Origin of the sequence: Mesorhizobium kowhaii, from assembly GCF_042431665.1 — a bacterium.
In the GTDB taxonomy this organism is placed as follows: Bacteria; Pseudomonadota; Alphaproteobacteria; order Rhizobiales; family Rhizobiaceae; genus Mesorhizobium; species Mesorhizobium kowhaii.
Map to the genome: position 1 here is coordinate 337,074 of NZ_JBHLYT010000176.1, position 54,335 is coordinate 391,408.

Consider the following 54,335-nt stretch of genomic DNA (forward strand, 5'->3'; position numbering starts at 1 on the left):
GATGCGTGTGCGCGCCAACCGCGCCTCGGCGGAAGCGACCGCCGACAGCGTGCGCCAGGCGTTGCAGGGCGGCGGTTCGCTCGATGCCGTGCCTGAGGTCTTGTCTTCCGATCTGATCCAGCGCCTGCGCGAGCGGCAGGTCGAGCTCAGGGCCAACATCGCCGATCTTTCCACCACCTTGCTTGACAATCATCCGCGCATCCGGGCGTTGAAGTCTCAGCTTGTCGACCTCGACGGCCAGATCCGCAACGAGGCGCAAAAGCTCATGAAGGGTCTGATGACCCAGGCGCAGACCGCGCAGGCTCGTGAGAACCAGCTCGTCGCCGACGTCAACACGCTGAAGGCCGCATCGGCCCGCGCCGGCGAACAGCAGGTCGAACTTGATGCCTTGCAGCGTGATGCGGCCGCCAAGCGCCAGCAGCTCGAATCGTACCAGGCCAACTACCTCAGCGCGGCGTCGCGCAAGGACCGCAACTATCTGCCCGTCGATGCCCGGGTGGTTTCTCTGGCGCAGGTGCCGTCCGAGCCCTATTTCCCGAAGGTCCTGCCGATCGTCGGTGCCGCCTTCGTCGCGTCGCTGCTGATCATGGCGATCGCGACGCTTCTGCGGGAGCTGTTTTCTGGCCGTGCCATGCGGCCGGCGACCGGTTCCCGCTTCGAGCGGATCGATGAGGTCGCTATGCCCCATGTAGCTCAGGCGCCCGATAGGGCCGCGATGCCGGCTTTCCGCCAGGAGCACGCCGTCCTCCAGGACCCGATCCTTCGCCCGGAGATGGGAGAACGTCCGGCTGACGCGAGGGCTGAGCCCTACACATCCGCGATGCCCTATGCCACTGCAATGCCCGAGACCGTTGCGCCTTATACGTATACGGCCGAAGCGCCTGACAGGGTCGCGATGCCCGATGCGGCGACAGCAGAGCAGACGGCTGTCGATGCCGAACCTGCGCGTTCCACCCTGGGTGAGATCGACGTTGAGAAGGCCGCCGAAAAGCTGATCGCCAGTGGTGCGGCGCGCGCCATATTCGTCTCGCCGGAGGGCGACGAGGCAGCCGCATCGGCGGTCCTGGTGGCACGCGAGGTCGCCGACGCCGGCCTGCGCGTCCTGTTGCTGGACCTTACCGCTTCGGGAGCCGCCTCGCGGCCGATGCTGGACAGCGGCCTTTTCCCCGGCATCACCAACCTGCTCGCTTCGGAAGCGCAGTTCAGCGACGTCATCCATGCCGATCTCTATTCGGACTGCCATGTCATTCCCGTTGGCACCGCCGATCCGGTCCGCGCCATGCGCGCCGCCGACCGGCTGCCGATCATCATGCAGTCGCTGACCACAGCCTATGATCTGGTCGTGGTCGAATGCGGACCGGCCGACGCGCAAGGCATCAGCCGTCTGGCCGGCGATGCCACCGAGGTGTTCCTGTCCATGCTGGAGCCGGATGATGAAGTGACGCAGGCCGCGGTCAAGCTCATCGAAAGCGGCTATCCCGACCTGACGCTGGTGACGCCGCTCGGCCACGAACCGCCCGGCAATCCGGTGCCGGGACGGCGCTCGGCGGCCTGAAAGAGCCGCAAACTATCCCAATTCCAGGGTCGTCACGCCGAACAACCGCTGCAGGCCGAGCTCCGGGGCCGGGCCCTTGTACATGCGGGTGGTCTTGAAGGTCGGCGCAAAGCCGGCCGCCTCGAGCGCTTCAATGAAACCGGCGTTCTCGGCGTGAACGTCGATGTGCAGGTCGCCGCCCTCGCAGGCACCCGCCAGTCCGTGCAGCAGCTGCAGCGCGGTGTGGATGCTGTCGGCAAACAGCGGGCCGATCTTGAAGCCTGATCGGCACGGCCGAGCCACACCATAGCCGGTGGTGCCGCGCGAACTAATCGCCGCCAGCCCGTGATGCGGCGCCTGCAGCCATCGCTGCAGGAAGGCTCGCCGGGGTGCCGGAAAACAAGATGCGTCATAAGCGATGATGTCGGGGACGAGCTGGGTCGTCACAGTGCGCAACCCGTCGGCCCTGACCGCCGGGCCTGCCGCACGGCCGCTATAGCGGATGGTTTCGTAGGCGGGTTCGAAGCCCTTGCGCCTGTAATTGGCCTGCTGCTCGGCGACGCCGTCGAGGCCGATGGTTCTCCCTGAAAGCCTGTCCATGCCGGCGTTCCACACCGCCTTGCCATAGCCTTTGCCCCGCTTGTCCGGCCGGCAGATGTAAAGGCCGACGAAACCGAATTCGCGTCCATAGGCTACTGCCGAGATTGCCGCGACCATTTCGTTGCCGACAAAGGCGCCGATAAAGCCCGAGGGATCCGCAGCCTGGAACATTGCCGCGTCTTCAAGACCAGGGTTCCAGCCTTCCGCCGCCGCCCAGTCGATGAGAACCTCCAATTCATGCAGCGACAGCGTGCGGATGGTCGGCTTCATTGTGCTCACTCCGCGGCGACAGCTCCGGGGGAGAAGGATTTCAGCATGCCACGGTAGGGCTTGGCCAGTGGGCTGGCATAGGCGCCGTGCTTCGATGTCGAAAGGCCGAGCGCTATCAGCGCCTCGGCCTGCTTCAGCGCCGCGCCGACACCGTCGATGACAGGCAGGCCGAATTCGGCCTGCAGCCGGTGGGCAAGATCCGCCATGCCGGCGCAGCCAAGCACGATGGCTTCGGCCCTGTCCTCCTCGACGGCCCGGGCGATTTCGTCGCGCAGCTTCCCGATCGCGCCCGATGCCGGATCTTCAAGTGCAAGCACTGGAATGTCTGCCGCCCGTACACGCGCCCGTCCCGCCATGCCGTAGCGCTGCACCAGCCCCTCCACCGGCACGCGGGAGCGTTCGGTGGTGGTCACGACGGTGAAGCGCTGGGCGATGAAGGACGCCATGCTGAGGGCCGCCTCGCAAATGCCGATGATGGGGATGTTGGCCATGGCGCGCGCGGCATCCAGGCCTGTATCGTCGAAACAGGCGATGATCGCCGCCTGCGCGCCGGCACGCTCACCGGCGGCGATCTCCATCAGCAGGCCGGGCACGGCGAGCGCCTCGTCATAATAGCCTTCGATCGAGGCCGGTCCCATGGACGAGGTGACGGCAACGACTTTCGTCCAGGCGCCGGCAACTGCGCGCGCCGCCGCACCGATGGTCTCGGTCATGCTCGCCGTTGTGTTGGGATTCACCACAAGGATCTGCATGTTCAGGCTCGCGCCCGGCGGCGGCCGACATAGAGGATGGCGCCCAGAGTCGCCAGGATCACCAGGAAGGAGAACGCCGTGGTCACCGTGCCCAGCGCGTAGAGAACGGGCGTCGTGACGTTGGTGGTCATGCCGTAGATCTCGAGCGGCAGCGTGTTGAAGGTGCCTGAGGTCATCAGCGTGCGGGCGAACTCATCGTAGGACAAGGTGAAGCCGAACAGGCCGACGCCGATCAGGCTCGGCGCGATCATCGGCAGCACGACATGGGCGAAGGTCTGCCAGGACGAGGCGCCAAGATCGCGCGCGGCTTCCTCATAGGCGGGCGAGAAACGGTTGAAGACGGCGAACATGATGAGCACGCCGAAGGGCAGCGTCCAGGTCAGATGCGCGCCGAAAGCCGAGGTGTACCAGGCCGGGCGAAAGCCGATCTGCTGGAAGACGACGCCGATGCCCAGTGAAATGATGATCGAGGGCACGACCAGGCTGGCGACCGCCAGGTAGAACAGCGCGGTGGCACCGCGAAACTTCTGGCGGAAGGCAAGACCGGCGAGCAGCGACACCGCGACGGTGACGACCATCACCATGAGGCCAAGCACCAGCGAGCGCTTGAAGCTGCCGCCGAAATCGCCGACCGCCTGGCGTTCGAACAGGTTGGCGAACCAGTGAAGCGAGACGCCGTTGAGCGGGAAGGTTAGACCACCGGTTTCGCCCTGGAAGGACAGGATCAGGATCGCCGACAGCGGGCCGTAGAGGAACAGCACGAACAGCGCGAAGAACGCCGCCAACACGTAGAATTCGAGGGTGCGTTTTTCGTGGCTCACGTCAAAGCTCCTTGCGGATATCGACGATGCGCAGGATGCCCGCGACCATCAAAAGCACCAGCACCAGAAGCACCACGGCGTTGGCGGCGGCGGCCGGATATTGCAGCAGCGACATCTGGTTCTTCATCATCAGCGCCACCGACGCGCTCTGTCCCCCCGACATCACCTGGACTGTGGAGAAGTCGGCCATCACCAAGGTGACGACGAAGATGGTGCCGATCGCCATGCCGGGCTTGGCCAGCGGAATGATGACGTTCCACAGCACTTGCCAGCCCGACGCGCCGGCATCGCGCGCGGCCTCGACCAGCGATTTGTCGATGCGCATCAGCGTGTTGAAGATCGGCGTCACCATGAACAGCGTGTAGAGATGGACCATGGCCAGAACGACGGCGAATTCGGAATAGAGCAGCCATTCGATGGGCTTCGGCACCAGGCCCAACTGCACCAGCGTCGAGTTGATGAGGCCGTTGCGGCCGAGCACCGGGATCCACGAGATCATGCGGATGATGTTGGAGGTTAGGAACGGCACGGTGCAGACCAGGAACAGCACCATCTGCATGGCGGTGGTGCGGATGTGGAAGGCAAGGAAATAGGCGACCCAGAAGCCGATGAACAAGGTCAGCGCCCAGACGATGGCGGCGAACTTGATGGTGTTGAGATAGGTCTTCCAGGTCACCCAGGAGCCCAGCACGTCGGAATAGTTGGTGGTCAGGAAATCCGGATACATGGCCGCGAAGTCGTAGTCCCAGAAGGAGACGACGACGATCATGATGATGGGCAGAAGCAGGAACGCGCCGAGGATGATGGCCAGCGGCGCCGATTGGAGGTAGGGCGTGATGGCGCCGAGCGAGAGCCGGCGGCGCCTGGCCGGCTTGGCGGCGGCGATTGCGGGGCGTTCGAGAGCCACAGTCATCTGGAATACCTTCGGAGTGATGTGGCGAGAGAGCGGCTGAGATCCTTCGCGCGCCCCTCTGTCCTGCCGGACATCTCCCCCCCAAGGGGGGAGATCGGCAGTTTCAGCCCCATTGCCTCTTTCCACAAAGTTGGAGATTGGCGAAAACCAAAGCGACATCCAATCTCCCCCCTTGAGGGGGAGATGTCCGGCAGGACAGAGGGGGCGCGAAGGAATGAGGCATGTCCAGTTGACGAGCTGCCTTTACCCCTACGCCGCGATGAACTCGTTCCAGCGCTTCACCATGTAGCGGTCCTCGTCCATGACCGAGTTCCAGCAGGCGACCTTGCCCATGCGCTCCTCGAAGGAGCCGCCATCGCGCACGGCGCCAGCCTTTTCCATGACGGTGCCGTCGGGTGCCTTGATCTCGCCCTTGGCCGGCTTGCCCTCGATCCAGTAGCCCCACTCGTCCTCGGACATGAACTTCTTGGCCGAGACCATGTTGGCCGAGTAGTAGCCCTGGCGGTTGAGATAGCCGCCGACCCAGCCTGACGTGTACCAGTTGATGTATTCATAGGCCGCGTCCAGTTCGGCGCCCTTGAGGTGTGCGGCAAGGCCGAGGCCGCCGCCCCATGAGCGGTAGCCTTCCTTGAGCGGCTGGAAGCGGCAGGCAATGCCCTTGGAGCGCACGGCGGCCACGGCCGGCGACCACATCGACTGGATGACGACTTCGCCCGACGCCATCAGGTTGACGCTCTCGTCGAAGGACTTCCAGAAGGCGCGGAACTGGCCGCCTTGCTTGGCCTTGATCAGGAAGTCGATGGTCTTGTCGATCTCCTCCTTGGTCATGTTGCCCTTGTCGGCATATTTGATGTTGCCCATCGCTTCCATGATCATCGCCGCATCCATGATGCCGATGGACGGGATGTTGAGGATCGCGGTCTTGCCCTTGAAGGCCGGGTCCATGATGTCGGCCCAGGTGGTGATGTCGCGGCCGACGAGGTCGGGGCGGATGCCCAGCGTGTCGGCGTTGTAGATGGTCGGCACCATGGTGAACCAGTTGGTCGGCGCCTTGGCGAAGGTCTTTGAGTCCTGCGCCTCGACATAGCCGACCGTGTGCGGCGCGGTGCCCTGGGCAATGACGCTGTCGGGCGTGAGCTTGCCGGTTTTGAACAGCGGCACCAGCTCGTCGTAATATTTCAGCTTACTGACATCCATCGGCTGCAGCACGCCGCTCGGGAACACCTTCTTGCAGATCCAGTATTCGATGTCGGCGATGTCGTAGCTGTCTGGCTGGGTCACGGCGCGCTGGGCGGCGGCGTCGGAATCGGTCGCTGTCATCTCCAGCGTGATGCCGAGGTCGGCCTTGCACTTGTCGGCGATGGCATTGAGGTTCGACACGCCGGTGCCGAACTGGCGCAGCGTGATGTTGGACTGCGCCCAGATGGTCGGGAAACCGGTGATGACGCCCGAGCCGGCGGCAAGGCCGACGGCGGCCGCACCCGTCTTGAGCAGCGAGCGGCGCGAAATGCCAGTCTTGGTTTGCTTGGTGTTTGTCATGCTTATTCCCCTGTCTTGTTTTGCTTCGTTGACGTCATGAATGAAGGCGGCCGAGGACGATGGCGTCCTCGGAATCCCACGCGAGCGGTACGGCGTCGCCGATGGCGACGGGTTTGGCGAAGAAGTCGGAATCGTCGACGATGACGGTGAAATCGTCGATGCCGGCGCCGGTAACGGAGAGCTTCACCGTGGCGCCGCGATATTCGATGTTGGAGACGAGGCCGGTGAAGCCGAGGCCGGGCGAGGGTGCGGCGCCGATGCGCACATGGTCGGTGCGGATGGCGATGTCGATCGGTGCTCCTGCCTCCTGCAACTGGCCGCTGGCAGCGAGCGAGCCGCCGCCGGTGATGTCGAATACAACCATGCCGTCTCTGCTGCCGGTAACGCGGCCCGAGATGACGTTGTGGTCGCCCATGAAGCGCGCCACGAAGGCGGTGGCCGGTCGCTCGAACACGTCGCGCGGAGGCGCCGCCTGCTCGATGCGGCCGTCATTCATCACCACGATCAGGTCGGCGAGCGCCATCGCCTCCTCCTGACTATGGGTGACGTGGACGAAGGTAATGCCGAGCGAGGTCTGCAGCTTCTTCAGCTCGGCGCGCATGCGGATCTTCAGGAACGGATCGAGTGCCGACAGCGGCTCGTCGAGCAGCAGCGCCTCCGGGTCGGTGATGAGTGCCCGCGCCAACGCCACGCGCTGCTGCTGGCCGCCGGAAAGCTGCGCGGGGCGGCGCGTCGCATAGGCCTCCATCTGCATCAGCCTCAGCATGTCCAGCGCCTTGGCGCGGCGCTGTTCCTTGTCGACGCCTTTCATCTTCAGGCTGAAGGCGACATTGTCGATGAGGTCGAGATGCGGGAACAGCGCATAGGACTGGAACATCATCGCCGTGCCGCGCCTGGCCGGCGGCAGGTCGGTGACGACGGTGTTGCCGAGCCGGACATCGCCCGACGAAATGCTCTCATGGCCGGCGATCATGCGCAGCGTCGAAGTCTTGCCGCAGCCGGAGGGGCCGAGCAGGCAGCAATAGGTACCGGCCGGAATCTTCAGGCTGATATCCTCGACGGCGGTCGTCGTTCCATAGACTTTCGAAACGGACACAATGTCGATTTCGGCGGCTTTGGACATTCAGGCTTCCCCGTTTGGTCGCACTAACCAATGCATCATGCGTGCCAATCGCCGCGCGGACGTCCAAGCGATTGAATTGTCGGGAAAATCGGGATTTTTGCCTGCTGCCCACTGAGCGGGCTGGTTTGTGCGTTGCACAAATTATGGGCGATTGTCAGCGATATGCACAAAAATCGTATGCAATCTTTTTTGGCTTCGTGTTCACTTTGCCTCTCGTGCGCGGATGACGAGTCGCGTTAGAAGGAGACAGGAAGATTTCCGCCATGAACATTGCCGACCAGATCTATTCCGCCACAGACAGTGCCACGCAGGATCGCGCCCAGGCGATCCGCGACCAGCTGCGCGACGCCATCGTCGACCGCCGACTGGCGCCCGGCACCAAGCTGTCGGAAGGCGAGGTCGGCACGCTGTTCGACGTTTCCCGCACCGTGGCGCGGGCAGCGCTACAGATGCTGTCCTTCGAAGGCCTGGTGCGCACCGAGCGCAACCGCGGCGCCTTCGTCGCCAACCCTTCGCCCGAGGAAGCGCGCCAGGTGTTCGCCTCGCGCCGGCTGATCGAGCCGGGCATCGCCATTGCCGCATGCGGGCGCGCCACCGCGGCTGACATCGCCGCTTTTCGGGCGCAGCTCGACGAGGAAGGTCGCTTCATCGCCGAGCGCGGTCCCAATGCGCGGCGTGCCGAAATCAAAGCGTCGGGCGATTTCCACCTGCTGCTCGCCTCGGTGGCCGGCAATGCCATCCTGCAGCGTTTCATGGAGGAGCTGGTGGCGCGCTCGTCGCTTGTCATCGCCCTTTACGGGCGTTCTGGCGTATCAGCCTGCGGACATAGCGAGCACACGGAAATTGTCGGTGCACTGGAGAACGGCGATTGCGGGCTGGCGAGCCGGCTGATGCTGCACCACATCGACCATATCGAGGCCGACCTCGATCTGCGTGTCAGAGCCGGCCCGGCGCTCCGGGAAGCCCTCAACTTCTGAAGCTAATGCATGTCGCTCAAAAGTGGCCCCGGTTTTGAGACAACGACATGCATAGAAACAAAGGCTAAAGCGCGTCGCATGAATCCGTTTCGACGCGACGCGCTTTAGCTCTCATCCTCGCCGGTCGTGGGCGCTGCCTGTCCGGCAGCCTTGCGGCGCAGCATCTTGGTCAGCTTCCAGATCGTCGGGCTGTTCTTGATGAAGGCCTTGATCCCAGCGCCTTGCCGAAGCGTCAGCGCCAGCACACGACCCTTCAGGGTCAAGGGGATCAGCAACTCGAAATGCTGGGTTTCGATATCGCACCATTGCCGCTTGTAAGGCTCGTCGCCGACGGAGAAGTCGTAGACAGAAAAACCGGTCTCGCAGGCCTCCTGGATGTTGTCGAAGAACAGGAAGTCGCCGGGACTGGTGTGGCCGAGATCATCCTCGGCGATCGCGCCGAACTCGCAGATCAGGCGCTTGCCCGAGCGGCTTGATCCGGTGACGGCGCGGAGCTTGCCGGCCACTTCGAGCCCGTGCAGCACGAAGGAGGGCTTGTCCTCGGCAAGTGCGTCCGTGAACAGCGCGCGGAAGAAGCCGCGCACCTGCTCGTCGCCGAAGACGTTGGCGATGCCCATCTTGCGAAAACGGAGTTCCTTCATCTCGAAAAAGGCATCGAGCAGCCTGTCCACCTCGTCCGGGGTAGCGGCCTCGATGCGGCGATGACTGCCGGCGGCCTCGAACTTGCGCATCTGCGAGCGGTGCTTCTTGCGCTTGCGCTTGCCGCTGGCGCGCAACAGCAGCGCATCGAAGCCACCGCCGAGATCAACGGCCAGCGACAGGTTTGGGCTGGCAAAATGGTCAAGCAGGGCGAGTGGATTGGCGACACCGTCGAGATCGGGCAGCAACCGCTCGAGCGCGATGAGATCGATGTCCGGGCGTGCCTTGGCGATGGCCGCCAACATAGATCGGATGGCCGGGATATCCGCCCTGGCCAGCCATTGCGGATCGGCGGCGACGAAGTTGCCGTTGGCGTGGCGGTCGCCCATGAAGCGGGCGACGCGGAACGGACCTTTCGCGGTGACCTCCAGGGCCAGCGCAAAAACCGGCCTGCCTTCGGCGCTCAGCGTCGCAACGAGCAGATTCGGCCCGACCTGCTCGGCCCAGTTGAGGATCCAGCCGGCACTCTGCGCCGGCGCAAACAGGGCCGAGCGGCAGAACCCGGCATAGGCCGCGAGCCCTTCCGTCGACGTCACCGAAATTGACAGGCCGGCCTGATCCCCTGGCAAGGCGCGCTGCGACGCCTCGGTCGCAGCGAGCCGATTGCCGTCAAATGACGCTGTTGCGTCAACCATACCTCAATCCTTAGGGCGTATTGATCGCAATTTGGGGGTTCGCGTAGGCGCATTCCGTGCTTGGATCAGCCTAGGCGCAAAAGGTGAATGAATGATCGACGGGGGCGAGGCAATCCGGAAACTGGCGCTGAACGTCGCCCGTTATACCGGTCTTGCACCGTTGGCCAAGCCGTTCATCGGCGGCATTGGCGCCATACTGATGCTGCACCGCGTGACCGCGACGCCCGAAAAGCCTGACAGCGTCAACCGGCATCTGAACATCGCGCCTGGCTTCCTCGATGCCGTGATCGCCGACATGAAGGCGAGCGGCTATGCCTTCGTCTCCATGGACGAAGCGGTCGAGCGCATCAAGGCAGGCGGCAAGGGTGGCGAGTTCGCCACCATCACCGCCGATGACGCCTATCGCGACAACATGACAGAGGCGCTGCCGGTGCTGGAGAAGCACGGCGCGCCGATGACCATTTATGTCGCGCCCGGGCTGATCAACGGCACCGCCGATTTGTGGTGGGATGTGGTCGAGGACATCGTCAACGTGCGCGACAGCCTCACTCTGACGCGACCGAATGGCCCGTTGGTGATCGATTGCTCGACCCCTGCGAAGAAATTACAGGCCAATATACGCCTGCACGCCTATCTCACCTCCGAAGTCCGCGAGGAGGACCTGCAGGCCGTGCTGCGTGACCTGGCTCGCTCAAATGGCGTTGACACCGACGGCCCGCGGCTGCGGACACTGATGAACTGGGACGAAATCCGCAGTATCGCCGCGCATCCGCTGGTGACGATTGGCGCCCACACGATCAACCACAGCAATCTGAAGCGGCTCTCCGAAACCGATGCGCGGCACGAGATCGGCGCCGTGCATGGCATGCTGCAGGCTGAACTGGGCGAAAAGCCCAGCCATTTCGCCTACCCTTATGGCTATGCCAGCGCGGTGGGCTGCCGCGAAGTGGGCTTTGCCCGAGACGCCGGCTACACCTCCGCCGTGACCACGCGCCACGGCGTGCTGCGCGCCGAACATGCCGGGTTCCTGCATGCCTTGCCGCGCATTTCAGTCAACGGCCGCTACCAGAGCCTCGCCCACATCCGCACCATGCTGTCGGGCGTAACCACGCCGCTCGCCAACGCCGGCAAGATGGTCGTGACGATCTGACGCTAGCAGATCTGTGTTCCAGTTCAGCGCTTCGCCGGCGGCTCCAGCATCAGCCACTTGATGATGCCCATCGCTGGCAGCACCCACAGCAAGCCACTGAGCAGGAAGAACAGGAAATGCACCCACGGGCTCGATTCCGACAGCCGGGCGACCGCGACGATCGATGCGACCAGCGCGTAGATGATGACCAGCGCCACCAGCAGAAACGTTCCGATCAGCTTTTTCAGGCGCACGGGCATGGTTGGCCTCCTGGTCCAAGACTGCCGGGAAACTCGGAGGTCCCGGCGAGCTCAGTGTTGGCTTCGCATAGGCCTTGACGCGATCCTGTGCAACCGGTGAGACGCGGCGCGACGGCGTGCCGCGCCGCCTGGTCTTGCCAGCACGGGTGCGATGGTCCACCAATCCGCGAAACCAACCTGCCGGGACAAGATCATGGCTGCCATATCAGCTGCCGCGCCTTTCGCGGCCCGCGACCGCGACCTGCACAACCGGGCGCTGCTGCGCGGCTGGCTCTATGTGGTGGTGCTGGTGCTGTTTGCGCTGGTGCTGGTCGGTGGCGCCACCAGGCTTACCGGTGCCGGCCTGTCGATCACGGAGTGGAAGCCGATCCACGGCGTGATACCGCCGCTCAACGACGCCGAGTGGCAAGAGGAATTCCAACTCTATCAGCAGATCCCGCAATATGCCGAGCTCAACAAGGGCATGAGCATCGAGGCGTTCAAGTCGATCTTCTGGTGGGAATGGGTGCACCGCATCCTGGCGCGCAGCGTCGGCCTGGTGTTTGGCTTGCCGCTGCTGTTCTTCTGGGCGACGCGCCGCATCGAACGAGGCCTCGGGCCAAAACTCGTGGGCATCCTTTTGCTTGGCGGCCTGCAAGGCGCCATCGGCTGGTGGATGGTGGCCTCGGGACTGGTCGACCGGGTCTCGGTCAGCCAGTACCGGCTGGCGACCCACCTGACGCTGGCAGCGCTGATCTTTACCGCGACCATGGTCGTGGCGCGTGGGCTGGCGCCGCATTCCGAACCTGCCGCCGATCGGTCGACGCAGAGGCTGGCCGGCTTCATCGTGCTGTTGGCGTTGATCCAGATCTATCTCGGCGGGCTGGTCGCCGGGCTCGACGCCGGCCTGAGCTACAACACCTGGCCGCTGATGGACGGCAAGTTGATCCCTGGTGATTTGCTGATCCTCGAGCCGGCATGGCGCAATTTCTTCGAAAGCCCGAAAACGGTGCAATTCGTCCATCGGCTCGGCGCCTATACGGTGTTCGTTGTCGCCTTGTGGCACCTGATCGCCACGCGTCGGCGGCTGCCTGAAACAACGCATGCCCGCCGCGCGACACTGCTGTTTGTGCTGGTGCTGGTGCAGGCCTCGATCGGCATCGGCACGCTGCTGATGCATGTGCCGCTGCACATGGCGCTGACCCATCAGGGGTTTGCGCTCATCGTGCTGGGCTTTGCCGCCGCGCATTGGCGCGGCACCAAGGGTGCCTATCCCTTGCCGCACGAAATCGCGCTCAGGAGCTGATCCCGAGCCGATCTGCCGGTTACATCCAGAATTCGTTTGACGATGTCGTCTTCTCGCCGTCGAACTCCGCCTGGCGCAAAGCTGCGGCGGATGGCGTTGATTGGCTCTGAGCGGCCTTGGCAGCCTTGTCGGCGTCGGCGGCCCTGAGTGCGTCAAGCTTGGCCTGGGCGACAGCGATATCCTGCTGCACCTGGGCGGCCTGGACCTGATCCTTGATCGCCTTGGCCTGGTCTTCCAAGTCCTGGATCTGCTTTTCGAGCGCGGCCTCCTGGGCTGCATTGCTCGATGAACTGGACGAGGAATACTGGGTTGCCTGGGAGGAACCCGAAATCGCGCTGACCATGACAAATCCCTGATGGAGCCACGGCACGTCAGTAGCCCATCATGGTGAACAAGCCGTTACTGGCGCCGACCTCCGAGATCAGAAAATTGGCCGCACCGCCGGGATCGCCGCCGCGATCGACAACTCGCGGTTCTCCTCGACCGGATTGTCGTCCTCGTGATGCCAGGACGCCGACAGGCAGCCATAGGCGATGGCGTGATCCGGAATGACTGGCGGAGCCTGGCCCAGCGTTCTGGCAAAGACCTCGGCCATATCTGCGATGCGCTCCGGATCGAGGCAAAGCTCGTCCCGGTCGAGCGGGTTGTAGAACATGTTCGCGGCGTCGAAGCCGGGATCGCCAAGCACGCCCTTCGGATCGATCGCCAGCCAGCCCCGCGGCCCATGCAGGATGTTGTCGTGATGCAGGTCGCCATGCAGGGGCCTGATATCGTGTGGATCGGCCAGCAACCGATCGGCGATGACGGCGGCCTCGACATAGAGACTGTCATGGCCGGCGTCGCGGTCGGTCGCGGCTTTCCCGAACAGGCTTGAAAACCGCTCCCTGAGCGGCTGAAGCTCCGGCGGGAAGGGGTCTTTCCAAGGCGAAAACAGTTTTGCCATCACATCCGCCGCGATTGCGGTCGCGGCGTTGTCGCCCTGTTCGCCGAGAACCTGTTGCAGCAGGGTTTCACCGGCATATTCGAGCAGCATGCTGTGGCCGTCACGGCCAAGCAGGCGGACCGCGCCTTCGCCGCGCCGCCAGGCGAGATAATGCTCGCCGCGCAATTCGTCGGCGACGTCATCGAAAGGCTTGAGCGCCTTGACGATTGCCGGCGAACCATCCTCGCGTCGCACCTTCCAGATGCGGCTCGAAAAGGTCTCGGCGATGAGTTCGGGCGCGCTGACCCTCCAGCGCGTCGGAAAGACAGGCGCGTCCATCAGAGGCCGAGCATCAGGTCCATGTTCTGCACGGCGGCACCCGAGGCGCCCTTGCCGAGATTGTCATAGACCGCCAGCAGCAGCGCCTGCGCCCGTTTGTCGTTGGCGAAGACGTAGACCTTCATCCGGTTGGTGCCGTTGTAGATCTCCGGATCGATGTCCGGCATGCGCTCCAGATGCGCATAGGGCGCGACCTCGACCACACCGCCCTCGATGGCGGCGAAATGGTCGGCAATCGCCGCATGAAGCTCCGCACCCGTCGGTACATGGTCGAGACCGCCAAGCTGCAGCGGCACCACCGTGATCATACCTTGTGCGAAATTGCCGACCGCCGGCTGCATGATCGGATCATGCGACAGCCTGGCATAGGCCCTCAGTTCCGGCACGTGCTTGTGCTGCAAGGTGAGGCCATAGGGCAGGAACTCCGAGGCGTCCTCTCCCTTGGCGACATAATCCTCGATCATCGGCCGTCCGCCGCCCGAATAGCCGGAAATGCCATTGACCGTGATCGGGAAATCCGCCGGCAGCAGGCCGGCGGTGACCAGCGGCCGCAGCGTCGCGATCGGTCCCTGCGGCCAGCAGCCGGGGTTGGCGACGCGCTTGGCCGAGGCGATCGTCTTTGCCTGCGCCTTGTCCATCTCGGCGAAGCCATACGCCCAGCCTTCGGCTACGCGATGCGCGGTCGACGCATCGATGACCTTGGTGGTGTCGTTGGCGATCAGCGAGACACTTTCCTTCGCCGCGTCATCGGGCAGGCACAGGATCGCGACATCGGCGGCATTGAGGAACTCGGCGCGCGCGGCCGTTTCCTTGCGGCGCTCGGCGGGAACGGAGATGATCTCCAGATCGCCGCGCTCGGCAAGCAGCGCCCGGATCTGCAGACCAGTGGTGCCGTGCTCGCCGTCGATGAAGATTTTCGGTTTCATTGCCTGATCAAATTCCCTGATATTTCAACACTATATGCCCTGACCGTGATTCACCGCGGCACCGTTGTGGTTGCCGTTGTTCAGCTCTTCAAGCCGGGCCTTTCGTTCGGCCAGCAGACCGAGATACTGCATCGCCACCATCGAGCCGGCAATCGCCGTTATATCGGCGTGATCATAGGCCGGCGCAACCTCGACGATATCGGCGCCGACAATATCGATCTGGTTGAGCTGGCGCAGCGTCGACAGGATTTTTGCCGAGGACGGCCCGCCGGCAACCGGCGTGCCGGTGCCGGGCGCGTAGGCCGGGTCGAGGCAGTCGATGTCGAATGTGAGGTAGGTCTTCTTGCCGCCGGTGCGGTCGACGATGGCGTACGCGATGTCGGACGCGCGCATCTCCTCGATTTCGTGGCCGTAGAGGATCTTGATGCCGAACGTGTCGGGCGCATGAGTGCGAATGCCGATCTGGATCGAGCGGTCGGGATCGATGATGCCTTCCTTGACGGCGCGGCCGACGAAGGATCCGTGGTCGATGCGTTTGCCATCGTCCGGCCAGGTATCCTGGTGGGCATCGAACTGCACCAGGGCGAGCGGGCCGTGGATGGCGGCATGCGCCTTGAGCAGCGGCCAGGTGACGAAATGATCGCCACCGAGCGACAACAGGAAGGCGCCGGATTTGAGGATCTTCGCCGCTTCGCGCTCGATCGTGCCGGGCGTCTTCTGGTGGTTGCCTGAGTCGAGCAGGCAATCGCCATAGTCGACCACCGCGAGATGCTCGAACAGATCGCGTGAAAACGGGTATTGCGGGTCATTGTCGAGGATCGCCGAGGCGCGGCGGATCGCCTGCGGCCCAAAGCGGGCGCCGGGCCGGTTGGTGACGGCGGCGTCGAAGGGAATGCCCCATACCACAGCGTCCGCGCCCTTCACGTCCTTCGTGTATTTGCGCCGCATGAAAGACAGCGCGCCGGAATAGGTCGGCTCGAGGGCAGCGCCCGTTTTGGAGCGGGCGGTGAAGGCATGGTCGATGTTGTTGGTCGCCATTACGGATCCTCGTTTTTCATCGGGGTGCAACAACTACAGAACCGGCACGGAAGATGCCAGTCACAGCTTGGCGAGACGAAATGGCGCCCCTGGAGTGCCATGACAAAACAGGATTTGTATCACCATGACGCAGACGGCGTTTCTTAATCCTCCCCGCGCCGTGGTGTCGACCCACACCGGCACGATCGCCGGCGAACGCTTCCTGGTTCTCGATTCGTGGCGCGGTATCTGCGCGCTGCTGGTGGCGCTGTTTCACTTCCCGACCGGTTCGACGATTTCGCAAAGCGCCTTCATCGGTTCGTCCTACCTCTTCGTCGACTTCTTCTTCGTCCTTTCCGGTTTCGTCATCGCCAGCAGCTACGGCAACCGGCTGAGCCAGCCGAAGGAGGTGGCTCGCTTCGCCCTGGTCCGTTTCGGCCGCATCTACCCGCTGCACCTGCTCATGCTGGCCGGCTTTGCCGGCTTCGAGTTGCTGCGGCTGGTGTTGCCGCAACTGCATGGCACCGGGGCTGCTCCCTTCACCGGTGGTTTCGACCCTAGGAGTCTGCTCGCCAATCTTCTCTTGCTGCAAGGCGTCGGCTTCGAGGATCAACTGACCTGGAATGCGCCAAGCTGGAGCATTTCCGCGGAGTTCTTCGCCTATCTGCTGTTTGCGGGTGTGGTCTTCGCCGCCGGAGCGAACGCCTGGATATGGTTCGTCGGCGCTGCCGTCACCGCGCCGCTGTTCCTGCTTGGCTTCTCGACCCATCATATGGATGTGTCCTTCGATTTCGGCTTCATCCGCTGCCTGTACGGCTTCTCGCTCGGCGCCTTGCTTGCCTGGTTTCAGCATGATTCCATTGCAAGGGCGCGACAGGCCCTGGCCAAGGCCGGCCCGCTCATGGCCTGGACCCTTGCCGAGATCGTCATGGTCGCCGTCATCGTGCTTTTTGTCTCGCTGGCCGGCGACAATGATTTCGGCATCGCGGCACCCCTGGTGTTCGCGCTGGCGCTGTTTCTCTTCGCCCATGAAGGCGGCTGGATCAGCGCCTTGCTCAGAACCCCGTTCATGCTGACGCTCGGTGCACTGTCCTACTCGATCTATATGGTCCACATCTTCGTCCAGGCGCGCATGATCAACGTCGCCGGGCTCGTCGAGCGCAAGCTCGGCTTGGGCCTGATCGGCGACATCGTGCTACGCGGCCAGCCCGCGACCGGCTTCGGCGCCGGGGGGACAGGGGCCGTGGCGATCGTCGTCATGCTTCTCGCCACCATCGCCGCCTCCTGGATCACCTGGCGTTTCGTCGAAATGCCGGCCATGGCTTGGTTCCGCCGGCTCTCGAAACGCATTTGACGCGAGCATGATCCCGAAAAGTGGACGTCGGTTTTCGGAAGGGATCAAGCTCAAACCAGAGATCCCGCGAGCATGATCCTGAAAAGTGGAAGCCGGTTTTCGGAAAAGATCATGCTCAAACAAGACATCCTCTAGCCGGCTTCGTTCACCGGGCTGTCACGGGCATCGCCTATTCGGGTTTCGATCCGGCAAGGAGCGATTCTCGATGCGGACCATCTGGCTAAGCCTTCTGCTTTCCGCGGCACTTGCCGCCGCCTCTGGCCAATCATCGGCCGCAGAAACCCGCGCCAGGCAGATCCTCGACCGCTTCGAACAGGCCAACCAATGGCGCGACCACGTCATGATTGCCGCGCATCGCGCCGGCAGCATGCAGGCCGGCAAGACGCTCTATGCGGAAAATTCGATCGCGGCCGTGGAGGGCTCGATCGCCATGGGCGCCGAAATCGTCGAGGTCGACATCAGGCGCTCGAAGGACGGTGAGTTCGTCATCATGCATGACAGCTGGCTCGACCGCACCACGACCTGCAAGGGTGAGGTGGTCAAGCGGACGCTGGCCGAACTGAAGACCTGCCGATTGGTGGTTGAGGGTACCGGCGTCGCCACCAATGAGACAGTTTCGACGCTGCGCGAGATGCTGCTGGCGACCAGGGACAGGATCCTCATCAACCTCGACAATAAGCTCGAGGTCGGCGACCTCTTCGGCATGATTGCTGTGGCTCGCGATCTCGGCATGGCCGAACAGGTCATCGTCAAGGAGAACCTGTGGAACGCCACCCGGATTGCCACGGTGAAGGCCGCCATGGATGCCATTGGCGGTGGCTTCCAGTTCATGCCGATCATCGCTGACGACGCGGTGCACGATGCCGCTTTCGCCGAGACGGTCGACCACGTCTTCTCGCCGCGCGCGACCGAGCTGATCAACTGGCGGGCAGGTGCCGAGACGCTGACCGAGACCGGCGGACCGCTGTTCAGCACGCGCATGCGCGCGGCCGCGGTGCGGGGCAACTGGCACATCTGGGCCGACACCTACGCCATCGTCAACAAGCCGGGCGGCTTCCTGGCCGGCGGCCGCGGCGACGAACTGGCGGTCAAGGCCAGCCTGCCGCGCGAAAGCTGGGGCTTCTGGGCCGACCGCGGCGCCACCATCATCCAGACCGACGAGCCGAAGGCGGCAATCGACTGGCTGGCGGCGAATGGCTACCGCGTGCCTTATGCCGACGAGGCGCGGCCGGCTGAGCCCGCCAACGCGGCGAGCATCAATTAGAGTAATTCCAGGAAAAGTGTGAAACGGTTTTCCCGGGAAAGCGCATGGCGTTTTCCCTTGGGAATTGTGCCAAAACAAAGAGAGATAGAGCGGTTCTGCGTTTCCGTGAAACGATGAACCGCTCTAGGAAATCCGAGATAGCGGCCTTGCGCGAGTGAAACTGCGCAGCGGGTCGTTCGCCGTCAGGCTACCATTGCCACGCCGTCCAATTCCCTGAGCGCATCCTCCGGCAGCGCGAGTTCTGCTGCTGCGAGGTTTTCCTCCAAATGCCCGACCGAAGACGTGCCGGGGATCAGCAGGATGTTGGGCGCGCGACGCAGCAGCCAGGCGAGCGCGACCTGCATCGGGGTGGCGCCGAGGCGCCGCGCCACGTCGGACAGTGTCGAAGACTGCAGCGGATTGAAGCCGCCGAGCGGGAAGAACGGGACATAGGCAATGCCGTCACGGGCGAGGTCGTCGATCAGGGCGTCGTCGCCGCGATGCGCCAGATTGTACTGGTTCTGGACGCAGACGATCTCGGCAATCCGGCGTCCTTCCTTGATCTGAGTCGATGTCACGTTGCTCAGCCCGATGTGCCTGACCAGGCCCTGCCGCTGAAGCTCGGCCAGCACGGTGAGCGGCGCTTCGATCGACCCTTCGGCGGGACCATGGGTATCGAACATGATCCGTAGGTTGACCACGTCGAGCACCTCGAGCCCGAGATTGCGCAGATTGTCGTGCACAGCCTGGGTCAGCGCTTCGGCGGAAAAGGCCGGCAGCCATGATCCATCCGTGCCGCGCCGGGCGCCGATCTTGGTGACGATGACGAGATCCTGGGGGTAGGGCGCCAGCGCCTCGCGGATCAGCCGGTTGGTGACGTACGGGCCATAGAAGTCGCTGGTGTCGATGTGGTCGACCCCCTGCAGAACGGCTTCACGCAGCACCGCCACTGCCGCGTCATGGTCCTTGGGCGGGCCGAACACACCGGGTCCGGCGAGTTGCATGGCGCCGTAGCCAAGCCGCTTCACAGTATGGCTGCCAAGGGTGAAGGTGCCGGCCTGTTGAATATCAGACATGAGTGATCTCCTTTGAGGAGACAAAGATAGGCGCTGCTCAACTTCGTGATAATCAGGTACAATCCACACAGGCTGTACGGAATTGCGCACAATGATGGACCTCGGTGATCTGAACGCCTTCGTGGCGGTGGCCCGCGCCGGCGGCTTTCGCGACGGTGCGCGTGCCAGCGGCGGCAGCGCCTCCGGCTTGAGCGAGGCGGTGCGTCGCCTGGAAGTGCAGCTCGGCGTCAGACTGTTCAACCGCACGACGCGCAGCGTTGTCCCAACCGAGGCAGGTCTCAGCCTGCTGGAGCGGCTCGGCCCGGCGCTGTCGGAGGTGGAGGCGGCCCTCGACGTGGTGAATGGCTTCCGCGACAGGCCGGCGGGCTCGTTGCGTCTCAATGTGCCGGTCAGTGCCGCGCGGCTGATATTGCCCGACATTGTTCCGGGCTTCCTCGCCGCCTTTCCCGGCATCCGGCTGGAGGTGATCGCCGATGAGAACTTTGTCGACGTGCTGGCGGCCGGCTGCGACGCCGGCATCCGTTATGACGAGCGGCTGGAACAGGACATGATCGCGGTGCCGATTGGACCGCGCGTGCAACGCTTCGCCACTGCCGCCAGCCCCGCCTATCTCGATCGCCATGGGCGGCCAGAACACCCGAGTGACCTGCTCGGCCACGCCTGTGTGCGCGGCCGCTTTGCCAGCGGCGCGATGTTGCCGTGGGAGTTCGAGCGCAACAGTGAGGTGGTGCGGATCGATCCGACGGGGCCGCTGATCGTGCGGATCGGCGGGGCGACCGATCTGGCCGTCGATGCGGCCATAGCCGGCACCGGCATCATCGGCCTCTTCGAGGGCTGGCTTCGCCCTCACTTCGAGAGCGGCGCGCTTGAGCCCATTCTCGAACCGTGGTGGCAGAACTTCTCCGGGCCGTTCCTCTATTATCCCGGCCGCCGCCTCGTGCCGGCCCCGCTGCGGGCGTTCATCGACTTCATCAAGGGCGGCAGACCCTGAGACCTGGCGCCAGGCATGAACTGCGCCGGCGTCGGCACCCCAAAAGAAAAAGGCCGCCCGGAGGCGGCCTTTTGATTGTCTGAAGCTGCGGTGCGCTTAGCGCTTCGAGAACTGGAACGAGCGGCGGGCCTTCGCCTTGCCGTACTTCTTGCGCTCGACGACGCGGCTGTCGCGGGTCAGGAAGCCACCCTTCTTGAGCACGGCGCGCAGCGTCGGCTCGTAATAGGTCAGCGCCTTGGAGATGCCGTGACGCACAGCGCCGGCCTGGCCCGAAAGGCCGCCGCCGATGACAGTGGCGACGATGTCGTACTGGCCCGAGCGGTTGGCCGCAATGATCGGCTGGTTGAGGATCATCTGCAGGACCGGACGCGCGAAATAGGTCGCGAATTCCTTGTCGTTGACGACGATCTTGCCGGAACCGGGCTTCACCCAGACGCGCGCAATGGCGTTCTTGCGCTTGCCGGTGGCATAGGCGCGGCCCGACTTGTCGAGCTTCTGGACGTGGACGGGGGCAGCCGGCTGGGTGTTGGTGTTGCCGGTGGCGGCGCCCAGTTCTGCGAGCGAGGAAAGCTCAGCCATCTTATGCGACCTTCTTGTTCTTGGAATTCAGCGCGGCCACGTCGAGAATCTCGGGCTGCTGGGCGACATGCGGATGCTCTGCACCTGCATAGACGCGCAGGTTCTTCATCTGGCGACGGCCGAGCGGGCCACGCGGCACCATGCGCTCGACGGCCTTCTCGACGACACGCTCGGGGAAACGACCCTCGAGCAGCTGGCGCGCGGTGCGCTCCTTGATGCCGCCGGGGTGGCCGGTGTGCCAGTAATAGACCTTGTCGGTGAACTTCTTGCCGGTGAACACCACCTTGTCGGCATTGATGACGATGACGTTGTCGCCGTCGTCGACATGCGGGGTGAAGGTCGGCTTGTGCTTGCCGCGAAGATGATTGGCGATGACAGTGGCGAGACGGCCGACGACGAGACCCTCGGCGTCGATCAGGATCCACTTCTTCACCACATCCGCAGGCTTCTGCGAAAAGGTTGTCATATTTTCTGCTTTCGGTTCGGACCTTCACAAGGAAAGGCGTTTCTTGTTGCTTGGATTGGCGAAAAGCGCTGCCCGCCGCCAATAACAAAACCGCGGCCTTTGCGGGCCGCTGCTTCGTGAGGGCTTATAGGCGAGGGTGAGGGGGCACGTCAAGTCCGCAGTTTCTAGAATATTCCAAAAAGATCAGGCAAAAACAATGGGTTAGTAGTGAGGTATTATAATACCGCAAGAATGAACGTTCCGGGGCATGGCCGGAACGTCCCTTGGCCGGCTGGGGTCTTCAGTTGGCTCTTTCGAGCGAGCGGCGTATCTCGGGCGCAAGCTGGTCCATCGCGACGGCAAGCCAGTCGCAAAGGTCGTCCGGCGATGTGTCATGAATCCATACCAGCCGGCTGCGTCCATTACTCTCGGCAAAGACCTGCATCGAGGTGTTGTCGTGCTTCACCTCTACCCCTTGCCACGCCCAGACGATGCGGCGCGCCGGTTCGTCGCGGGCGATGAGCCTCTCCCGCACGATCTTGCCGTCGGCGAAGGTCATTTGCCTCAAGTCGGGCTCGATCAACCGGCAGTCCACGAAAATATCTGGCGTCGTTAGTCGCGGCCCCTCGGCGAAGTTGCCTACGGTGTGCCAGACCTTCTCCGGCGATGCGTCGACTATCATTTCCCTGATAACTGATCCCATTTGGCACCTCTCGTTCAAGAGCAGACAGGTTTGTCTACTAGACAAGTCTGTCTGTATGGCGGAAACTAGACAAGTCTGTCTGTATGGCGGAAAAGGGTTGACGTCAAAGGGTATTCGATATGGTGGACCACGCTACTGACATCGGCCGGGAGAGTGCTGCGCGCAACCGCATACTCGATACGGCCACGAACCTGTTCTATGCCGAGGGCGTGCACGCGGTCGGCATCGACCGGATCATCGCCGAGGCGGGCGTGGCCAAGGCCACTTTCTACAAGTACTTTCCGGCCAAGGACGAACTCGTCCGCGCCTACATTCAGGGCCAAAGCCGGCAAGGGAGGGCCATGATCGACAAGATCAGCGAGCGATCGGCGCGGGATTCGATCCTGGCTATTTTTGATCTCGTTGCGGACGCCGCCGCTCAGCCTGGCTACCGCGGCTGCCCGTTTCTGAATGCTGCCGCCGAATATCCTGAGCCGAGCCATCCAGTACGGCAGGCGATTGACGAGCATAGGCAATGGAAGCGTGACCTCCTGCTCGGTCTGCTTGAAGCCGACGGGTGCCTGGACCCCGAAACCACGGCCGATGTCCTGACTGTTGCCAACGACGGACTGCTGGTCGCCAGCCATCTTGATAAACCTGCAAACTTGCGCCGCCTCATTCGCGAGACGGTGCTACGAATCCTGGGGCTGTCGGCAGACGCATAGCAGCAGACGCAGATGGTCCTGCGTTGGGAAACATTGGCGAGAGGAATTCGTCTACCGCTTCGGCGGGATCGAATAGGTGCCGGTGGCGTGTGCCACAGTGTGTCCGTCCGGGCCGGCGACGATGTCGATGTCGAACACCATCAGGCTCTTGCCGAGCTTCAGGATGCGGCAATGGCCGTCGATCGGCCCGGCCTCGGCCTTGCGGACGAAGTTGATGTCGAGATTGACGGTAACGGAAAGCGCGTCCGGCCCGGCATGAGAGAGCACGCAGACATAGCCACCGATATCGGCCAGCGTGAACAGCGACGGACCCGACACTGTGCCGCCAGGGCGCAGATGCCGCTCGTGGGCATTGAGCCGCACGGTGCAACCGCCCGGAAACACGTCGATCGCCTCGTAATGTTTGAACTGGTCGTTGAGCTGGGGATAGACGGTGGCCATCAGCGCATTGACGTCTGCCGCGGTCAGCACCGGCTTGAGATTGCTCTGGGCGGGCATGGCGGTCTCCCTTGTGTGCGCCTGTTTGAACGCGGCCGGCTATTCTGGCAACACCGGTCAGCCGTCATTGATGACAATCCCAAGCCATCGGCACAAATGCAGGGCAGCCTTGTCGCTTGTGCCAGCAATCTGTTCGAGGGTGTTGGACGAAGCGTGATGGCATACTAGATTGAAGCATCCAACCATGATCCAGAATCGCGGAGAAACGACCATGGCTGAAATCCTCGCCATCAAGCCTGCCGCCGTTGACGGTCCGGTTGTCGCACAACTGGACAAGGGCGTGCTGCGCCTGACGCTCGCCAATCCCCCAGCCAACGCCTTGTCGCTGGCGGCGATGGCGGCGCTGACGACTGAACTCGAGCGTGCCAAGACCGACAAGGCGGTTCGCGTCATTGTACTGTCGGCGGCCGGCAAGGTGTTTTGCGCTGGCCACGATCTCAAGGAAATGACGGCGCGGCGCGCCGACGCCGATCGTGGCAAGGCCTTCTTCGCAGAGACCTTTGCGGCTTGCGCCACGCTGATGCAGGCGATCGTGCGTCATCCCCTGCCGGTGATTGCCGAAGTCGACGGCCTGGCCACCGCCGCCGGGCTGCAACTCGTCGCCAGCTGCGATCTGGCGATCGCGTCGCATGAAGCGACCTTCTGCACGCCAGGCGTCAACATCGGTCTGTTCTGCTCGACGCCGATGGTGGCGTTGTCGCGCAACGTCTCGCGCAAGCATGCGATGGAAATGCTGTTGACCGGCGAGACGATCGATGCGGCAACCGCCAAGGAGTTCGGCCTGGTCAACCGCGTCGTGCCACGCGAATATCTGAATCAGATTGTCACCAAATACGCGCAAACCATTGCTTCCAAATCATCTTTGGTGATCAAGACCGGCAAGGAAGCGTTTTACGCGCAGGCCGAGATGGGACTGGCCGACGCCTATGCTTATACCGGCCGGATCATGGTCGAGAACATGCTGGCGCGTGACGCGGAGGAGGGCATTGGCGCCTTCATCGGCAAGCGCAAGCCGGAATGGACGGACGAGTAGTCGTGGAACCGCGCATCTCCATCGTCACCATCGCGACCGACGATCTCGACCGCGCCGTGCGCTTCTACGAGGCGATGGGCCTGACCCGTCATGCCCGCATCACCGACGGTGTCGCCTTCTTCCAGATGGGCGGCGCCATTCTCGGCCTGTTCCCGCGCGCCAGCGCCGAGGAGGATTCCGGCATTGCCTTTGCCGGGGCGCCATCCGCCGTCTACCTCGCCTACAACACCCGCTCCGATGCCGAAGTCGACGAGGTGCTTGCCATGGCCGAGAAGGCCGGCGGCCGTATCGTCAAGCAAGCCGGCCGTGCCTTCTGGGGCGGCTGGTACGGCTATTTCGCCGATGCCGACGGGCATGTCTGGGAAGTGGCGCACAATCCGGCCTTTCCGATCGCGGAAGACGGCACGATTTCCCTGCCTGGCTGATGGCCTATCGCAAGCAGCTGACACGGCTCAAGGCACCCTACCTCAAGCGCATCCTGCTTGACCCGGAGCGGGTCGAGGATTGGGAAAAATACCCCTGGAACCTGCCGCTGTTTCGCGGCCACGATTTCGAACTCGAATTCACCACGCCGATCACCATCATCGTCGGCGAGAACGGCACCGGCAAATCGACGCTGCTCGAGGCGATCGGCGCGCTCGCCGGTTACGACGAAGCCGGTGGTGGCAAGGGCTACAGGCCGGTCGACCATTCTCGTGCCATCGACAAGAGCGGCGCCGCGCTGGCTGACAGTTTTCGTTGCCACTGGCTGCCGAAGGTCACCGCCGGCTGGTTCTTCCGCGCCGAATCCTTCTATTCCGTTGCCCGTTACCTCGACGAGGCAGCTAGGGAATCTGGCGGGGCGCCACCGGACTTCCTGTCCTGGTCGCATGGCGAGGGGTTCATCCGCTTCTTCGAGGAGCGCTGCCGCAGACAAGGCATCTACATCCTCGACGAACCCGAGAGCGCGCTCTCGCCATCGCGCCAGATCGAGCTGCTCAAAATGCTGCGGCGGATGGACCAGTCGGGCACCGCGCAAGTCATCATGGCGACGCACTCGCCACTGCTGATGGCCTGTCCCGGCGCGCGGCTGTTCCGCATCAGCCGCTTCGGTCTCGACCCGACCGATTTCAGCGATACCGACCATTTTCGCATGATGCGCGACTTCTGCACCGATCCGCAGGCGTTTATGGAGGAAGCGCTGAGGGAGGATGACGCGTGACGGTCTGCGACGATGACCTCAATTGGCGCATCGAGCAGGCCTGTCGCGAAGGCTGGCCGGCTACCGTCGAGACGGTCGCGGATGGCTGGCTTCTGCGGCGCTCGGGCGGCCGGATCCGACGCACCAATTCCGCGAACCCATTGCGCGGCGAGCGCGGTACGCCTGACAAGGTGATCGAAGCCGCCGAGTCCTTCTATGTTGGCCATGGCCAGACGCCGCTGTTCCGGGTGCCTGATATCGCCGACGAGCTCGAAACCGCGCTCGATCATCGCGGTTACCAGCTCGAAGGCGGGACAATCCACCTCTATGCCGGGATCAACGAGCTTGCCGAAGTCCGCGACGGACAGGTCGTGGTTTCCGAGGTGCCAGGCGAGAACTGGCTTGCAGCGCGGTTCCGCATTGGCACCTATGATGACGCCGATCGCCGCGTCTTTCGCGAGATGACCGGGCTGATCGTCGGCGACCGGGCGTTCGTGTCGTGCGAACGCGACAGCGAAATTGCCGCCCTGGCCTATGGCGTCATCCGCAATGGGCTGCTTGTGGTGGAATCGGTTGAAACCGACGGCCGCTTCAGGCAGCAAGGCTTGGGCCGCAAGACAGTCGGCGGCCTGATCGACTGGGCGCGACGGGCAGGTGCTCACGCCGCATGCCTGCAGGTGGTGGCCGACAATGCGCCGGGCCGTGCGCTCTATGCTTCGCTTGGATTCAGCCGTGAACTTTACCGCTATCACTACCGCAGGAAGCCGCATGAACCACGATAGTTACGACAACACCTACATTGCCGGCATCCTCAATTCGGTGAAGACCATCGCCATGGTCGGCGCGTCCGCCAATGACGTGCGGCCAAGCTATTTCGTGCTGAAATATCTGCAGGCCAAGGGGTTTTCGGTGTTTCCGATCAACCCTGGCCAGGCCGGCAAGGAAATCCTCGGCCGGATGACCTATGCCAGGCTGGCCGACGTTCCCGAACCGATCGACATGGTCGACGTCTTTCGCGCGGCGACGGCAGTGCCGAGCATTGTCGATGAGGTGTTGCGGCTCGATCCCCTGCCGAAAGTCCTCTGGATGCAGCTTGGCGTGCGCCATGACGAGGCAGCCGCACGCGCCGAGGCCGCCGGCATCAAGGTGGTGATGAACCGCTGCCCCAAGATCGAATACGGCAAGCTCTCCGGCGAGATCGGCTGGACCGGCGTCAATTCCGGCGTCTTGTCGTCGAAGAAGCCGCTGATGCGCCCCGGATTCCAGAGTTTTGGTGTGCGCCAAAAGTAGAAGCAAATTATTCCGTAAGTCGGTGCATTTTCTCGCGTTTCGGCCGCAGATCGTTCGCCGAAGGGCATTTTCTTCTTTGCATTCGCGCCCGGGCTTCGCCAAGAATGCCCGGCCATTTCAAGAGTTTCAAAAAGGGAGGCTTTTATGACCCGCACGCCCGGTTTCAATACGCTCGCCGTCCATGCCGGCGCCAAGCCCGACCCGGCCACCGGCGCCCGCGCCACGCCGATCTACCAGACGACCTCCTTCGTCTTCGACGATGCCGATCATGCCGCCTCGCTGTTCGGGCTGAAGGCCTTCGGCAACATCTACACCCGCATCATGAACCCGACGCAGGCAGTGCTCGAAGAGCGCATCGCGGCCCTCGAGGGCGGCACGGCGGCGCTTGCGGTCGCCTCCGGCCATGCCGCGCAAGTGATTGTGTTCCACAATCTGATGCAGCCGGGCGACAATTTCGTCGCCGCCAACAAGCTCTATGGCGGTTCGATCAACCAGTTCGGCCATGCCTTCAAGAATTATGGCTGGGAGGTGCGCTGGGCCGACACCAATGACATCTCGACCTTCGAAAGCCAGATCGACGACAGGACCAAGGCGATCTTCATCGAGAGCCTCGCCAATCCGGCCGGCACCTTTGTCGACATCGAGAAGATCGGCGACATCGCCCGGAAGCACGGCCTGCCGCTCATCGTCGACAACACGCTGGCCTCGCCCTACTTGATCCGGCCAATCGAGCACGGCGCCGACATCGTCGTCCATTCGCTGACCAAATTCATCGGCGGTCACGGCAATTCGATCGGTGGCGCCATCGTTGACTGCGGTACGTTCGACTGGTCGAAGTCGGGCAAATACCCGATGCTGTCGGAACCACGCCCTGAATATGGCGGCCTCATCCTGCACGAAACCTTCGGCAATTTCGCTTTCGCCATTGCCGCGCGCGTGCTTGGCCTGCGCGACCTCGGCCCGGCGATCTCACCGTTCAACGCCTTCCTCATCCTGACCGGCCTGGAAACCTTGCCGCTGCGCATGCAGCGCCACTGCGACAACGCCGTGACGGTTGCCGCCTGGCTGTCCAACCACCCCAAGGTCGCCTCGGTGAATTATCCCGGCCTGCCGAGCGACAAGAACAACGCGCTGCAGAAAAAATACTCGCCGCAAGGCGCCGGCGCCGTATTCACCTTTGGCCTCAAGGGCGGCTATGACGCCGGCGTCAAATTCGTCGAGGCGCTGGAACTGTTTTCGCACCTGGCCAATGTCGGCGACACCAAGTCGCTGGTCATCCACCCAGCCTCGACCACGCACCGCCAGCTTTCCGACGAGCAGAAGGTCAAGGCCGGAGCCGGTCCGGACACGGTGCGGCTTTCCATCGGCATCGAGGACGTCAACGACATCGTCGCCGACCTCGAACAGGCGCTTGCCAAGGTCTGATCGATCATGACCGCATTTCTTTCCGTCGACACCAAAAACGTCGAACCCGAATCTGGCGCGCCGGCGCCGGATCGTCTGATCTCGGGCGATCCGAAATTCCGCACCTGGAATGTCGAGGAGCGGGACAGCCTCTATGCCGGCATCTGGGAATCGACCCCGGGCAAATGGCGCATCGCCTACGACGAATGGGAGTTCTGCCACATACTGTCCGGCGTTTCGGTGGTCACTGAAGAAGGCGGCGTGGCGCGCACCGTCAAGGCCGGCGACAGCTTTGTGCTCAGGCCCGGCTTCAAGGGCAGCTGGGAAGTGCTTGAAACGACGCGCAAGGAGTATGTGATCAAGCTCTAATGCATGTCGCCCAAAAGTGGCCCCGGTTTTGGGAGAACGACATGCATAAAAACAGGCATCCAGGGCGGATCAGACGACGCGATCGATATCGCTGTCCGAAAATCCGTATCGCGCCATCATCTGCCGGTGCCAGTCGCTGCCCAGCAATTCATCAAGGCAAGCATCAATTCGCTGGAGCAGGGCGCTGTTGCCCTTGGCGATCGCGAAGGCGCCGGCCGATGGCTGTTTTTCGCTGGCGGGAACCTCGACAAGGCCAAGCGGCATTTCGGGCCGCCGGGTCAGATAGCCTCGATGCGCCATCGCAACGCTGGCATAGGCGTGCACCATGCCGTTGGCCACTGCGTCCGCCGCATCGGCCTGCGTTGCGAACATCCTGATCTGCTCCGGCGCAATTCCGTTGTGCAGCGCCGTGAGATGCTGGACCTGATCGGTTATGACGCCAAGCAACCCCGTCCGGTCCCTGGCAATGGATTGGTAGCCGCGAAAGCCGCGTGGATTGTCTTTCGCGACCAGCAACCCATCCTGCAGCGCCCAGATCGGCCGTGTGAAGTCGACAAGCCGTTGGCGCTCTTCGGAGACGAACAGGCCGGTCGTCATGGTCCAGCGACCCTCGACCAGCCCTGGCAGCAATTCAGCGAATTCGGTCTCGATCGGCTTGAAGCTCGCCAATCCGAGCATTTCGCCGAGCCTGCGCGCAAGCTCGACGTCACAGCCTGAGACCTCGCCCGATGCACCGGTAAAGCAGAATGGCGGCTCTTCCAGGAAGGCGAATTTCCACTCGCTCATGTCAGGTAGACCGTCGCCATGCTATTTCGCCGGGAACTGGCTGAGGCAAGCCTCCGACGCCTTGTCGTGGAAGGTCAGGGCGTCGGCGTCCTGTGCCTCGATTTCGGCGTCGGAAATCTCGTTGCGATAATACTGCACAAGGAGATCGAGCCCCTCCTGGCTGATGCCCTGGGTGGGCATCTCGCGCGCAAGGCAGCCGCAAAGGCTGAGCGCACGGTCCGGTGAGCCAATCTTATGGTTGGTGAGGATGAAATCCTGTGCCGGACAGGCATCGAGGAAGCCCTCGAAGTTCAGCTTCTGCTGCGGCTGGTCGCCATGATTGAAATAGGCCGGCGGCCATTGGCTCTTGCCGCTGGCGACATCGCAGCCGGTGCCGACATCCTCGGCATTCTTCAGAAGGGCTTGCCAGGCAATCTCTTTCGCGCCCGTCGGATATTCGAAATTCTCGCCCAGCGACGCGGTGTACATATCGAGATCGGGCTGCGTGAAGCCGGTTACCTGAAACCGGTTGAATTGGCATCGGCATTCAGCGCTCACGCGTTCAGCTTCGCCCTCCGCCGGTTGCTCGTTGGATTTGCTTTTCCGGCAAGCCGCCATGAAGGCGGCGCCATCGAGCGACGAGGCAGGAAATGTGGAGGCGTCGACATAGCGCTTGCCGTCCCAACCGATCATCATCTGGTCGGACTGGATGTCGAGAAAACCGTTCCGCTTGAAGGCGCTGAGCCCGATCTTGTCCTGCGGCACCAGCCTTGCACCGGGAATGTCGCCGAGGACCTCCTGATAGCTGTCGCCTTCGAGGACGAACAGGAAGTTGCCGCAATGGACGCCGTCGCAGTCCGGTTCATGGCGATAGGCGAAGATCTCCGGAAAGCCGTCGAGGTTGAGATCGACCTCGACCGCAAAGGATGTCGGCGGGAAGCCCTTCGATCCGGTCTGCCGCTCCAGCAGACCGGCCGCCATTTTCTGGGCGATCGCCACGCTGTTTTCCCACGGGATGTTTTCCGGCTGTTGTTGGGCGTGCGCCACCCCCAGGCATGCACATAGCAATGCCACTGCGAACGCTGTCGCCGGTCTCGAGAACATCCTCATGTCGCAGCCCCAGGCCCGTGATCGTCAGAAGCCGACGGCGAGCGTTTCCAGCCCATGGAAGTGGTAAGTGTCGCGGAAGGGCGGCTGTTCGGCAAGATGGAGCTTGGGGCGCCGGTCGAACAAGGTTTTCAGCGACACCTGCAATTCGAGCCGGGCGAGCGGCGCACCGATGCAGAAATGGATGCCGGCGCCGAAGGATACGTTCTTCTGGTCCGCACGATCGGGGCTGAAGGCGAGCGGTTCGGCGAAGGCGCGCGGGTCATGATTGGCCATGCCAAGCAGCAGCCCGATCGTCTGGCCCGGCTGCACGACGATGCCGGGGGCGATTTCGATTTCCTGATAGGCGTAGCGCGTGAACATGTGCAGCGGCGCATCGAAGCGAAGGCATTCCTCGACCGTTGCCGCGGTCGCTTCGGGTGAGGTGAAGAAGCGACGCGGGTCGCCACCTTGCGCCAGGACCGAGCGGACCGCATTGCCGGTCTGATGCACGGTCGCTTCATGGCCCGCATTGAGCAGCAGGATTGCCGAGGACACCATCTCGTCCTCCGACAGTTTTTGGCCGTCCTCCTGCGCCGAGATCAGCAGCGACAGCAGGTCATCACCGGGGTTCTTGCGCCGCTCGGTGACATAGCCACGCAGGAAATCGGCAAAATCGCCGGCGGCGCGGTTGGCTGTCTCCTCGGTTTCGCGCGTGCGGCCATGCATGTACATGGCGACCATCTGGTGCGACCAGTCGAGCAGTTGCGGCCCCATCTCGACCGGCACGCCGAGCATTTCGGCAATGATGGTGATCGGCAGCGGCGCTGCGAAGGCCGGCAAGAGGTCGACGGCTCCGTCCGATTCGAAACGGTCGATCAGTTCGTTGGCGAGCGCTTCGACACGCGGCCGCAGCCGTTCGACCTGGCGCGAGACGAAGGCACGGTTGACCAATGTTCTCAGCCGCGTGTGCACCGGTGGCTCCAGCTCCAGCAACGAATTGGCTTCGATGCCGTCGAACGCCCTGAGATGGCTGCGATCCTGTCCGATGCCGCGCCTGTCTGGAATCCCAGCGGGGTTCTGGCGGCCGAAGCGGCGGTCGCGCAGCAGCCGGTTGACGTCGTCGAAACCGCCAAAGCACCAGAAGCCGAACTCTTCCCAGAAGAATGCATTCGATGCGCCGTGCAGCCAGGCATAGGCCTCGTAAGGATTTTGAAAAAAGGCAGGCTCATGCGGGTCCAGCCTCAGGTGGCGAGTGGCTGGATCAAAGGCCAGGGCGGGGGGCGTCAATTTGGTCATGCCAGACCAATAGCGCGGCTTGCCAGCCTGGTTCCAGACCGTATGTTGCGGCCAGTGAGCAAAACGTTGGCAGCCCAATGCGTTGAGCCAGCCATACGGCTGCGGAAAGACTGAACTGATGAATGTGATCGTTGTCGGCGCGGGCATTGCCGGTCTTTCCACCGCGTGGTCGCTGGTCAAGGCCGGCCACAGCGTTTCCATCGTCGAGCAGGGACCGATTCCCAACCCGCTGGCGGCATCAGGCGACCATCACCGCATCATCCGCCGCGCCTACCGGGCCGGTACCGGCTATGGCCGGCTGATCACCGAGGCTTATCAGTCCTGGGACGAGATGTGGGCCGATCTCGGTGAAAGCCACCTCGATGCGCGCGGCTTTGTCTGCATTTCGCGCGAGCCGGGCGACGAGGCCGAGGAATATCGCGAGGGCCTGGAGGAGGGGAATTTTCCGTTCGAATTGCTGGAGCCGGAGGCAGCCGTTGAACGCTGGCCTTTCCTTGAAGCCAGCTCGTTCCGCTACGCCTATTTTTCGACCGAGGGCGGCGCGCTGCATTGCCGCAAGATCGCCTCCGGCCTCGCCAAATGGCTGCGGACCAACGGCGCCAATGTCTACGAAAACAGCAAGGTCGTCGAAGTCGATACCGAAGCCGGTCACGTCGTGCTCGAAAGCGGCGAAACGATGCAGGCCGATCGCATCGTCGTCGCTGCCGGCGCCTGGGTGTTGAAACTGTTTCCGGAACTGGATGGCGAGTTGAAGACCTATCGAACGGCACTTGCCTATGTCGAACCGCCGGCCGACCTCAAGGCGGCCTGGGAGGCGGCACCGGTCGTCCTCGATATTGGCGGTACGGTCGACGGCTACGTGATCCCGCCTTCCGGCGGCGCTGGGATGAAATTCGGTTCCGGGCTGCACAGGGTGCCGACCAGCGACGCCGACTGGAACCGTGACCCGGTGGCGGGCGAGGGCGAGGCGATCCGCAACCTGTTTTCGCCACCGATCGCCCGCATCGATGAGTACCGGGTGACCGAGGTCGTCACCTGCGCCTACACCTTCACCGCCGACGAGAGGTTCCTGGCGCTTGAGAAGGGCAGATGCCTGATCGTCTCGGCCTGCTCCGGCCATGGCTACAAATTCGGCGCGGCGGTCGGCCGGCGCGTTGCTGCCGCCATTGGTGATGGCGACGTCGCCGGTCTGAAGGCATGGCTGCGGGCGGAGGTGGCCTGAGCGCTCAGCCCGGACCGAGCCTAATCCTGGCAATGCCTGGGAATATGCACGCGCCGCCAGCCGGATGAACCTTCGCGGACCACCACGCGCCGTGCAACGGTCTGGTAGGAGGCGGGAACATTGATGATGCGCCTTTGCTCCGGCTGCACCAGCACCTCCTCGGCGATGCTGTCGTACTGCGCCGGGGTGACGATGCGCCGTGTCCGTTCGGGCTGTATCACCACGGTCTCGGCGACACGCCCGTAGCGCGCCTTGTGCCAGATCTTGCACAGCACCTTGCGGCCATGGATGACGCGCCATTCCCAGGAATAGCCGCCATCATCGACCTGGACCGTGTGGTAGACGGTGCGGGTGACGGCAGGCACGACCTCGTAGGTCACTTGTGCCGGAACCGTCATCACCACGCGTTCGCGGGTGCCATAGATGGCGGGAACATAGTCGACCTGCTGGCCGGGCGGGCTGACCAGCACGTCTTCGTACACGGTGTCGTAGACAGCCGGCGTGCGGACCGGTTCATAGCATTCGACGGCGCGGCCGCCGGCGGCCGTTTGAGAAATCGTGCCGAGCATGGTCAGCCCGGCAATGGTGAAGCATGCGGTTTTCCTGAACATGACACTCCCCCTGTTGAACGGCACAATGACGGTTCAACGTTGGATTGTAGGGGAAGCGGTGTCTGGGGGAAGGGAATTTGCCGTATTTCGTTAAGCAATGCGGTTAAGAAATTGCTACGGATGGTGATGACGTCGCCGAACGATGACGACGCGGGTCGATGAATCCCGCGAATGTAACCTTGATTCGACTTACCCAGATGGCTAGGAGGGGTCGGCCTTGCACAAGGATGAGCCGACATCCTATTTACAGAACGACGATCCAGAACCGATTCTGCCCGATCTGCCTGTCTTCCCGGCGCCGGAATCCCACCGCGAGATAAGAGACAATCCATGAAGAACCCCGTCGAAACCTACATGAACCTCGTTCCGATGGTGGTCGAACAGACCAATCGCGGCGAGCGGGCCTACGACATTTTCTCGCGCCTCCTCAAGGAGCGCATCATTTTCATCACCGGTCCGGTCGAGGACGGCATGGCGACGCTGGTCTGCGCGCAGCTTTTGTTCCTCGAAGCCGAGAATCCGAAGAAGGAAATCAACCTCTACATCAACTCGCCGGGCGGCGTCGTCACTTCGGGCATGGCGATCTACGACACCATGCAGTTCATCAAGCCGGCCGTGTCGACGCTCTGCATCGGCCAGGCGGCCTCGATGGGCTCGCTGCTCCTGACCGCCGGCCACAAGGACATGCGCTTCGCCACGCCGAACGCCCGCATCATGGTTCACCAGCCTTCCGGCGGCTTCCAGGGCCAGGCGTCCGACATCGAGCGCCATGCCCAGGACATCATCAAGCTGAAGCGTCGCCTCAACGAGGTCTACGTCAAGCACACCGGCAAAAGCTACGAAGAGATCGAGAAGACGCTCGACCGCGACCATTTCATGACCGCCGACGAAGCCAGGGATTTCGGCCTCATCGACAAGGTCATTTCGTCGCGCGAGGCGGCAGAAAGCGCTGTGGCATAAGGGCTAGTTGGCAGTTGGATGGCGGCATCACGCGCTTTTGGCGCATCTTGCGGCATTTCGGCCACAATTGGCTGTTCCCTCGGCGGACAGGATTGCCTACGTTAAGGCTATGTTGAGTTTCGGCGGCTTAGCTTTATGCGGGGCTGCCGCGAATCATTGCCACGTTTTCTGATTTGTGTTTCGTACGGAATGCGTTGCGGGAAAGCCGGGAGACTGGTGGCGGCGGATTCCCGCGATAGATAGAGTATGCGCCCTTTCAGCCAGACCATCGGCGGGCGGCCATGAAAGGACAGGAAAATGAGCAAGGTCGGCAACAACAGCGGCGATACCAAGAACACGCTCTACTGCTCGTTTTGCGGCAAAAGCCAGCACGAAGTGCGCAAGCTGATCGCCGGTCCGACGGTCTTCATCTGCGACGAGTGCGTCGAGCTCTGCATGGACATCATCCGCGAGGAGAACAAGACCTCGATGGTGAAGTCGCGCGAGGGTGTGCCGACTCCGCAGGAGATCCTCAAGGTTCTCGACGACTATGTCATCGGTCAGCCCTACGCCAAGCGCGTGCTGTCGGTGGCGGTCCACAACCACTACAAGCGCCTCGCGCATGCCGGCAAGAACAACGATGTCGAGCTGGCCAAGTCGAACATCCTGCTGATCGGCCCGACCGGTTGCGGCAAGACGCTGCTTGCGCAGACGCTGGCCCGCATCATCGACGTGCCCTTCACCATGGCTGATGCGACGACGCTGACCGAAGCCGGTTATGTCGGCGAGGATGTCGAAAACATCATCCTCAAGCTGTTGCAGTCGGCCGACTACAATGTCGAGCGGGCGCAGCGCGGCATCGTCTACATCGACGAGATCGACAAGATTTCGCGCAAGTCCGACAATCCCTCGATCACCCGCGACGTGTCGGGCGAGGGCGTGCAGCAGGCACTGCTGAAGATCATGGAAGGCACCGTCGCCTCCGTGCCGCCGCAGGGCGGCAGGAAGCATCCGCAGCAGGAATTCCTGCAGGTAGACACCGCCAACATCCTGTTCATCTGCGGCGGCGCCTTCGCCGGGCTGGACAAGATCATCTCGGATCGCGGCAGAAAAACCTCGATTGGCTTCGGCGCCATCGTCGCTTCGCCCGAGGATCGCCGCACCGGCGATGTCTTCCGCCTGGTCGAGCCCGAGGATCTCTTGAAATTCGGCCTTATCCCCGAATTTGTCGGCCGTCTGCCGGTTCTGGCGACGCTGGAGGATCTTGACGAGCCGGCGCTGATCCAGATCCTGACCGAGCCGAAGAACGCGCTGGTCAAGCAGTATCAGCGGCTGTTCGAGATGGAGAATGTCGACCTGACCTTCCACGAGAACGCCCTGTCGGCGATCGCCAAGCGCGCCATCGAGCGCAAGACCGGCGCGCGCGGCCTGCGCTCGATCATGGAAGCGATCCTGCTCGACACGATGTTCGAACTTCCCGCGCTCGAAGGCGTGCGCGAAGTGGTGATTTCGGAAGAGGTGGTGACCGGCAGCGCCCGGCCGCTCTACATCTATTCCGAACAGAAGGAAAAGAAGGGCAATGTCAGCGCCTGACATGAGCCCGCAGCGGAATTCTGAAACGGCGCCGCAAGGCGCCGTTTTGCTGTCGCTCAGGGTTTTGCGGCTGCGCCCGGTCTTGCCGTCGCAAATGTGTCACTTACGGGCAAGTTGGAGGAGCGGATTTGTACTGGCCCCTTGATCTTTGTGGATCGTGCATCCAACTAATTGGAGAAGGCCGAGGTGCCCGATTTCTGTGCTGTAAAACTCCCGTCACAAACGGTGGTAGGCGGAACGATCCCCGGTCGTTAATATAAGATTCGCGGTTGGCTGATTGGCGGCCGCGACATGAAAGGTTGGACAATGGCCAAAATATCCAAGGCTCCCAGCGACGGCGTCTTCGCAGTCCTCCCACTGCGCGACATCGTGGTGTTTCCGCACATGATCGTTCCGCTCTTCGTCGGGCGTGAAAAGTCGATCAAGGCGCTGGAAGAGGTGATGGGTCAGGAGAAGCAGATCCTGCTTGCCACCCAGATGAATGCCGCCGACGACGATCCCGAGCCCGATGCCATCTTTGACATCGGCACGCTCGCCAATGTGCTGCAATTGCTGAAGCTGCCCGACGGCACCGTCAAGGTTCTGGTCGAAGGCGCCTCGCGCGCGAAAATCGTCTCGTTCACCGACCGCCCCGACTTCCACGAGGCCCGCGCCACGGCGCTGGTCGAGCCGGAAGAGGAAGAGGTCGAGGTTGAGGCGCTGGCGCGCTCGGTAGTCACCGACTTCGAGAACTACGTCAAGCTGAACAAGAAGATCTCGCCCGAAGTGGTGGGTGCCGCCAGCCAGATCGACGACTATTCCAAGCTCGCCGACACGGTCGCTTCGCATCTCGCCATCAAGATTCCTGAAAAGCAGGAGATGCTGGCCACGCTCTCGGTCAAGGAGCGGCTGGAAAAGGCGATGGGCTTCATGGAAGCCGAAATCTCCGTCCTGCAGGTGGAGAAGCGCATCCGTTCGCGCGTCAAGCGCCAGATGGAGAAGACGCAGCGCGAATACTACCTCAACGAGCAGATGAAGGCGATCCAGAAGGAACTCGGCGAGGGCGAGGACGGCCGCGACGAGGCTGCCGAGATCGAAGCGCGCATCAAGAAGACCAAGCTCTCCAAGGAGGCCCGCGAAAAGGCGGAAGCCGAGTTGAAGAAGCTGCGGACGATGTCGCCGATGTCGGCGGAATCGACCGTCGTGCGCAATTATCTCGACTGGATCCTGTCGATCCCGTGGGGCAAGAACTCCAAGGTCAAGCAGGACCTGGCTTTCGCGCAGAACGTGCTCGACACCGATCACTTCGGTCTCGACAAGGTCAAGGACCGCATCGTCGAGTACCTTGCCGTGCAAAGCCGCCAGAAGAAGCTGAAGGGGCCGATCCTGTGCCTCGTCGGCCCTCCCGGCGTCGGCAAGACCTCGCTCGGCAAGTCTATCGCCAAGGCGACCGGTCGCGAATTCATCCGCATGGCGCTGGGCGGCGTGCGTGACGAAGCCGAGATCCGTGGTCATCGGCGCACTTATATCGGCTCGATGCCCGGCAAGGTCATCCAGTCGATGAAGAAGGCGAAGAGGTCCAACCCGCTCTTCCTGCTCGACGAGATCGACAAGATGGGCCAGGACTTCCGCGGCGATCCGTCGTCGGCGCTGCTCGAGGTGCTCGATCCCGAACAGAACTCGACGTTCATGGACCATTACCTCGAGGTCGAATACGACCTGTCGAGCGTGATGTTTGTGACGACGGCGAACACGCTGAACATCCCTGCGCCCTTGATGGACCGCATGGAGATCATCCGTATCGCCGGCTACACCGAGGACGAGAAGATCGAAATCGCCAAGCGGCACCTGATGCCGAAGGTGGTGCGCGACCATGCCCTGCAGCCGAAGGAGTTCTCCGTCGGCGAGGACGCGATCCGCGCCATCATCCAGACCTACACCCGTGAAGCGGGCGTCAGAAGTCTGGAGCGCGAGCTGATGAAGCTCGGGCGCAAGGCGGTGACCGAGATCCTGAAGACGAAGAAGAAGACGGTGAACATCACGGCGGCGAACCTCGCCGATTACCTCGGTGTTCCGCGCTTCCGCTTCGGTCAGGTCGAGGCTGACGATCAGGTCGGTGTCGTTACCGGGCTTGCCTGGACGGAAGTCGGCGGCGAGCTGTTGACGGTCGAAGGCGTCATGATGCCCGGCAAGGGCCGCATGACGGTGACCGGCAACCTGCGCGACGTGATGAAGGAATCGATTTCGGCGGCGGCCTCCTATGTCCGCTCGCGCGCCATCGATTTCGGCATCGAGCCGCCATTGTTCGACAAGCGCGACATCCACGTGCACGTGCCGGAAGGTGCGACGCCCAAGGATGGACCGTCGGCTGGCGTGGCGATGGCGACCGCGATCGTCTCGGTGCTGACCGGCATTCCGGTCAAGGCCGATGTGGCGATGACCGGCGAGATCACGCTGCGCGGCAGGGTGCTGCCGATCGGCGGCCTCAAGGAGAAGCTGCTTGCCGCACTGCGCGGCGGCATCAAGAAGGTGCTGATCCCGGAAGACAACGCCAAGGATCTGGCGGAGATTCCGGATAACGTGAAGAACGGCATGGAAATCGTTCCGGTCGGACGGGTCGGTGAGGTGTTGCGCCATGCACTGGTGCGTATGCCGGAGCCGATCGAGTGGGTCGAACCGGTCAATCCTCCGGTCACGACGGACAGCACGGATGATGCCGGCAAGACGCTTGCACATTAGAGCGCCGCGCGTCCACTTGGACGCGCAAAGGACGCTCTAACACTTGAGACTTGCGCATGGTCCTTTCCGAAAACCGACTGCGGTTTTCGGGGCCGTACGTTAGTTTTCGCTAAAGTTGCAGTGCACAAACAGAGAGCCGGGCTTCGCGCCCGGCTTTTTCATGTGAAAAACCCCGGAATTCCGGGCTTTTTCCGCTTTTTTCCCGGCTTTTCGACTTGGTTGCGGCAACGCTTCTTTCTAAAGTCCGTTTCCTGCCGGATGAGTCGTTAGTTCCGGTGTTCTCATGGAAGGGAATTTTTATGAACAAGAACGAACTGGTGTCCGCTGTCGCCGACGCCGCGAGCATTTCGAAGGGTGACGCGCAGTCGGCGGTCGATGCGGTATTTTCCGTGATCTCCGGCGAACTGAAGAAGGGCGGCGATGTCCGGCTTGTCGGCTTTGGCAATTTCACCGTGTCAAAGCGTGCGGCTTCGACCGGCCGCAACCCGCAGACCGGCGCCGAAGTCCAGATCCCGGCGCGCACCGTGCCGAAGTTCTCGGCCGGCAAGGGCCTCAAGGACGCAGTCAACTAAGCGCCTTTTTCTTTCAGAGACCTGAAAAGCCGGGCTTGCCCGGCTTTTCATTTTTGTGCCCGGAGGGACGTGCGGTCGCGCGCCCCGGAGCAAGCTATGCGGTGGGCGCCTCGGTGCGCATCAGGCCTTCCTGCTTGAGATCGGCCCAGAGTGCCGACGGCAGCTTCGCATCGAGCAACGAACGGTTGCTCTCGACTTCGCTCGGCCGCTGGCCACCGGGGATCACCGAGACCACCGAGGGGTGCAGTAGCGGGAATTGCAAGGCAGCCTCGATCAGCCGCACGCCATGGCGCTTGCAGACGCTCTCGATGCGGGCAACGCGCTCGATGATATCCTGTGGCGCCTCGGAGTAGTTGTGGTAAGCGCCCGGCTTCGGCCCGGTTGCCAGGATGCCGGAGTTATAGGGTCCGCCGAGAACGATGCCGATGCCGCGCGCCTGGCAGAGCGGCAGGAAGGATGCCAGCGCCTCCTGTTCCAGCAGCGTATAGCGCCCGGCAAGCAGGAACAGGTCGAAGTCGCCGCGCTCGGCCAGCGTCTGGGCAACCTGCCACTCATTGATGCCGCCACCGAACGCCTTGATCGCGCCCTGGTCGCGAAGCGCCAGCAGCCCGTAATAGCCCGAGCGCATGAACTCCTCGATGCGCCGGTCGGACGCTTCCTTGCTGCCATGGGTGAAGATGTCGACATCATGCACGAAGAGGATGTCGATACGGTCGACGCCGAGGCGCTCGAGCGAGGCTTCGAACGAGCGCATGACCCCGTCATAGCTGTAGTCGTAAACCTCGCGACGCGACGGCGTATCGAAGAACTTGCCGATACCGGTGCGCTCTTCCGGCGGGCAGGCGCGCATGATGCGGCCGACCTTGCTCGACAGCACATAGTCATCGCGCTTCTTGGTGCGCAGGAACGGGTTGAGCCGCGTTTCCGACAGGCCGAGCCCGTAGAGCGGCGCGGTGTCGTAGTAACGGCAGCCGGTCGCCCAGGCGGCCTCCAGCGTGGCATTGGCGTCCTCGTTTGAGACGGCACGGTAGAGATTGCCGAGCGGCGCGGTGCCGAAGCCGAGCTCGGTAAAAGTGATGCCGCCATTGCCGATGCGGTCGAAATGCCGTGTCTTCATATCCTGCTGTTTGCCTCACTTGATTTGTCTGACATGACACTATCATGCCTCTGGCTCGGCAAAAGCGTCGCGGACCGTTGGACACGTATTTTCGCGATTGATAGCATGAGCAAAATCAAGCTGTTCATGGAAGCAAGAGCGGCAATCCCCAGGGTGGTTTCGATGGCAGGTTTGCGGTGAGCGGCAACAACGAAAACCCGATCAAGACCGCGCTTGGCGAACTCGGCAGCGTGTTGGCACGCGTCGACGAGAGCCGGATCGACGCTGCCTGCAAGATGCTGGCCGACGCCAGGCAGATCGTCGTCTATGGCTGTGGGCGTGAAGCCTTGCAGGTCAAGGGCTTTGCCATGCGGCTCTATCATCTCGGCCTGCCGGTCTCGGTGGTCGGCGATATGAACACGCCGCCGCTGGGGACTGGCGATGTCTTTCTGGCCAGTTCAGGGCCGGGAGAAACCTCGACCGTGCTCACCTTGATGCAGGTCGCGCACGACGCCGGCGCGATCAACCTGCTGCTGACCGCCCAACCCGAAAGCAGCGCGGCAAAGCGCGCCGATTTCTCGCTGGTTGTGCCGGCGCAGACCATGGCCAACGACCAGGGGACCAAAAAAACGTCGGTGCTGCCGATGGGCTCGGTGTTCGAGGGCGCACTGTTCCTGCTGTTCGAGGTGATGGTGCTGAAGCTTAGGGATTTGACCGGTGCGGCGCCGGAAGCGATGCGCGCCCGCCACACCAACATGGAATAGATCATGCGCTACGAACTGATGCTGCCACACCAGATCCGCAAGGCGATCGCCGAGAACTGGCCGGTCGCATTGCCGCTTGGCGTGCTCGAATATCACGGCGAGCACATGGCCGTCGGCATGGACACGCTGGCCGTCATCAAGACGCTGGAGCTGTTCGAGAAGGAGCGTGACATCGTCATCCTGCCGCCCTTCTACTATGGCGCGGCGAGCTACGCGGTGGCGGCGCCGGAGGGCAGTGGCTCGGTGCAGGTCGGCGGCAACGCGCTGGCGTCCTTCGGCGAAGAGCTGTTCTACAGCCTGCTGCGCATCGGCTTTCGCAACATCCACGCGATCATCCACCACCAGACCGAGAATTTCGCCGCCGGCATGCCGACCGATCTCGCCTTCAAGACCGCCGGCCGGCAAGCTATCTTCCGCTTCCTTGAAAAGGAACGCGGCGAGGGCTGGTGGGGCTCGGAGGTGATGGCCAGCTACTATGCCGAGCACGCCGAGGGCGCGAATTTCTTCAACTGGGTGCAGGTGCATCCGCTGATGTCGGCGGCAATGAAGTACCCCTTCGACCATGCCGGCATCGGCGAGACCTCGCTGATGCTGGCACTATGCCCGGAGGCTGTCGATGCCGCTCACTTCACCGACAATAAAAGTTGGTACACGGCGACCGCCAAGGACGCTTCTGCCGAGCTCGGGCAAAAGGGCGTCGCCATGATCATGGATCATCTGCGCGCGACGCTCTTGGCTTAGTGTGGCTCCCCCTTCTTCCAGGGGGAGAAGGGAAGACGGAGCGGTTTATTTCACCGCTCCGGCAGTCATGCCCATGATCAGATAACGTTCCAGCGCGATGCCGATGACGGCCAATGGCGCTATTGCCGCCGTGGCAAGCGCTGCCATCGACCACCAATTGATTCCTTGCGAGCCGGTCTGGCTTGCCACCATGACCGGAATTGTCTTGGCGTCGGTTGAGGTCAAAAGGGCGGCGAAGAAATACTCGTTCCAGCACAGCACCATCGCCAGGATGAAGGCGGCGACCATGCCCGGAAGTGCGATCGGCATGACGATGCGGAAGAAAGCGCCCCAGATCGACAGCCCGTCGACGAGCGCCGCTTCCTCGAGCTCGACAGGTATGGAATTGAACTGGTCGCGCATGATCCAGATGACGATCGGCAGCACCATCAGCGTGTAGAGCAGGATCAGCCCGACGCGCGTGTCGAGCAGGCCGACTTCCCGGTAGAGCACCAGGAAGGGCAAAGCCAGCACCACCGGCGGCAGGATCAGCTGCGACAGGAAGAAGAACGAGATGTCCTCGTTCTTGAACCAGGCGAAATGGTAGCGGTAGCGGGTAAGCCCGTAGGCGGCGAGGCTGCCGATGACGATGGCGAGGCTCGATGCGCCGACCGAGGTGATCACCGAATTCATGAAGCGCTTGAGGAATTCCTCGCGCACGGTCGAGGTCTGGAAGATCGAGTCCGGCGACAGGCCGAGCGAGCGCCAGCCCTTCCAGTCCGGCTGGAAGTCGACGAAGGGGATGAGATGGCCCTGGGTGACGTCGACCGCTGTCTTGAACGAGGTCGTGATCGTCCAGTAGATCGGGAACAGGCAGATGAACGCCCAGAAGACGAGCGCGCCATAGATGAAAACGCGGCTGGCGAAGAAGCTCGCCGGCGAGCGGATCTCTGATGCAACGTATTCGGTGGTCTGGACGCTCATCTGGCTCAATTCACATTGCGGACGAAACGGCTGGCGAACTTTAGCAGCCACGTGACGAATACGACGATGATGATCAGGTACACCATCGCCAGCATGGTTCCGTAGCCGACATTCGAGCGGTCGCGATATTCGCGATAGATGAAGCTCGACACGGAATCAGTGGCGCCGCCCGGGCCGCCCGACGTCACCGTGATGATGATGTCGGCGAGCTTCAGCTTGAAGATGATGCGCAGGATCACCGCCGTCACCGACACCGGCAGCATCAGCGGAAAAGTGACCTGCCAGAAAGTCTGCCACGCATTGGCACCGTCAACCCGTGCCGCTTCGAGTATCTCACGCGACATTGCCTGCAGGCCGGCCAGCAGCATGATCATCATGAACGGGATGAAGGTCCAGGCATCCAGCACCATGATCGAGATACGGGCGATGATCGGGTCGCTGAAGAAGGCCGGGTTTTCCCAGCCGAGGTAGCGCGCCAGTGTAGAAGCCGGCCCGAAACGATATTCCATCAGCGACTTGCCGACCATCCACGACACCGCGACCGGCGACAGCATCAGCGGCATCAGGAAGACGACGCGGAAAAACTTGCGCGCCCGGATCTGCGCGTTGAGCAACAGCGCCAATCCGAAGGCAATCACGTATTCGACCAGCACGGCAAGCACATAGAGCACCATGTTGAACAGCGCATTGCGATAGTAGGGATCGCTCAGCATCTGCCAGAAATTCGCGAGCCCGTTGAATTTGCGGCCGCTGAAGGAGCTGAGGTTCCAGTCGGTGAGCGCGATGTAGAAACCGAACAGCGTCGGGAAGATCACCATGGCGATGGTGAACAACAGCGCCGGCAGCAGGAACAGCGCTCGCTGGCCATCCTCGCCGCGCGTCAGCACCTGGCCGATGCCGATTGCCACGCCCCACAGCACATAGGCGTAGACGACAGGGCGCCAGGTTTCGAAGCCGACAGTGTCGGCTTCGGTCTTGTACAGGATCTCCAGCGCGATCACCGCCAGCAGCCCGAGAGTCGCAGCAGCCATCAAAGCCCAGCCCAAGCGTTTGCGGCTCGGTGAAATCAGATCGTAAGGGGCGGCGTCCGCCGGCCACGCATTGGTGGGCAAAGTCTGGTTAGCCACGCGTCCCGTCCGTTCACAGAAGGCCCTTTGCCGGCCGGTCAGGGTCCGGCGGCGGCTCTGAGCCGCCGGACCCTGGTTCACTATAGTATCAGCCTACATGCCGAGCGAGGCCTTGTAGAGCTTGATCTGCTTGTCGCGGCCGATCTGATCGGTCAGCTTCTCCCAGGCCGCCGCAATGGCATCGGCGCCTTCCTGCGCCTTCATCTTGCCGGCGAAGGTGTTGGCCAGGATGTCCTCGGCGGCGCTGTAGTACTGGAAGATGCCGGGGATGCGTGGCTCGATCGCCGCGTTGGGATGGTTGTACGAGTCGCCCTCCGACTTCAGGTACGAGGTGATGAAAGCCTCGTCGTAACCTGCCGCCACCCATTCCGGAATGTCGAAGTGGGAGTTGCGGTAGGGCTGGAAGCCCGACGGATACATGGCCGTCCAGATCGACAGGTCCTTGCCGCCGAGATGGGCGGCAGCGGACCATGCCGCCTTCTTCTTCTTTTCGTCGGCATCGACGCGCGCCATGACATAGACGCCCCAGCCGAGATAGGCGCAGTTCGGCGAGTAGTTCGGCCCGCTGGCGAGCTTGTCCCAGGCGCCTGTCTTGGAATTATAGACGTCATCCGAACCCGGCAGGATCGAGAAGCCGGTGACGTCGCCGATGACCGAGGAATCGTTGGTCTTGACGTTGGAACCGATGTCGCCCCACCAGGGGATCATCGAACCGGTACCGGCCAGGAACTGCTGGAACCCAGTGGTGTTCGGGTCGGCGTTGATCTGGTCGGCCGGTTCCGAAGGCAAGGCGTCGATGACATCCTGGATGGCGCGCACCCAGGCCGGATTGTTGATGCGCGGCTTCATCGTGTCGGCGTCGAACAGCCAGGCCTTGTCATCGGGATGCTTGGCATAGGCGGAGGCGCGGCTGCCAAGGAAGTAGAAGCCGAAACCGCCCCAGGGCTTGGGCGCATCGAGATAGCCGTAAACGTCCTGGCCCTTGAACTTCTTGCCCTTGAGGAACTTGGTGACCGTCTGGACCTGTTGCCAGGTCTTCGGCACGCCCCACTCGCCTTCGCCGCCGCCATCCTTCCACTGCTTGGCCAGATCGGCGTCGGCGAACACGTCGGTGCGGTAGTTGAAGTTGTGCGCGTCGCCGTCAATCGTCACGCGATACTGCTTGCCGTCCCAGGTGCCGACGGGCGGCTTGAGGTAGTTGACGAGGTCGTCGAAATCGATCTGCGTCTTGACCCAGTCGGGCATCTCGGACGTGAGGCCCTTGCCGCAGACATCGCCTTCGAACGGCGCGCCCATCTCGATGATGTCGAAGTCGACGGTGCCGGTGGCGATCGACTGCTGCAGGCGGGCGTTGTAGTCGGCCTGCGCCAGGTCGATCCAGCTGATCTTGGCGCCGGTATAGGCTTCCCATGGCTTCAGGAAGCCGCGGAACAGCACATTGTGCAGGTTCTGGTTGTTGAGGCCCATGAAGGTCAGCTCGACGCCGGCGAATTCGCCTTCCTTGACGTTGGCCTTGGTCGCCTCGAGGCAGAGTTCACCGACCTTCTGGAAATCGGCGTCGGTCGGCTGCCCTTTGCCAACGCCCGGGATCTGCAGGATCTTCGAGCGCAGTTCGCTTGCCGCGGAAGCAGGGCGCGTCAAGGCGCCGAGCCCGGCGCCGGATGCGGCCGCGATTGCGGCCATGCTGGCCGCACCCTTCAATATGTCGCGCCTCGTGGCGCCGGCACGGACCAGTTTATCGTAAAGACCTGTTCTCATCGACTATTCCTCCCAGAAACATCTGCGTGAATGGATATGGCCAACCTTGTCGGACGCTGGAGCGCCAACGATTCTCCCGGCTCGGAAACGAACTACGCAGGACCCCACCTGCTTGATTGAAGTTCCGATTTTGCGGATCGGGCAACCAGCTTTCGGACCAGCGCCCACCACTATTCTCACAACCAAACGCCGTGTCAACGAGAACAGGTTTTTATCTATAAGAGACTGACTTGCCCTGACCGGTCGCGTTGGTTAGCTTCTGCGTCTACGGCCGATGGAGCCGATGGGGGAGATATGGCTCAAGTCGCAATCAGCAAGGTGGCCAAAGCGTTTGGAACCGTCAAGGTTCTGCACGAAGTCAGCGTCGACATTGCCGACGGACAGTTCGTGGTGCTGGTTGGCCCTTCGGGTTGCGGCAAGTCCACGCTGCTCAGAATGGTGGCCGGGCTGGAGACCATCTCGGGTGGCACGATCGCCATCGGCGACCGCATCGTCAATCATTTGCCGCCGGCCAAGCGCGACATCGCCATGGTGTTCCAGAACTATGCGCTCTATCCGCACAAGACGGTCGAACAGAACATGGCCTTTGCCCTCAAGCTGCGGAAAACCGATCCGGCCGTGGTCGCCGAGCGGGTCAAGCGCGCCGCCGACATCCTCGACCTCAATCCCTATCTGAAGCGCTATCCCCGGCAGCTCTCCGGCGGCCAGCGCCAGCGTGTGGCGATGGGCCGCGCCATCGTGCGCAATCCGCAGGTGTTCCTGTTCGACGAGCCGCTGTCCAATCTCGACGCCAAGCTGCGCGTGCAGATGCGCACCGAGATCAAGGAACTGCACCAGCGGCTGAAGACCACCACCATCTACGTCACCCACGACCAGATCGAGGCCATGACCATGGCCGACAAGATCGTCGTCATGCGCGACGGCCGCATCGAGCAGGTCGGCGCGCCGCTGGAGCTGTTCGACCGGCCGGCCAATCTGTTTGTTGCGGGCTTCATCGGCTCGCCTTCGATGAACCTGCTCAAGGGCACCATGCGCAAGGGCGACAAAGCCGGTGTGGAGATCGCCGGCACGCTGTTCCCGATTGCACCAGACAATGGAGCGCAGGACGGGCAGGCCGTCGTCTACGGCGTGCGGCCGGAACATCTCGAGATCCATCCCGATGGCGTGCCGGCGAAGATTTCGGTGGTCGAGCCGACCGGCTCGGAAACGCTGGTGTTCCTGCGCTTCGGCGAAGGCGAGATGGTGGCATTGTTTCGCGAGCGCCACGACTTCAAGCCTGGCGACACGCTCAAGCTGAAGCCGCGGCTCGACCAGATCCATCTTTTCGACGCCGAGACCGGCAAGCGTCTCTGATCTCAAACGACTTTACGAGGAATACCATGCTCAAAGGGATCGATCCGTTGCTCAATGCCGATGTGCTGCAGGCACTGCGGGCGATGGGCCATGGCGATGATTTGATCATCGCCGACACCAACTTCCCGTCCGATTCGGTGGCGCGCCAGACGGCGCTCGGCCGCCTGCTGCGCATCGATGCGCCGGCCGCCGAGGTGGTCAAGGCGGTGCTGTCGCTTTACCCGCTGGATACATTCGTCGATGACTCCGCCGCGCGCATGGAGGTCGTCGGCAAGCCGGACGAGATTCCGCCCGTGCAGAAGGAAGTGCAGAAGGAAATCGACAAGGCCGAAGGCAAATCGTGGCCGATGCTTGCGGTCGAGCGCTACGCTTTCTACGAGCGTGCCAAGCAGGCCTATTGCGTCATCCAGACCGGTGAGCGCCGCTTCTATGGCTGCTTCGCCTTCCGCAAGGGCGTTGTGCCGCCGGACGCGGAGTAGCGGCATGGCCTCTAGCAAGCCTGTCGTCATCCTTGGTGTGTTCGTCGCCGACACCGCCTATCGCGCCGATCGCCAGCCGCGCATGGGCGAGACGATCCTCGGCAACTCATTCAAGCTGGGTCCGGGCGGCAAGGGCTCGAACCAGGCGGTCGCCGCCGGCAAGCTCGGCGCCGACGTCACCTTCCTCACCCGCCTCGGCGTCGATCCCTTCGCCGACATGGCGAGGCAAACCTGGGCGCAGGCGGGCGTCAAGAATGCCGTCATCGACACGCCGGAGAGCTATACCGGTGCCGCCTATATCTTCGTCGAGGAGACGACCGGCAACAACGCCATCATCGTCAGCCCCGGCGCGGCGATGCTGATTTCGTCAGCCGATATCGAAGCCAATGCCGGGCTGATCGGCAGTGCCGGCGTCTTTGTCACCCAGCTCGAACAGCCGATCGAAGCCGCGCTGCGGGCGCTGGAGATCGCACGCGGGGCAGGGGTGACGACCATCCTCAACCCGGCTCCGGCGGCAAGACTTCCCGACCGCATCTACACGCTGTGTGATTATCTCACGCCCAACGAGACGGAGGCGGAGGAACTGACCGGGATGAAGGTCTCCTCGATCGATGAGGCGCGCGCCGCCGCCGGAAAGCTGCTGGAAAAGGGCGTCGGCACCGTCATCGTCACGCTCGGCGACAAGGGTGCGCTTTTGCACTCGAAGAATCGCTCCGAGCACGTTCCCGTCATCAATGCAGGCCCGGTGGTCGAGACCACAGGGGCGGGCGATGCCTTCAACGGTGGCCTCGCCGCCGCGCTGTCGCGAGGCGTGGAGCCGGTGCAGGCGGTGCGCTTCGCCTGCGCCGTCGCCGGTATTTCCGTGACGCGACCCGGCACCGCGCCGTCGATGCCGACGCTGCAAGAAGTCGAGGCGTTGCTGGCCAAGGGGTGAGATCGGCTTGGTGGATCGCTGACGCTGTCAAACCAAGCTGTGCTTAAGACTTTGAGCCCTATGATTTTTGCGAACGCAAGCTTGTGGAGATCCTGCGCAAGGGGCTCGTGATGCGCCAGCTTCTGGATTGATACAACGCCGCGATTTCCGTTCGGCATGCCTGCAGCGTTTGTTCGATCTCGTCCTTCTCATTCCTTGCACCCGAAGCGGCGCTCCGTAGCTCGGCGTTGCTTTGGTGAGCCAGATCGAGCTCATTGCGCAGCCTCGAGATTTCCGGTTGCAACGCAGCTTCCTTGTTGCTCGCGTCCGAAGCGGCCCGCTGTAGCTCGGCATTGCCTTGCTGAGCCAACTGCAGCTCATTGCGCAGCCTCGCGTTTTCAGACTGCAACGTCGCTTTCTCGGCCTCAGCGCCTGCAAGCATCGGTCGCATCGTTTGCACAGCCTCCCAGGCAAGCCGTGCCACCAGATCGCAGACGGCACGGCGCATCTGCTCGCTCCAGGCTGCGGGGTCGGCGCGCATGAGGCGCGAATACTCGTATTGTTCCTTGCTGGCGTTCGGTATCCAGACGCGCAAGGCTGAAGGCCACCAGCCCGCTCTGTCGGCGATGTCGAGAAACGTGGCCAGTTGCGATGCCTGGGAGTGACGCGAGTTCTTCCACTTGGCGCTGAAATGCAGGACGGTTGGAACGCGGCAATAAATGAGGGGATTGCGCGGGTTCTCGCGTATGAGTCGCCGCCATAATTGCCAATCCCCGGCCGATGCGACGTCTTCCGGCCACACATCTCGCGAAGGCAGGCAATCAGCCCGATACAGGAAGCAACTGGCAGGTATCGTGTTGCCGACCTCCGTGAACACCCTGAACTCGTCGGCCAGCTCCAGATTGGTCAGGAAAGGTGCTGCGATGCCATCGGTGGAAACCCACAGCGCCTGACTGTACGCGATGGCAGCCCCACCTTTGAGACCATCCGCCAGGATCTCAAAATGATCCGGAAACAGGAGATCGTCGTCGGCCGCAAAGCCAATCAGGTCGCCGCGTGCCTCGCGCAGTGCGATATTGCGGTTCGCGTAGCCATAGTTCGGCGCCTTGGCCAAATCGAAGAAGCGGATGCGGGCGTCCTGAAAAGCGTCGACCACCTCGGCCGTGCCGGGTGCGCAGCCGTCGCCGACAACCAGGAGCTCAAAGTCCTCGACGGTCTGATCCAGCACCGATTGGATGGCCAAGCCGATGACGTCCACGCGCGAATGCGTCGGCATCAGGATGGAAAAGCGCGGCTTGCTCACCATCCCTTCGCGCTGCCGAAATCATAGGGAATGAGATCGGTGTCGATGGGCAGTCGGTACTTGTCGGGATTTGAATGGTCGTACTGTATCGTTGGAAAATTGATGACGACCACTTCGGACGTTCCGATATTTCGGTCGGCATGCCAGACAAATTTTGGAACATTGACCAGGCGTGGACGATTGCCGGAGAGGTAAACCTTCGAAATCTTGCCGTATGTGCTGGATTCGGGGCGAGGGTCATAAAGGACCAGTTCCAACTCGCCGCTGACGACAAAATAGCGATCCTCGTGCAGCTTGTGCAGGCCCCAGCCCTTCACCAGCCCGGGGCGAATTGTGAAGATGTAGGAAAAGACGAGCGGGTCGGCATGCCAGCCCCAGCGCGGGTCATAGACCTCCGTGACGCTGCCGCGGTCATCATTGTGTCGGATGCTGTCGAAAAACGACATGCCGTCTACCAGAGGCGCAGTGCTTTGCCGCTGCTCGTCGAGAGTGCGTTGATCCTGCTGAGCCGCGGCAAGTGTGGATTCGAGAATATTTGGATGGGCATCCGTATCGTGGCTCATGAATGATTCCCGCAGGTTGGCCGGTTGGGATCGGATCGTCGTGACTGGAGAGCACGCTCCATAGCCGAGGTATTTTTTACAGTCGAGGCACGAGTTTCCTTGGTGCTCAGACACATGGATACCATACGTCTTCCGGGCCAACGCACGGGCAGCGTCAGGTCGCCTTACAAACCATCGGACTTGGATTCGAACAATCCAAGTCTCCTCATTCAGGAAGATTTCTTGACAACAACATCGACATTTCTCCAAAGCCAAGGGCTTGTTACCCTTGGGAGAAATGGCGCGAGTGACGGGGCTCGAACCTGCGACCTCCGGCGTGACAGGGCAGGTCAGAACCTCTTTCCGCTGCTTAGAAGCGCCCAGGACGCGCGAGGCGCTTCGGAGGTGTAGGAAAGGGGAAGCGCCTGGGTCGCTTTCGAGGCTTTATGCCCAGAATGTGTCCCAGGCGTAGAGGTCGTAGATATACTCCCGGCCCTCCATCACCTTGCCGTTCTTGATGTCAAAGACGATGCAACAGAGCACATCCATCTGTTTGCCGTTCCGCTCCCCGGTATCGCGATGGACGGCGACCACCGATCCGTCCTCGCTCTCCGTTACGTTCAAGAGATTGGATTTAAAGGTCCCGCGAGTTTCGCTCCCCAACCGGCCGAAGTAGCCAAAAATCCCTTCGTGGCCCTTGTAGTTTCCGGCGAACGAACTCTTCCCCGGACTATGCCATATGCAGGACTCGTCGATCATTTGCGTGAGCGTGTCCATGTCTCCTGAGTTGAACGCCGCATAACCGCGCCGTACGAGGTCGGAGTTCTGATTTCCTGGCGTCACGTCTGCCATAACTTCCTCCCGTTGCTGATCCAAGCGTGCTGGGTCGCGTGAGAGCCTGAAGGGCGTCGGCCCAACTCATATCAGCAACATACACCCCGACACGGTGCGGACGCTACGTGGTGCATGAAACAGAAGCCGGCTGGCAACCTTGCGCCCATGCAAGGCGATGGCGCGCTTAATCCAGGCCAGCGAGGAGGCGCCAGGAAGCGCGAGGCGTCTCTCCGCTGTAGGACAGCGGGCCGGCAGAAACGCGCATTGGCGGCCCTCCGGGGGGCCTTGCGGAATCGACACAGCCGAACCCCCTGGGACCGCGTGGCTCGAAATCTTCGGCAATTGCAAATTGATGTTCTGAGATAGCCAATTGGTCGGGGGGCTCCTTGCCAGCGTGCCATTTCGGAACATCGTCTTTCCGGCACAGCTCTTGCTATCTGATCATCGCCGGCTTTTGCCGGTACGGGAGTCGCCAGGTGGTGGAAGTGTTGGGGGTTAGCCCCCCGGCGGCTCTGGTGGAGGGACGCCCGATGATGCCCGAGGCCCTGCCTGGTGCTCAAATCGCATTGATACTGATGGCTCTGCCCTTCATTGGCCTTGCCATCGCAGTGATCTTTCAACTTTGCCGCTTTGGCTGGCAACACCGGGTGGTACGGAAGCGATGGTTTGGGCGCCACGCCAACAGATATCAAAAGCGCCGCGCGCAACTTGAGGAATCAGACCGGTGACGACCTACGTTGTGTCAGTCACTGCGGAGCTTCGACGGTAATCTTGATCGCGGCATAGTAAGCCGCAACATTGGCGATGTCTTCATCGCTCAGGTTCTTGACGACAGCCGACATCATTTGACTCTTGCGCTGTCCGATCTTGTAAGCCATCAGCGAGTGGACGAGATACTCGTACTTCTGCCCGGAGATATTGGGCGTGTAAGACAGTTTGCCGATGCCATCCTTGCCGTGGCACACTTGGCATTGCGTCATGACTTTCTGGCCGGCGATGCTGTCGCCTGCTGCCTGCACAAATGACGAGGTGACCACGAGGGCAGCCAAGCCAAGGATCAAACCACGCATACTATGCGCCCGGACGTGTCGAGTAAGTTTCTTGATCATCGAAGTCCTCCCACAGTTCGCGGCCTTTTCCCCTTTGGCGTGACGCAGAAATTAACTGCCGGTGCATCGCGCGAGTCCAGCAATTGGGGATTGTGTAAAACGATACACTCCGCAATCGCGCCTACATTTCGTTGTTTTCGATGATGCCGGCCTCGCCGTCGGGCAGGACGGCGGGCGCCGCCGACTTCCTTAGCCTCACCCCAGCGCCGCCGCCATTCTCGGGGATGAACTCGACGCCGGCAGATTCGAGGGCGGCGCGGATCTTCTCCACGCTGCTTACACGGGCGTCCTGGCCAGCTTCAAAGCGATTGACAGTGTTGCCTCCGACACCGGCCGCTTTGGCTAGGTCGAGGGTGCTCCAATTGAGGGCTGCGCGCCCCATACGGCATTGAACTGGCTTCATGTGGTGTTTTTATCACCAAAAGTCATTGACATCAACAGTCCCCGGTAATACCGTTAGTGGTGTAAATATCACCATTAGGGAGTTCAACCCATGCCGAACACATCTGTTCGGGCTGCCGCAGAAGGCATGCCCAATATCAACCGCCGCCGCCTGCTCAATCTGACCGGGGCGGGGCTCGCTCTCGCCGCAACTGCAATGGCACGAAGCCATCTGTCGCCGCACCTACCAGCCAGGTTGCCGAACTCGAAGCCGCATTCCATGCCGAATGGGCAACGCTCCGCTCCTTGGAGCCGGCGCTGAATGCGGCCGAGCTACGTTATATGGCTGTCAGGAGTAAGCGACCCGTCATGGGCGAGATGACAGCGGAGGAACTCGAAACGCTTCGCAAGACCGCTGTCGCTGATCTCGCAAAGATGCCACCGAGCCGCGCCAGCGTAGAACATGCCGAGGCCCTTCGCGCCTATAACAAGGCCGATGCTGCTGCTCGCCGCAAGACGGGCTTTGGCAAGCTCGATAAAGCATATGCGAAGGCCACGCACCGCACTTCGGACGCGGCCAGCGCGCTCCTTCGCTGTCCGGCCGCGACGCTTCACGACCTTGCCGCCAAGGTTCGGGTGCATCGCGTCTGGGAATACGACGGGCAGGACTTCAACTTCATCATGGACGACATAGCGCGTGTCGCCGGGAAACGGGGTGTCGTATGAACGCCGCTGCGCCTGTCGCGTCGGATCCCCCGATTGTTTGCGTCAGCGTGCAGGAGTATGCTGTTTCGCCGCCGAAAACGGCAAGATTTTCCAGGAGGAACCGATGTTAGCCTCCGACCTAACGAAATTTATCGAGCAGGATCATCTGGCTCTGGATGCCTTCGTAAAGGGCGATCCTGAGCCCTTGAAAAACCTCTACTCGCGACAGGACGACGTCATTATTGCCAATCCCTTTGGCCCGCCGGCGAAGGGATGGAGAAAGGCCGCAGAGATCATGGAACGGGCCGCCACCAATTACCGGCACGGCAAGGCCATCGGCTTTGATCGCATCTCGGAGTATGCGACGGCCGACTTGGGATACATCATCGAGGTCGAGCGGCTCCAATCCAAGGTCGGTGGTGGCAACAAACTGGTGCCGATTGCGCTTCGAGTCACCACCATATTCCGGCGGGAGGAAGGCGGGTGGAGGATCGTCCTTCGTCATGCCGATCCGATAACCTCGGCACGCCCGCCGACGTCCATTGTCGGGGAGTAGAAAGACCAAAAGTGCGCAAAAGCTTCGCCCCCGCAAGGGCGCCGCTACATTTCGTTGTTTTCGATGATGCCGGCTTCGCCTCCTCGCCGATATATCTTTCAGCCGACGGAACGTTTGTATCTCGCCCGGTGTTATCACGATGATCCCCCGCACAGGGATCATATAGGGCCTTGCCCCTCTTGGCCCTAGTTTGAGTCCGCTGTCTCCCCGGCAGCGGACCCGACGCATTTCCTTCTATTTCCGCAGCCTCAATAGGACGGCACTTGCCGGCGCCACCGATATCAGGAATATAATCC

57 protein-coding genes (1 of these 57 only partly in view) are annotated in these 54,335 nt (G+C 62.4%); 27 read left to right on the plus strand and 30 right to left on the minus strand.

Going from position 1 to position 54,335, the window contains the following annotated elements:
* On the plus strand, positions 1-1,555 hold the 3' portion of the coding sequence (locus ACFFNA_RS38645) for a GumC family protein (RefSeq protein ID WP_378925461.1). The gene continues 755 nt to the left of window position 1, outside the view; only the last 1,555 of its 2,310 coding nucleotides appear in the window; its start codon lies beyond the left edge, outside the window; it ends in the stop codon at positions 1,553-1,555.
* 12 nt (positions 1,556-1,567) lie between these two features.
* Here the strand turns inward: ACFFNA_RS38645 and ACFFNA_RS38650 are convergent, their stop codons facing one another.
* From ACFFNA_RS38650 to ACFFNA_RS38675, 6 genes are all read right to left on the minus strand, one after another.
* Positions 1,568-2,404 (minus strand): GNAT family N-acetyltransferase, encoded by an 837-nt coding sequence (locus ACFFNA_RS38650; RefSeq protein ID WP_378925463.1) that lies wholly within the window; start codon positions 2,402-2,404, stop codon positions 1,568-1,570.
* 5 nt (positions 2,405-2,409) lie between these two features.
* Complete coding sequence (locus ACFFNA_RS38655) at positions 2,410-3,156, minus strand: aspartate/glutamate racemase family protein (RefSeq protein ID WP_378925465.1); 747 nt, start codon at positions 3,154-3,156, stop codon at positions 2,410-2,412.
* 2 nt (positions 3,157-3,158) lie between these two features.
* A complete protein-coding gene (locus ACFFNA_RS38660) occupies positions 3,159-3,977 on the minus strand; it encodes an ABC transporter permease (RefSeq protein WP_378925467.1) in 819 nt (272 codons plus the stop codon).
* A gap of 1 nt (position 3,978) precedes the next feature.
* Positions 3,979-4,890, minus strand: coding sequence for an ABC transporter permease (locus tag ACFFNA_RS38665; RefSeq protein WP_378925469.1), 912 nt, complete (start codon positions 4,888-4,890; stop codon positions 3,979-3,981).
* A 249-nt stretch (positions 4,891-5,139) separates the two neighbouring features.
* Positions 5,140-6,429: an ABC transporter substrate-binding protein gene (locus tag ACFFNA_RS38670; protein ID WP_378925471.1), complete on the minus strand. Its 1,290-nt coding sequence runs from the start codon at positions 6,427-6,429 to the stop codon at positions 5,140-5,142.
* A 34-nt stretch (positions 6,430-6,463) separates the two neighbouring features.
* Positions 6,464-7,552, minus strand: coding sequence for an ABC transporter ATP-binding protein (locus ACFFNA_RS38675; protein ID WP_378925472.1), 1,089 nt, complete (start codon positions 7,550-7,552; stop codon positions 6,464-6,466).
* A gap of 263 nt (positions 7,553-7,815) precedes the next feature.
* Between ACFFNA_RS38675 and ACFFNA_RS38680 the strand changes: the two genes are divergently transcribed.
* Entirely contained in the window at positions 7,816-8,529 is a 714-nt protein-coding gene (locus ACFFNA_RS38680) for a GntR family transcriptional regulator (RefSeq protein WP_378925474.1), read from the plus strand.
* A 104-nt stretch (positions 8,530-8,633) separates the two neighbouring features.
* Here the strand turns inward: ACFFNA_RS38680 and ACFFNA_RS38685 are convergent, their stop codons facing one another.
* The gene (locus tag ACFFNA_RS38685; RefSeq protein ID WP_378925476.1) at positions 8,634-9,863 is read right to left on the minus strand and encodes a GNAT family N-acetyltransferase; all 1,230 of its coding nucleotides are present in this window, start codon (positions 9,861-9,863) and stop codon (positions 8,634-8,636) included.
* Between the two features lie 91 nt (positions 9,864-9,954).
* Here ACFFNA_RS38685 and ACFFNA_RS38690 point away from each other — a divergent pair, with 91 nt between their 5' ends.
* The gene (locus ACFFNA_RS38690; RefSeq protein ID WP_378925478.1) at positions 9,955-11,013 is read left to right on the plus strand and encodes a polysaccharide deacetylase family protein; all 1,059 of its coding nucleotides are present in this window, start codon (positions 9,955-9,957) and stop codon (positions 11,011-11,013) included.
* Between the two features lie 23 nt (positions 11,014-11,036).
* Here ACFFNA_RS38690 and ACFFNA_RS38695 read toward each other — a convergent pair whose 3' ends face one another.
* Positions 11,037-11,252 (minus strand): DUF2842 domain-containing protein, encoded by a 216-nt coding sequence (locus ACFFNA_RS38695; RefSeq protein ID WP_378925480.1) that lies wholly within the window; start codon positions 11,250-11,252, stop codon positions 11,037-11,039.
* 193 nt (positions 11,253-11,445) lie between these two features.
* On the opposite strand from ACFFNA_RS38695, the gene ACFFNA_RS38700 reads away from it, so the two are divergent.
* The gene (locus ACFFNA_RS38700; protein WP_378925482.1) at positions 11,446-12,537 is read left to right on the plus strand and encodes a COX15/CtaA family protein; all 1,092 of its coding nucleotides are present in this window, start codon (positions 11,446-11,448) and stop codon (positions 12,535-12,537) included.
* A 19-nt stretch (positions 12,538-12,556) separates the two neighbouring features.
* Here ACFFNA_RS38700 and ACFFNA_RS38705 read toward each other — a convergent pair whose 3' ends face one another.
* From ACFFNA_RS38705 to speB, 4 genes are all read right to left on the minus strand, one after another.
* A complete protein-coding gene (locus tag ACFFNA_RS38705) occupies positions 12,557-12,880 on the minus strand; it encodes a hypothetical protein (protein WP_378925484.1) in 324 nt (107 codons plus the stop codon).
* A gap of 78 nt (positions 12,881-12,958) precedes the next feature.
* A complete protein-coding gene (locus tag ACFFNA_RS38710) occupies positions 12,959-13,798 on the minus strand; it encodes an aminoglycoside phosphotransferase family protein (RefSeq protein ID WP_378925486.1) in 840 nt (279 codons plus the stop codon).
* Complete coding sequence (gene argC / locus ACFFNA_RS38715) at positions 13,798-14,724, minus strand: N-acetyl-gamma-glutamyl-phosphate reductase (RefSeq protein ID WP_111545703.1); 927 nt, start codon at positions 14,722-14,724, stop codon at positions 13,798-13,800. The genes ACFFNA_RS38710 and argC overlap by 1 nt, the downstream gene beginning before the upstream one ends.
* A gap of 30 nt (positions 14,725-14,754) precedes the next feature.
* Positions 14,755-15,762, minus strand: coding sequence for an agmatinase (gene speB / locus ACFFNA_RS38720; RefSeq protein ID WP_378925488.1), 1,008 nt, complete (start codon positions 15,760-15,762; stop codon positions 14,755-14,757).
* 124 nt (positions 15,763-15,886) lie between these two features.
* Between speB and ACFFNA_RS38725 the strand changes: the two genes are divergently transcribed.
* Together ACFFNA_RS38725 and ACFFNA_RS38730 are read left to right on the plus strand one after the other, a co-directional pair.
* The gene (locus ACFFNA_RS38725; protein ID WP_378925490.1) at positions 15,887-17,095 is read left to right on the plus strand and encodes an acyltransferase family protein; all 1,209 of its coding nucleotides are present in this window, start codon (positions 15,887-15,889) and stop codon (positions 17,093-17,095) included.
* Positions 17,096-17,300: 205 nt separating this feature from the next.
* The gene (locus tag ACFFNA_RS38730) at positions 17,301-18,359 is read left to right on the plus strand and encodes a glycerophosphodiester phosphodiesterase family protein (RefSeq protein ID WP_378925492.1); all 1,059 of its coding nucleotides are present in this window, start codon (positions 17,301-17,303) and stop codon (positions 18,357-18,359) included.
* Between the two features lie 182 nt (positions 18,360-18,541).
* On the opposite strand, the gene ACFFNA_RS38735 is transcribed toward ACFFNA_RS38730, so the two are convergent.
* On the minus strand, positions 18,542-19,414 hold the full coding sequence (locus tag ACFFNA_RS38735) for an aldo/keto reductase family oxidoreductase (protein WP_378925494.1): 873 nt from the start codon (positions 19,412-19,414) through the stop codon (positions 18,542-18,544).
* A 91-nt stretch (positions 19,415-19,505) separates the two neighbouring features.
* Here ACFFNA_RS38735 and ACFFNA_RS38740 point away from each other — a divergent pair, with 91 nt between their 5' ends.
* Entirely contained in the window at positions 19,506-20,405 is a 900-nt protein-coding gene (locus tag ACFFNA_RS38740) for a LysR family transcriptional regulator (protein ID WP_111545699.1), read from the plus strand.
* 96 nt (positions 20,406-20,501) lie between these two features.
* Here ACFFNA_RS38740 and rpsI read toward each other — a convergent pair whose 3' ends face one another.
* From rpsI to ACFFNA_RS38755, 3 genes are all read right to left on the minus strand, one after another.
* The gene (gene rpsI, locus ACFFNA_RS38745; RefSeq protein WP_111545698.1) at positions 20,502-20,984 is read right to left on the minus strand and encodes a 30S ribosomal protein S9; all 483 of its coding nucleotides are present in this window, start codon (positions 20,982-20,984) and stop codon (positions 20,502-20,504) included.
* Between the two features lies 1 nt (position 20,985).
* Positions 20,986-21,450 (minus strand): 50S ribosomal protein L13, encoded by a 465-nt coding sequence (gene rplM / locus ACFFNA_RS38750; RefSeq protein ID WP_111545697.1) that lies wholly within the window; start codon positions 21,448-21,450, stop codon positions 20,986-20,988.
* A gap of 280 nt (positions 21,451-21,730) precedes the next feature.
* A complete protein-coding gene (locus ACFFNA_RS38755; protein ID WP_378925497.1) occupies positions 21,731-22,132 on the minus strand; it encodes an SRPBCC family protein in 402 nt (133 codons plus the stop codon).
* A 119-nt stretch (positions 22,133-22,251) separates the two neighbouring features.
* On the opposite strand from ACFFNA_RS38755, the gene ACFFNA_RS38760 reads away from it, so the two are divergent.
* Positions 22,252-22,836: a TetR/AcrR family transcriptional regulator gene (locus ACFFNA_RS38760; RefSeq protein WP_111545695.1), complete on the plus strand. Its 585-nt coding sequence runs from the start codon at positions 22,252-22,254 to the stop codon at positions 22,834-22,836.
* A gap of 51 nt (positions 22,837-22,887) precedes the next feature.
* Here the strand turns inward: ACFFNA_RS38760 and ACFFNA_RS38765 are convergent, their stop codons facing one another.
* Positions 22,888-23,334: a PaaI family thioesterase gene (locus ACFFNA_RS38765; RefSeq protein ID WP_378925499.1), complete on the minus strand. Its 447-nt coding sequence runs from the start codon at positions 23,332-23,334 to the stop codon at positions 22,888-22,890.
* Between the two features lie 211 nt (positions 23,335-23,545).
* Between ACFFNA_RS38765 and ACFFNA_RS38770 the strand changes: the two genes are divergently transcribed.
* The 7 genes from ACFFNA_RS38770 (at position 23,546) to ACFFNA_RS38800 (ending at position 28,610) form a co-directional block, all read left to right on the plus strand.
* Complete coding sequence (locus ACFFNA_RS38770) at positions 23,546-24,367, plus strand: enoyl-CoA hydratase (protein WP_378925501.1); 822 nt, start codon at positions 23,546-23,548, stop codon at positions 24,365-24,367.
* A gap of 2 nt (positions 24,368-24,369) precedes the next feature.
* Positions 24,370-24,792 carry a VOC family protein gene (locus tag ACFFNA_RS38775; protein WP_378925503.1) on the plus strand — a complete coding sequence of 141 codons (423 nt, stop codon included), beginning with the start codon at positions 24,370-24,372 and terminating at the stop codon, positions 24,790-24,792.
* Complete coding sequence (locus tag ACFFNA_RS38780; protein WP_378925505.1) at positions 24,792-25,568, plus strand: AAA family ATPase; 777 nt, start codon at positions 24,792-24,794, stop codon at positions 25,566-25,568. Before ACFFNA_RS38775 ends, ACFFNA_RS38780 begins: the two co-directional genes overlap by 1 nt.
* The gene (locus ACFFNA_RS38785) at positions 25,565-26,329 is read left to right on the plus strand and encodes a GNAT family N-acetyltransferase (RefSeq protein WP_378925507.1); all 765 of its coding nucleotides are present in this window, start codon (positions 25,565-25,567) and stop codon (positions 26,327-26,329) included. The genes ACFFNA_RS38780 and ACFFNA_RS38785 overlap by 4 nt, the downstream gene beginning before the upstream one ends.
* On the plus strand, positions 26,316-26,837 hold the full coding sequence (locus ACFFNA_RS38790) for a CoA-binding protein (RefSeq protein ID WP_378925509.1): 522 nt from the start codon (positions 26,316-26,318) through the stop codon (positions 26,835-26,837). Before ACFFNA_RS38785 ends, ACFFNA_RS38790 begins: the two co-directional genes overlap by 14 nt.
* Before the next feature lie 144 nt (positions 26,838-26,981).
* Positions 26,982-28,262 carry an O-acetylhomoserine aminocarboxypropyltransferase gene (locus ACFFNA_RS38795; protein ID WP_378925511.1) on the plus strand — a complete coding sequence of 427 codons (1,281 nt, stop codon included), beginning with the start codon at positions 26,982-26,984 and terminating at the stop codon, positions 28,260-28,262.
* A 6-nt stretch (positions 28,263-28,268) separates the two neighbouring features.
* Positions 28,269-28,610, plus strand: coding sequence for a cupin domain-containing protein (locus ACFFNA_RS38800; RefSeq protein WP_378925513.1), 342 nt, complete (start codon positions 28,269-28,271; stop codon positions 28,608-28,610).
* 69 nt (positions 28,611-28,679) lie between these two features.
* On the opposite strand, the gene ACFFNA_RS38805 is transcribed toward ACFFNA_RS38800, so the two are convergent.
* The 3 genes from ACFFNA_RS38805 to ACFFNA_RS38815 all read right to left on the minus strand — a co-directional run bounded on the left by ACFFNA_RS38805 (position 28,680) and on the right by ACFFNA_RS38815 (position 31,760).
* On the minus strand, positions 28,680-29,396 hold the full coding sequence (locus tag ACFFNA_RS38805) for a transporter substrate-binding domain-containing protein (protein ID WP_378925515.1): 717 nt from the start codon (positions 29,394-29,396) through the stop codon (positions 28,680-28,682).
* A gap of 21 nt (positions 29,397-29,417) precedes the next feature.
* A complete protein-coding gene (locus tag ACFFNA_RS38810; protein WP_378925517.1) occupies positions 29,418-30,374 on the minus strand; it encodes a hypothetical protein in 957 nt (318 codons plus the stop codon).
* Between the two features lie 135 nt (positions 30,375-30,509).
* Positions 30,510-31,760 (minus strand): cytochrome P450, encoded by a 1,251-nt coding sequence (locus ACFFNA_RS38815; RefSeq protein ID WP_378925519.1) that lies wholly within the window; start codon positions 31,758-31,760, stop codon positions 30,510-30,512.
* A gap of 118 nt (positions 31,761-31,878) precedes the next feature.
* Between ACFFNA_RS38815 and ACFFNA_RS38820 the strand changes: the two genes are divergently transcribed.
* Complete coding sequence (locus ACFFNA_RS38820; RefSeq protein ID WP_378925521.1) at positions 31,879-32,982, plus strand: NAD(P)/FAD-dependent oxidoreductase; 1,104 nt, start codon at positions 31,879-31,881, stop codon at positions 32,980-32,982.
* Between the two features lie 20 nt (positions 32,983-33,002).
* On the opposite strand, the gene ACFFNA_RS38825 is transcribed toward ACFFNA_RS38820, so the two are convergent.
* Positions 33,003-33,593: a hypothetical protein gene (locus ACFFNA_RS38825; protein ID WP_378925523.1), complete on the minus strand. Its 591-nt coding sequence runs from the start codon at positions 33,591-33,593 to the stop codon at positions 33,003-33,005.
* A gap of 330 nt (positions 33,594-33,923) precedes the next feature.
* On the opposite strand from ACFFNA_RS38825, the gene clpP reads away from it, so the two are divergent.
* From clpP to ACFFNA_RS38845, 4 genes are all read left to right on the plus strand, one after another.
* Complete coding sequence (clpP, locus tag ACFFNA_RS38830; protein WP_111545684.1) at positions 33,924-34,553, plus strand: ATP-dependent Clp endopeptidase proteolytic subunit ClpP; 630 nt, start codon at positions 33,924-33,926, stop codon at positions 34,551-34,553.
* 297 nt (positions 34,554-34,850) lie between these two features.
* Positions 34,851-36,125, plus strand: coding sequence for an ATP-dependent Clp protease ATP-binding subunit ClpX (gene clpX / locus ACFFNA_RS38835; RefSeq protein ID WP_111545683.1), 1,275 nt, complete (start codon positions 34,851-34,853; stop codon positions 36,123-36,125).
* A gap of 306 nt (positions 36,126-36,431) precedes the next feature.
* Complete coding sequence (lon, locus tag ACFFNA_RS38840) at positions 36,432-38,843, plus strand: endopeptidase La (protein WP_378925526.1); 2,412 nt, start codon at positions 36,432-36,434, stop codon at positions 38,841-38,843.
* A gap of 299 nt (positions 38,844-39,142) precedes the next feature.
* The gene (locus tag ACFFNA_RS38845; protein WP_027143628.1) at positions 39,143-39,415 is read left to right on the plus strand and encodes an HU family DNA-binding protein; all 273 of its coding nucleotides are present in this window, start codon (positions 39,143-39,145) and stop codon (positions 39,413-39,415) included.
* Positions 39,416-39,509: 94 nt separating this feature from the next.
* On the opposite strand, the gene ACFFNA_RS38850 is transcribed toward ACFFNA_RS38845, so the two are convergent.
* Positions 39,510-40,532, minus strand: a complete 1,023-nt coding sequence (locus ACFFNA_RS38850; RefSeq protein ID WP_378925528.1) for an aldo/keto reductase — start codon at positions 40,530-40,532, stop codon at positions 39,510-39,512.
* 176 nt (positions 40,533-40,708) lie between these two features.
* Between ACFFNA_RS38850 and ACFFNA_RS38855 the strand changes: the two genes are divergently transcribed.
* Both ACFFNA_RS38855 and ACFFNA_RS38860 read left to right on the plus strand, forming a co-directional pair.
* A complete protein-coding gene (locus ACFFNA_RS38855) occupies positions 40,709-41,275 on the plus strand; it encodes an SIS domain-containing protein (RefSeq protein ID WP_378925530.1) in 567 nt (188 codons plus the stop codon).
* A gap of 3 nt (positions 41,276-41,278) precedes the next feature.
* Positions 41,279-42,016 (plus strand): creatininase family protein, encoded by a 738-nt coding sequence (locus tag ACFFNA_RS38860; protein WP_378925532.1) that lies wholly within the window; start codon positions 41,279-41,281, stop codon positions 42,014-42,016.
* A 45-nt stretch (positions 42,017-42,061) separates the two neighbouring features.
* Here the strand turns inward: ACFFNA_RS38860 and ACFFNA_RS38865 are convergent, their stop codons facing one another.
* The 3 genes from ACFFNA_RS38865 to ACFFNA_RS38875 all read right to left on the minus strand — a co-directional run bounded on the left by ACFFNA_RS38865 (position 42,062) and on the right by ACFFNA_RS38875 (position 45,864).
* Positions 42,062-42,979, minus strand: a complete 918-nt coding sequence (locus ACFFNA_RS38865; protein ID WP_111545678.1) for a carbohydrate ABC transporter permease — start codon at positions 42,977-42,979, stop codon at positions 42,062-42,064.
* A gap of 5 nt (positions 42,980-42,984) precedes the next feature.
* Positions 42,985-44,106 carry a carbohydrate ABC transporter permease gene (locus tag ACFFNA_RS38870; protein WP_378925535.1) on the minus strand — a complete coding sequence of 374 codons (1,122 nt, stop codon included), beginning with the start codon at positions 44,104-44,106 and terminating at the stop codon, positions 42,985-42,987.
* A gap of 93 nt (positions 44,107-44,199) precedes the next feature.
* Positions 44,200-45,864, minus strand: a complete 1,665-nt coding sequence (locus ACFFNA_RS38875) for an ABC transporter substrate-binding protein (protein ID WP_378925537.1) — start codon at positions 45,862-45,864, stop codon at positions 44,200-44,202.
* Positions 45,865-46,158: 294 nt separating this feature from the next.
* Here ACFFNA_RS38875 and ACFFNA_RS38880 point away from each other — a divergent pair, with 294 nt between their 5' ends.
* From ACFFNA_RS38880 to rbsK, 3 genes are read left to right on the plus strand one after another with little or no spacing between them, the layout of a single operon-like run.
* On the plus strand, positions 46,159-47,217 hold the full coding sequence (locus ACFFNA_RS38880; RefSeq protein ID WP_378925539.1) for an ABC transporter ATP-binding protein: 1,059 nt from the start codon (positions 46,159-46,161) through the stop codon (positions 47,215-47,217).
* A gap of 26 nt (positions 47,218-47,243) precedes the next feature.
* Positions 47,244-47,696 carry an RbsD/FucU family protein gene (locus ACFFNA_RS38885; protein ID WP_111545674.1) on the plus strand — a complete coding sequence of 151 codons (453 nt, stop codon included), beginning with the start codon at positions 47,244-47,246 and terminating at the stop codon, positions 47,694-47,696.
* A 4-nt stretch (positions 47,697-47,700) separates the two neighbouring features.
* Positions 47,701-48,630 (plus strand): ribokinase, encoded by a 930-nt coding sequence (rbsK, locus tag ACFFNA_RS38890; protein ID WP_378925541.1) that lies wholly within the window; start codon positions 47,701-47,703, stop codon positions 48,628-48,630.
* A gap of 58 nt (positions 48,631-48,688) precedes the next feature.
* Here rbsK and ACFFNA_RS38895 read toward each other — a convergent pair whose 3' ends face one another.
* From ACFFNA_RS38895 to ACFFNA_RS38915, 5 genes are all read right to left on the minus strand, one after another.
* Complete coding sequence (locus tag ACFFNA_RS38895) at positions 48,689-49,915, minus strand: glycosyltransferase family 2 protein (protein ID WP_378925543.1); 1,227 nt, start codon at positions 49,913-49,915, stop codon at positions 48,689-48,691.
* Positions 49,909-50,475, minus strand: a complete 567-nt coding sequence (locus ACFFNA_RS38900; protein ID WP_378925545.1) for a polysaccharide biosynthesis C-terminal domain-containing protein — start codon at positions 50,473-50,475, stop codon at positions 49,909-49,911. The genes ACFFNA_RS38895 and ACFFNA_RS38900 overlap by 7 nt, the downstream gene beginning before the upstream one ends.
* 423 nt (positions 50,476-50,898) lie before the next feature.
* The gene (locus ACFFNA_RS38905) at positions 50,899-51,306 is read right to left on the minus strand and encodes a nuclear transport factor 2 family protein (protein ID WP_378925547.1); all 408 of its coding nucleotides are present in this window, start codon (positions 51,304-51,306) and stop codon (positions 50,899-50,901) included.
* 728 nt (positions 51,307-52,034) lie between these two features.
* Positions 52,035-52,397, minus strand: a complete 363-nt coding sequence (locus ACFFNA_RS38910) for a c-type cytochrome (protein WP_378925549.1) — start codon at positions 52,395-52,397, stop codon at positions 52,035-52,037.
* Positions 52,398-52,518: 121 nt separating this feature from the next.
* Positions 52,519-52,668: a hypothetical protein gene (locus ACFFNA_RS38915; RefSeq protein ID WP_378925551.1), complete on the minus strand. Its 150-nt coding sequence runs from the start codon at positions 52,666-52,668 to the stop codon at positions 52,519-52,521.
* A gap of 479 nt (positions 52,669-53,147) precedes the next feature.
* On the opposite strand from ACFFNA_RS38915, the gene ACFFNA_RS38920 reads away from it, so the two are divergent.
* Together ACFFNA_RS38920 and ACFFNA_RS38925 are read left to right on the plus strand one after the other, a co-directional pair.
* Positions 53,148-53,504: a hypothetical protein gene (locus tag ACFFNA_RS38920; protein WP_378925553.1), complete on the plus strand. Its 357-nt coding sequence runs from the start codon at positions 53,148-53,150 to the stop codon at positions 53,502-53,504.
* A 103-nt stretch (positions 53,505-53,607) separates the two neighbouring features.
* A complete protein-coding gene (locus tag ACFFNA_RS38925) occupies positions 53,608-54,039 on the plus strand; it encodes a YybH family protein (protein ID WP_111545665.1) in 432 nt (143 codons plus the stop codon).
* Positions 54,040-54,335 lie beyond the last annotated feature (296 nt).

What these genes read in the sequence shown, in the direction of transcription:
- ACFFNA_RS38690 (WP_378925478.1), top strand. Translation starts at nt 9,955, where the DNA reads ATGATCGACGGGGGCGAGGCAATCCGGAAACTGGCGCTGAACGTCGCC.
- ACFFNA_RS38875 (WP_378925537.1), bottom strand. Translation starts at nt 45,864, where the DNA reads ATGAGAACAGGTCTTTACGATAAACTGGTCCGTGCCGGCGCCACGAGG.
- ACFFNA_RS38725 (WP_378925490.1), top strand. Translation starts at nt 15,887, where the DNA reads ATGACGCAGACGGCGTTTCTTAATCCTCCCCGCGCCGTGGTGTCGACC.
- ACFFNA_RS38760 (WP_111545695.1), top strand. Translation starts at nt 22,252, where the DNA reads ATGGTGGACCACGCTACTGACATCGGCCGGGAGAGTGCTGCGCGCAAC.
- ACFFNA_RS38850 (WP_378925528.1), bottom strand. Translation starts at nt 40,532, where the DNA reads ATGAAGACACGGCATTTCGACCGCATCGGCAATGGCGGCATCACTTTT.
- ACFFNA_RS38700 (WP_378925482.1), top strand. Translation starts at nt 11,446, where the DNA reads ATGGCTGCCATATCAGCTGCCGCGCCTTTCGCGGCCCGCGACCGCGAC.
- ACFFNA_RS38820 (WP_378925521.1), top strand. Translation starts at nt 31,879, where the DNA reads ATGAATGTGATCGTTGTCGGCGCGGGCATTGCCGGTCTTTCCACCGCG.
- ACFFNA_RS38655 (WP_378925465.1), bottom strand. Translation starts at nt 3,156, where the DNA reads ATGCAGATCCTTGTGGTGAATCCCAACACAACGGCGAGCATGACCGAG.
- ACFFNA_RS38805 (WP_378925515.1), bottom strand. Translation starts at nt 29,396, where the DNA reads ATGAGCGAGTGGAAATTCGCCTTCCTGGAAGAGCCGCCATTCTGCTTT.
- ACFFNA_RS38650 (WP_378925463.1), bottom strand. Translation starts at nt 2,404, where the DNA reads ATGAAGCCGACCATCCGCACGCTGTCGCTGCATGAATTGGAGGTTCTC.
- ACFFNA_RS38670 (WP_378925471.1), bottom strand. Translation starts at nt 6,429, where the DNA reads ATGACAAACACCAAGCAAACCAAGACTGGCATTTCGCGCCGCTCGCTG.
- ACFFNA_RS38765 (WP_378925499.1), bottom strand. Translation starts at nt 23,334, where the DNA reads ATGCCCGCCCAGAGCAATCTCAAGCCGGTGCTGACCGCGGCAGACGTC.
- ACFFNA_RS38730 (WP_378925492.1), top strand. Translation starts at nt 17,301, where the DNA reads ATGCGGACCATCTGGCTAAGCCTTCTGCTTTCCGCGGCACTTGCCGCC.
- ACFFNA_RS38705 (WP_378925484.1), bottom strand. Translation starts at nt 12,880, where the DNA reads ATGGTCAGCGCGATTTCGGGTTCCTCCCAGGCAACCCAGTATTCCTCG.
- ACFFNA_RS38895 (WP_378925543.1), bottom strand. Translation starts at nt 49,915, where the DNA reads ATGGTGAGCAAGCCGCGCTTTTCCATCCTGATGCCGACGCATTCGCGC.
- speB (WP_378925488.1), bottom strand. Translation starts at nt 15,762, where the DNA reads ATGGCGACCAACAACATCGACCATGCCTTCACCGCCCGCTCCAAAACG.
- ACFFNA_RS38795 (WP_378925511.1), top strand. Translation starts at nt 26,982, where the DNA reads ATGACCCGCACGCCCGGTTTCAATACGCTCGCCGTCCATGCCGGCGCC.
- ACFFNA_RS38865 (WP_111545678.1), bottom strand. Translation starts at nt 42,979, where the DNA reads ATGAGCGTCCAGACCACCGAATACGTTGCATCAGAGATCCGCTCGCCG.
- ACFFNA_RS38905 (WP_378925547.1), bottom strand. Translation starts at nt 51,306, where the DNA reads ATGGCAGACGTGACGCCAGGAAATCAGAACTCCGACCTCGTACGGCGC.
- ACFFNA_RS38900 (WP_378925545.1), bottom strand. Translation starts at nt 50,475, where the DNA reads ATGAGCCACGATACGGATGCCCATCCAAATATTCTCGAATCCACACTT.
- clpX (WP_111545683.1), top strand. Translation starts at nt 34,851, where the DNA reads ATGAGCAAGGTCGGCAACAACAGCGGCGATACCAAGAACACGCTCTAC.
- rbsK (WP_378925541.1), top strand. Translation starts at nt 47,701, where the DNA reads ATGGCCTCTAGCAAGCCTGTCGTCATCCTTGGTGTGTTCGTCGCCGAC.
- ACFFNA_RS38790 (WP_378925509.1), top strand. Translation starts at nt 26,316, where the DNA reads ATGAACCACGATAGTTACGACAACACCTACATTGCCGGCATCCTCAAT.
- ACFFNA_RS38675 (WP_378925472.1), bottom strand. Translation starts at nt 7,552, where the DNA reads ATGTCCAAAGCCGCCGAAATCGACATTGTGTCCGTTTCGAAAGTCTAT.
- ACFFNA_RS38780 (WP_378925505.1), top strand. Translation starts at nt 24,792, where the DNA reads ATGGCCTATCGCAAGCAGCTGACACGGCTCAAGGCACCCTACCTCAAG.
- ACFFNA_RS38710 (WP_378925486.1), bottom strand. Translation starts at nt 13,798, where the DNA reads ATGGACGCGCCTGTCTTTCCGACGCGCTGGAGGGTCAGCGCGCCCGAA.
- ACFFNA_RS38910 (WP_378925549.1), bottom strand. Translation starts at nt 52,397, where the DNA reads ATGATCAAGAAACTTACTCGACACGTCCGGGCGCATAGTATGCGTGGT.
- ACFFNA_RS38695 (WP_378925480.1), bottom strand. Translation starts at nt 11,252, where the DNA reads ATGCCCGTGCGCCTGAAAAAGCTGATCGGAACGTTTCTGCTGGTGGCG.
- ACFFNA_RS38800 (WP_378925513.1), top strand. Translation starts at nt 28,269, where the DNA reads ATGACCGCATTTCTTTCCGTCGACACCAAAAACGTCGAACCCGAATCT.
- lon (WP_378925526.1), top strand. Translation starts at nt 36,432, where the DNA reads ATGGCCAAAATATCCAAGGCTCCCAGCGACGGCGTCTTCGCAGTCCTC.
- rplM (WP_111545697.1), bottom strand. Translation starts at nt 21,450, where the DNA reads ATGACAACCTTTTCGCAGAAGCCTGCGGATGTGGTGAAGAAGTGGATC.
- ACFFNA_RS38680 (WP_378925474.1), top strand. Translation starts at nt 7,816, where the DNA reads ATGAACATTGCCGACCAGATCTATTCCGCCACAGACAGTGCCACGCAG.
- ACFFNA_RS38920 (WP_378925553.1), top strand. Translation starts at nt 53,148, where the DNA reads ATGGGCGAGATGACAGCGGAGGAACTCGAAACGCTTCGCAAGACCGCT.
- ACFFNA_RS38845 (WP_027143628.1), top strand. Translation starts at nt 39,143, where the DNA reads ATGAACAAGAACGAACTGGTGTCCGCTGTCGCCGACGCCGCGAGCATT.
- ACFFNA_RS38770 (WP_378925501.1), top strand. Translation starts at nt 23,546, where the DNA reads ATGGCTGAAATCCTCGCCATCAAGCCTGCCGCCGTTGACGGTCCGGTT.
- ACFFNA_RS38735 (WP_378925494.1), bottom strand. Translation starts at nt 19,414, where the DNA reads ATGTCTGATATTCAACAGGCCGGCACCTTCACCCTTGGCAGCCATACT.
- ACFFNA_RS38815 (WP_378925519.1), bottom strand. Translation starts at nt 31,760, where the DNA reads ATGACCAAATTGACGCCCCCCGCCCTGGCCTTTGATCCAGCCACTCGC.
- rpsI (WP_111545698.1), bottom strand. Translation starts at nt 20,984, where the DNA reads ATGGCTGAGCTTTCCTCGCTCGCAGAACTGGGCGCCGCCACCGGCAAC.
- ACFFNA_RS38755 (WP_378925497.1), bottom strand. Translation starts at nt 22,132, where the DNA reads ATGGGATCAGTTATCAGGGAAATGATAGTCGACGCATCGCCGGAGAAG.
- ACFFNA_RS38825 (WP_378925523.1), bottom strand. Translation starts at nt 33,593, where the DNA reads ATGTTCAGGAAAACCGCATGCTTCACCATTGCCGGGCTGACCATGCTC.
- clpP (WP_111545684.1), top strand. Translation starts at nt 33,924, where the DNA reads ATGAAGAACCCCGTCGAAACCTACATGAACCTCGTTCCGATGGTGGTC.
- ACFFNA_RS38740 (WP_111545699.1), top strand. Translation starts at nt 19,506, where the DNA reads ATGATGGACCTCGGTGATCTGAACGCCTTCGTGGCGGTGGCCCGCGCC.
- ACFFNA_RS38925 (WP_111545665.1), top strand. Translation starts at nt 53,608, where the DNA reads ATGTTAGCCTCCGACCTAACGAAATTTATCGAGCAGGATCATCTGGCT.
- argC (WP_111545703.1), bottom strand. Translation starts at nt 14,724, where the DNA reads ATGAAACCGAAAATCTTCATCGACGGCGAGCACGGCACCACTGGTCTG.
- ACFFNA_RS38665 (WP_378925469.1), bottom strand. Translation starts at nt 4,890, where the DNA reads ATGACTGTGGCTCTCGAACGCCCCGCAATCGCCGCCGCCAAGCCGGCC.
- ACFFNA_RS38885 (WP_111545674.1), top strand. Translation starts at nt 47,244, where the DNA reads ATGCTCAAAGGGATCGATCCGTTGCTCAATGCCGATGTGCTGCAGGCA.
- ACFFNA_RS38685 (WP_378925476.1), bottom strand. Translation starts at nt 9,863, where the DNA reads ATGGTTGACGCAACAGCGTCATTTGACGGCAATCGGCTCGCTGCGACC.
- ACFFNA_RS38860 (WP_378925532.1), top strand. Translation starts at nt 41,279, where the DNA reads ATGCGCTACGAACTGATGCTGCCACACCAGATCCGCAAGGCGATCGCC.
- ACFFNA_RS38880 (WP_378925539.1), top strand. Translation starts at nt 46,159, where the DNA reads ATGGCTCAAGTCGCAATCAGCAAGGTGGCCAAAGCGTTTGGAACCGTC.